Consider the following 57671-nt stretch of genomic DNA (forward strand, 5'->3'; position numbering starts at 1 on the left):
CAGAATATTAGCTTTTGTTGGAATAGCGTTATGTAGAGCCTTGAAAAAATATAGTGGTTTAAAAGGACCGTTTTTATTATAATCAATTTCCAGGAACTCACAAAGTTTTTTGTATAAAATCTTATTCAGATCTGCTAATGGTAAGTGAAACGATTTGTAATTTTCTTCATTTTTGTATATTAACGGTAATTCCAAAAATTCGTTAGTGCCTCTTTTAAATAAGCCCAATGTGTATACTTTATTTGCTGTATCATCATAACTTTTTTTATCATCTATATCCCTTCCAGCGGCGTATTAGTGTTGATGGGGCATTTTCTTTTACAGGTTCATTATGACATATTTTAGTTATTGATATCATTAGAATAAAGAGATTATTTTTTAATGAATTAACAAATAAAAACCCTCCATTATCAGGAGGGTTTTGCTTTCTAAATAATTTACTTTTAAATTGTAGTCCTAATATTTTATTGTAACGGTCCTAATAACCCCATAATTTCTTTGGCTTTTTGGTTTTCAATGCTATAGTAAATTTCTAATCCTTGACGATTACCTCTTATAACCTTCCCTTTCATTTTAGATAAATGTTGGGAAACTGTTGATTGTGGAATGTTTAAAATTTCGGTCATTTGGGTTACATTTAGTGTTTTATGTTTAGAAAGCTCACTGATCAGTTTTAAGCGCATTGGGTGTGCCATAACCTTTAAAAGCTCTACATCCTCTTCTAAAATCGTATTTTCTACGTGTTGATTCGCAAAACTTGTCATAGTATCTTCTCCCCTTATTTGTTCTCTTCTCTTCTAATGTCATATAACTTCTGTAATACCTAATATCATTATATTTGAATGTTCTTTGTGAATTATAATAACTAAATTATACAATATCAATTTGTGTTAGTAGTGTAGTTAATGTGTGGTTTGTATGAAGTTTTAATTTGTAATGGTCTGAATGTAGCCTATTTATTAGACGGGACAAAATAATAAAGTATTATTAGGTAATAATATTTAAGTCATTAAGTATACAGGTAAGATTAGATTAGACTTGAATTAATACTTTACATAAACCATAACTAATTAAGTTGCCAAGCTCCTTTGCTTATTGCAAACTTTATGTTGTTTTCCGTTTATTACTAATTTTAGAATTACGTAGATATTATAAATTTCCGAATCTATATTTAACTATTTTAATGTTTATATATTAAAAAGTTTAAGGATATGTGTTATTATTTATATTGCAGGAATCATAGCTACCCTGCTTTTTTTAGTTACTAAGGAGGAGTGCAATGATGAGAGTTTTAATCGAGTTTTTGTTATTTATGTGTTGCCTTGCTTCTATTTTTCAGCTTGCATTGGTAATTAGACGTTATATGGCCATAAAAAAAGATTGGTTATTATGTAAAACAAAAGTCTTTAGTCAATCATGTGTGACTGGTTGTTATATTCTAGCTTTTTTTGTATTGAGATTCTATTAAGAACCTTTTATATAAGAATGGATACTAATGAATTTTAATTACCTTAGAACAAAAAAAGAACTTAGAAACCATAATACATAAAGGTTATAAGTTCTTTTTTGCTATTGAAACATTAAGTTACTGGCAGGTTTATTATCCATTTTACGAGAGTTTACAATTTCCGTATTACTCCCTCATTAATTCCAGTCATATAATCTCCATACATATTCCTTGCGAAAAGCTCGTTTTGTACTCCTAATTCCCATTTTTCGTTTGTAGCAGCTGCAAGATAAATAAACATATCTTTAACATGTAATTCAGTCTTCTTTTTATCATAATTGTCATAATTACTAAAGGAACTTATATACCTACAATACATCTCAAACAAGTGAGTTTCATCAAAATAAGTATCTCCTATGACACTGTAAACATGATCATTTCCAAAAAGGAACTCTGTCATTTTCGATATTAGGTCAAATTGATGCTCCTTTAGTACAAACCATTCTGCACCAAGGTGCTTAGTTTTTTCTGGTTCTGATTTATCATAACGAACTGCAGATGCAAGTTTAGAAATGTAGCTTCCTGTTATCACCACTAGCATATCTGCTAATTGTAATCCAACAAATTCTTTAGAATCCTTCTCTTCCATTATATTGCCAAACCCAATATTCTCAAATGGCTTAGAAGGTATTCCCTGATCAAGAATTAGTGTAGATTGCTCAGGTTCCCATATACCGTGTAACTTATTCTCACTTAACCATAAATCAACATCAGAGCTTACCTTTTCCCAGTCAAATGATACTTTTTCAAATACCACATCATTAGCTAATTTCTTCCCATTCCCAATGTCCTTTATCATTTTTTTGTAATATGCTATTTGGTTCCTCATTCTAGCAATATTCTTATGTTTTGCCACAAATTCTTTCAAATCTTTTTGAATAGAGTATAGTATTTCATTGATTGTTTTTTCTGGATCAAAAAGATTTCTAATAACCTCTTCAGATGCTTCTAATTCACAATATTTTGTGAGACTGTATTTAAACAAAATAGCAGAGTCGATAAATCTTTTTGCTTCCAGTTGGAGAATCCACTGTGTAAGTCTAGCATCAATAACCATCGACATTTTATTTACTGAAAATAGTAAGTTAGAGACATTTGCATCTAGTAGCATGTTAAATAAATTTAAATAAAAACTACTATTTACTTCTTTCATACTTGCAACGCCGAAATTGAAATTGCCTTTTAGAATATCAATTCCTTTTAGCTCTTTCTCAACTTTATTTTTTTGTCCGCTTCTATAGTTTTCAACCAGTTCCAGGTATTTTTTGTTAACATTTTCTAGGGAATCTTCTGGAATATAAAGTACATCGGCTACATAAGAACGCATTAAATCATCACCTAGATTTATTCTTCTATCGTCACGGTATGTATTTGGAATTCTGATTGTTTCTTGTGGTCCTTTTTCATCAATAAACACTTGTCCCATTGTTAATCATCCTCTCTTCTACTTAAGTCATTTAATTTTTACTACAATGTAAATGGATAAATAGTACACGCTAAAATTACATTTAACGTTTTTTCTTAATGTTAGTATCTACAAATATATTATATATACGATATATGTGTTTTGTATGGATTTACTGTAAATTTTTTGGTAAGTTTTCACAAAAGTAATCTATATAAAGAAAGCCTTAACTCTAATTTTTATGAATATGCGTATAGTTCAAAAAAGATAAAAGCCCTCCTGTGAATGGGAGAGCTTTTATCTTTCATATAAGTGAATCCGATTTTATGATTTTAAAAATGAATGTCGTCTGTTATACCCCTATAACGCTGACTTCATTATTATACTAATGTATATAACGGAAATCAATATTATAGTAATAGGTAGATTCCCCTGCTGCTCATCTTTTTAATAATAATAGTAACATCATAAAAATTATATTTAAATATATATAGTTTTACGGTTTTAATTATTATATACTTATACAAGTGATTTAGCTCTTTATAAGAGTTGAAATTACGTTATATATAAGGAGTGGTTTGAATGAAAAACAAATTTGTGCGTATGATCATGTTAACGCTGGTAATGATAGTATCAATTTCAGCACTTGCAGCATGTGGAAATAATCGTAACCCTGAAGAAGTTGCTACAGCGTATTTCGAAGATGCAAAAGAAGGAAATGTCAAAGATTTTGGCGAGTTATTCACTCCTGAAGCGAAGAAAATCGTTGCTTTTGTGGGCGGAAATGCAGACCTAATGAAATCAGTTAGCAAGGATCTTAAAAGCTATAAAATCCGAAAAGTTGAAGAGAAAAATGAAATTGCTACAGTAACTGTTGATGCTGTATATAAAGATAATCCTAAAAAAGTAATCGTAATTGAACTAGAGAAAACGGATGATGGTTGGAAAATTAGTAAATCATAAAAAAACGGTCTATAAGAATTCTAGACCGTTTTTTTATTCCCTCAATCTTCTTCTTCAAAATCACGTAAACTAGCAAGTAATTCTGTAAATGTTGAGCAAATAGGATATATTGCTTCCTTTATGTCTTCTTCCTCATGATCCCAGAATACGATTGATGGTGAATCACTCGTATTTCGGTAATCGAAGCATAAAAGATTACCGAATGGATCTCTAGCAAAAGGATAAATTTTATGAGGTAATCTATCTTTCGTATTATTATATGTTTCTAGAATGGAGTATTTTTTATTAGAATCTAGGGTTAAAAGATTATTGAGTGAATTTTCATCTTGATTTGGAATATTAAAGGTATCTGGCGTAGGATATCCACCATCATACTTTTGTACACACTCTATAAAATCATTAGGAAATTTAATATTAAAGTATTGTTCTAATTGTTTAATTTGGTCATTTGTTATTTTGTTCTCATTTGTATTGATCCATGTAATGTGATTCATGACTAAGTACCTCCCTATTTATCGCTATCTTTCCCCCAAATTTTATATCCACCTGTATGACCGGTATCATGATGAGTCTGATAATCTACAAGTTGCATTCTCCCAGCATCTTGATGATGATGCCATGTATAATGCTCTGGCGTTTTCCCTATTTTAAATAATTGAATTTCTTCCTCTGTGAATTTTAAGGCTAATTCAGGATTTTCCATTATTTGTTCATATAATGCTTTACTACACTTTCTAGACTGTGTTGTTCTAGACTTTTTGAAATCTGCCTCTTTTAATAGTACCTCCCCTTTTGATTCAAAAATAGGAAATCCGTCAGCATCGTATGGAATTCCTGTAACTGGGTGCTTGTCTCCTGCTAAGTCTCCTTTTCGCAAACGAATTGTTTTTGGACCATTCGCGCCTTCATAAGTATACGTAGCTGCTTTCTGTAAATATTGTTGTGTACTACCGACACCTGCATATGAGAGATGATTACCACCCTTAAATTCATAATTATTTAATATATGTAATGCATTTCTGTATGCCGGGGAATTAGTTATAAGAGATTTCCCTTTAGTCAGCCCTGTAATAGCAGCTACCTTCCCAACTTGTCCTGCTTTACTAAGACCTTTATCACCCAGAAGCCCGAGTCCTAACGTTGCTATACCATAAGCCAGATAATGCTCTCTACTTTCCAGATCCCCATTCCAAAATTTATTCATAAATGTATCTGATACAGTGTTCCATGCAGCAGGAATAGTCTCCCTATAGTTTACAATTGCGTCTCGCATATTCAACCAGGTTTCTTTATCACCTAAGGATATCAGTCCTTCCCACGCATCCACTGCACCATCTACAAACCCAGTAGAAATACCAGTCCACGCAGCATTTAAATCTTTTTCATTGAAAAATGACTCTTCTGATTTTGGAGGGAGTTTTCCACACATGGCTCCTTCTTGAATATCAGAGTCAACTAAATTTCCTCCATACAATTCATCCGCTTTTCGGAATTTAACAGCTGCACGTTCTAATTCTACTGCGATTTTATCTAATTCTTGCAAGATGTTAAACATCATTGGCTTTGCTTCATTAAACATCTGATAAAAACGTTGACTGCTTGCTCCGCTCCACTGAGAAGCTATATATTCAGTTTGAGAGTATAAATCTTTATGTATATATTCTAATGATGATCTCGTATTTCTTACTGTTTTAGCAGCTTGTTCTAATTGTTCCGGTGTTACCTTTATTTGCGTGCTCATTCCATCCCTTCTTTTCTTATATATTAAGAAAATTATACCATATCATTATTTCATTAATGGTTATCATTTGAAAATATCCATTCCTAAAAGTGAAACGATATCCCATCATAAAAACAACCCTAATTCCTAATGAGAAATTTGGGCTGTTTCTGTTATAAATATGCTTTGTTTTATATTTTGTTTAGACTTATTTCTTTCATTACTGTCAAAGAATCTTAGTTATCTCAAAATTTCTAAATAAAAAAAACGGCATAAACCCCTAAAATAATCGATTTTTCTAAACTAGCACTATATTAAAATTGTTAGTAAAATATTCCATTTATCTAATAATTTGTTATAATCGTATTTAACAAGAATCATTGTTAGTATTTTACAAATTTATGATGTATTCTCCTATCCAGAAAATGAAACATAATGCTACAAAGCCAACAAGATTTATCATTACTTCCTTTTTTGTAGGTCTGTCTCTAAATATAAAAGCAGATAAAAATAACAAAAACACCATTCCATACAACCACCAAACTGTACGAGATATGCTAAACAACCCTATAGACAGTGCAACTACAAAAATCACATAAATACGTTCATTTTTTGAAGTAATCTTACTAAACATATTGACTCCTACCTCCTATTTTTAGAAAATAATTACTTTTCAGATAATGACTGTATAATATATTGTATAAAATTTTTTATGCAAATGAAAGGGGATTATTATGAAAAAAACATTATTGGCTGGAAGTTCATTGGTTTTATTACTAAGCTCAGGGTTTGCATTTAGTTCAACAACGCAAGCAGCAGAGAACAAGGAAGGAAATTCACCTACAGTTTCTTACAACCAGGATGTATCAAAAGAAAATAGAGCAATTGATATTAGTTCATTACCTCAACAAGATTTAGACTCTTTATTCCTAAATGGACAAGCTCCATTGAATCCAATAACACCTAAAGATTCAGATCAAATTCAATATGTTCACCCAACAGCTGGTACATTCAACTGGAAATATGTAACGACAACTTATGGAAACAATGTATTTTATAATGCCTCATATCGTTTTATGGTTAACGCAGCTATAGCAGGTTTAGGTGCTGGAGTTATAGCGAAAATTGGCAATGCTTTTGCTTCTGGTGTAGCAGGGTATGTAGTAGGCGGTCTTTCTCTTCCTAAGGGTAAAAACTATTGGTGGACTGTACAAAAATGGCAGGATCAAGATGCATACAATGTTTATGTTAAATACAATATTAAGGTTTATTCTGATTCTGGACGTACTAAATTAGTTGATTCCTATAGCGAGCAATTTGCACAAAGATATCGATAAATTGTTTGCTGTAAAATATATAAAAGACTATCTATCAAGAGGGTTTGCTTGTTTTGAAAACAAGCAAACCCTTCACTATAAAACTACTTTTATTCTTTATATCATTTACATTAGGAATCACTGTATAAACCTCTAAATTTAGCCCCTCATATTTCCAAACGTTGACCAAAAAATAAAAATATGGTATGTTTACTTTAGATTAGTTATATATTGAATGCATATTCAGTATATATAAAGTATAGTACTTAACTGAATTGCATAAACTAAAAAAGACGAGATGCTGTCAACATCCCGTCTCATAACTGCTACTGTCAAGGTGGCCGTTATTATGCATTATCTTTTTCTTTTAGACCCTCGCTTGTACTTTGGTCGGTGAAGCGCGGGTTTTTTGTTGTCTTTTTTTTCGAATTGCTTTTTCAGTGCGTATGCTGAAACTTCACGCACAACTGCTCTTGCAATTTCTTTTAAAAGTTCAAACAAAAATTCCATGTTATATCACCCCCTTTCCTTCCAAATGGAAAGAAGGGATAATAACAAGCCCACCTTCACACGATATACAGTTATACTTCTATTTTACCATACTTCAACACTCTAAAATAGAAAATCTGTCCAATTTTAGTCTGTATATAATCTTTGAGTTAATGAGTTTTACAAGAAATTAGTTTACTATAATTTAAATATGTATACTGTATTTCTTTGATTTTTCATAATTGTCCTTAGTTTTATATGCTATTTTTTGAGAATATAAATTTCAAATAAAAGTTGTATATTTTTTTGATGTGTTCCGCAATGTATCTCTGCCTAATCCTCTAACTTACTCATTTGCCTACTAAGTTTCAGATGAAATCTTTATATTTATAATCCTGGTATCATTATCTCTTATATCTCACATCTTTCTTTTCACACATTTCTCATTTTAAATAAAGCGCACTTGTAATTATTCATTGTCTCTTCCTCTATTTTCTAATTTATATATATTAACCCTTTTTTTTGTAATTGTAGTGATTTTTTCAGTGATGTCCCCGAAAAACGACCTCTCAAAATCATCTGTAATCATTTTTAAAACTTCAGATAATGCAATTACACTTGAAAGATAAAAAACTTCTTAGAAACAAAAATAGACCCCTTATAACGTTTTTTCGTTTTTTAGGGATCTATTCTCTCTGGGATTTCTATTCTTCTATGTCTTCTTTTACTTCTGCAGATAAAATGTCTTCAGCAAACTTCTTGTAGCCATTATACCCTTTCTTCGCAGCCTTTTTCTTTATTGCTTCTACTACCTTTTCATCAAGATAGAGACTTAAATGCTGCTTTTTTTCTTTCGATTCCTTTTTTGATCGGTTTTCAATTTTTCCTTTGAAAACTTCCAAATCCTTTTTTAAGTACAATCGTTCAGTAGATTTCCCTTTAGCAATCTCTTTAAAGGGCAATATCCCATCTTTAGCGGCATTATGAACGTAAGTCTTAGACTTATTTAGAAATTCAGCTGCTTCTTTTAATGTTAAAGAGTCTTTGTATAATTCCTCTAACTTTTTTACATCTTTTTTCTCAAAGCGATATCCGCCATCTGCTTTCCAGGTAGCCAGATTGATAGGTTCGATCTGTTTATATTTAATTAAATAGCCTAATTGATTTTTTGTTAAACCTACCCTATCGCATACCTCTTCTAAAGATAAATAGTCCATTTCTCACCTCGTCCGAAACTTTCATTCTAGCTGTTGTTTAAATTTTCTTAGTTGATACTTTGTTAAACCTGTTTCTTTTACTACATCTGTAATTGAGTACTCCTTATACTGCAGATACTTAAATGGATTCTCCATATAACGTTCTCGTACTTTATTAAATGTACTCTTTTTCGATAAAGAATTCAATTGCTCTCCTTTCTCTCGGATGGAATCGAAAATGGGACAACCTTTACAATGTTTGTAGTTTCTCTGTTTTGCCTGTTCTTGCTCATCTGTACAATTCACTGATAGGTTGTTCAGAGGGCAAATTGAACAATGGGTATCTTCTAAATTATGGATTTCTTGTAAAATTTTCAGACGAAGACTAGTCAAAAAAAATCTCCTCCTACCGCATTTGGATTGAAATGTACAAAAAAAATCAATTAAACATTTCTATTATACATTACCTAGACAGAAACGTTAAATTTTAATTCGAAAATATTTATTTAAACATTTCATTTTATACCACAATAAATAATGCATTTATTGTGGTATAATTAGAACTATAAAATTTTATATAAAAATATTTGTTTAATATTTCATTCTATAAAAGGTTGTGTTTAAATTTGAATATTATAAATTACGAACATAATAACCAAATTGTAAAATCAAAATCAGATTTTTTTGATAGCAGTCATTTTGAAAAAATTATGGGTTTGGGTATCCGTAATATTGACTACTCCCAATTAAGTGAAGAATCATTAGTTTATTTATTTTTACACGATGAGCCTTCTTTAACGAAAAATAGAAGTGAGCGAACAAAACAACAGTATCTGCACGATCTTTCTCATTTTCTTCGCTACATAAAAGAAGCAATCGGAACCATCCAGGAGTTATCCCATAATGACATGGAAATCTACTTCTATGAATTAAGTAAGAAATATGCTGCCACTACATTACGTAAAAAGAAAACAGTAGTTCAGCAGTTTTTAAAATATGTGTATGATAATAACGGACTCTCAGACAACTTTAGTAGTCGCCTTAAAAAAGTATCCGTAAAAAAAGAAGAGCTAGTCAATCGTGACCTTTATCCAGAAGAAGTTACCCAGATATTAGATGAACTGAAAAAATCCAACTATTTTGTTTACACTGCATTTTTCCTGTTAACTACAACAGGACTACGAATCGAAGAAATCGCAACTGCTAAATGGGCAAATTTGGTCTTTCATTCATCTTTAAATGCCTATCTACTTCGTGTAGTTGGTAAAGGGAATAAAAGTAGGGAAGTTCGTATCTTTGAAGATACATTGGATGCTTTATGCCATGTTCGAAGTTTACGTAAACAAACAACAAAACTAGATGCATCGAATACCTCCGCTTTTCTCCCTAAAGCTGATGGATCAAATTATAGAGCAGACTATCTATCTTCTCTTGTGGCAAAAAAAATTGAAGAAACAAATTTAACTTTTCTGCGCTATCGACAGGATAGAATTACTCCTCACACTTGTAGGCACTTCATGGCTAATTACTTAATGGAAAAGGGTATTGAATTAAAAAAAATTAGGGACTATTTAGGACATGAGTCTATTATGACGACGGAACGTTATTTAAGAGAACGTACAAGACGTCAAAACTTGGCCACAATAGATATCGGAAATTCATTATTTTAGTAAGTATATATAATAGGAAGATTCTCGATTCGATGTGTCGATTTTAGGAGTTAAAATTTCAATTCAATTCGGTTCTCGTTTTCAGTTTGTGAATTCTTCACATACATTTCACGAATTTCAAAATCGATATTTAGGAAATATCCCTAAAAACAACAAATGCGATTGCCTCTACTGAGACAATCGCATTCGAATTATTTAAGGCTCAACCCATTCCACTTCCAGGATCAGCCATTCTAGCTAATAATTGTTCTGAATCTTTTTTCACTAATTTGTTTGGTTGCTCTTTACTACCAGCAGCGGTGTAAACAATTCCTGCCGCTAAAACGATACTTGTTAATATAAATAATATTTTCTTCATATAGCACCACCTTCGTACATTATACCATTTCCATTAAATTCTACCACTATTTTTTTAGGGAATCTACAATAGAAGCGATTCCCAGCGCACTCTAGTAGCATAATTGACTTTTCAATTAAAGAAATATCATTCTTTGCTATCCCTAAATAGCAATATTGCATCGGTGTGAGCATACCATTTTTCTTTTCTAAATCACTCAGGATTTCAACTGCTTTCTTGTGATTCCCTCTAATAATTTCTAAAAAAGATTTTTCTGCAGAATGATATATATCAATATTCTCCAATTCTTGCTTATTCACTAACTTAATAAAAGCATAGGTGTTAAGAATTGATTGCTTTCTTTGTTTTTCCCTTTCAAAATTACATGGTCCTAACTGCTTTAGTGCCTTCTTCATATACCAAGATGCACTATCATAACAATCAAAGGTATATGATTCTGCTATATAAGCAAGTGCTGATGCTCTTAAAAGGTGGAAACAATTTTTAGGATCATCTATCGCTAAAATTTCCTTACATAATTTCCTAGACATTTCAAGGTTATCTTGTACTAAATAGGCATACGCTAATCCTTCTTTAATCCTACCTAAATAAGATGACTTAATAAAACTATCGGTAATTGCATTAATATCTGGAAGCAACATCTCGGCATACTCGAACAGAGAATTCTATTTTTCTAAATCATACATAGTGTAGTAAGTTAATATACCACATAAGACCTTCATCTCGATTGTCTTAATTATCTTACTCCCCTTATGGTCTTCAAGCCTGGATAACAATTCCTGCTTTTTAATCGTCCCGTTACTTCTAAGTAATACCATTTCATATACATAAGCCCACTCTCTATTCATTGCGAGTGAAGATTTTCTCTCTCGATCTACCAATAACTTGAGAAGTGATAAGTCACCTTTTGCATTCGCATATTCCATGGCAATCCTCAAGTTTTTCTTACTTGTTGTGACAGAACAGAAAGTGTGTAACATCTTTCTCTGTTTATGAAAATCACTCGGATATAATATATTAAGTAACTTGATTAAATTCCAAAATCCAAATTGGTTTTTTCCAGTTAAATTTTTAGAAAGAGTTCCAGGAGAAATACCAACTATTTTAGCAATATCTTCTTGATTTTTTCTTTGGAAATCAATTTCATCAATAATTCTATCCAAGAATTTCTTCAATGTTTGTTCCAAAGTTTTATCTTCTTTCTTAAGCATTTCGTTCATATTATTTCCCCTTCTAAATCTAAAAAAGAATGCTGCAATATCTCTTATTATATTATTCCAACCTAATGTTAGTATATGGTATTTTACCATAAGCATATCAAAAAATGTGTTATTTGTAGTCGTTATAACAGGATAACTGCATATGCAATTATGCATAAGTGTATCAAATGGCAAACTAAAAGGAGTCGAAGATGTTCGACTCCTTTTTTTACTTATTTTTTAATTTCAGCAAACTTATAGTTAAATTCTCCACCAAAGTCGTTTGTTACAATTCCGTTAATAGAGGAACGCTGTAAGTATGATCTGCCTGATTGATAAAATGGTGCGACCGCTCCATCTTCTAATAATATTTTTTCTGCTTGTTTCATTGCCTCCCAACGAGCAGTTTCATTACCAGCTAAATCTGTTTTCACTTGATGAATTAGTTCATCATATGCCTGATTTGAATACTTATCAAAGTTATAGCTACTATCTGTCGCGAATATATCTAAAAATGTGATTGGATCAGGAATATCGGGAGCCCATACATCAACACCTAAATCATAATTACTATTTAGTAGCAATTGAATTTGTTGTTTGCGTGGCTGCGGCTTCACATTGACCGTTAATCCCTCTAAATTCTTTTCTAATTCACCTTTTAAGTACTCCGCATTCTTTTTAGCAAACACATTATCACTTGTAAGCAATTCTAATGTTACCTGTTCTTTCCCAAGTTCTTGCTTTGCTTTCTTCCAGATTTCCTTCGCTGCTTTCACATCATCTTTTACTAATTTTCCATTTTCCTTTCGGAAGTCTTTTCCGTCCGAACTTTTAGCAAAATCGACTGGTATAAAACCGTCTGCAGGAAGAGAACCATTATTCAAAACTGTATCTACAAAGGCTTTCTTATTCATTGCTTGACTGATTGCCAAGCGAGCATTTTTATTTTTTAATACTTCATTCTTTTGATTCATACGTAGGAATTGCACTGTAACTTCAGAACGTTCTTTGAAGTCGGGATTCTTTCTATATTTATCTACAAACTCACCTGTTAGTCCTACACGGTCAAGCTGACCTGATTCATATAGATTTATTTCTGTTGATTTATCTTTCACAATATCAAAGTTAATCGCATCTAATTTCACTGTTTTAGAATCCCAATAGTTAGGATTCTTTTTCAACTGAAAACCTTGTTCATGCTTCCAATTATCCAATGTAAACGCTCCGTTATAAACCAATTTGCTTGCTTCTAAGCCATACTGCTTTCCTTGTGATTCAAAATACCTTTCGTTAATGGGTAAAAACGTTGCGAACGTTGTCAATTCGATAAAATAAGGGACAGGCTGCTCTAATTGCACCTCTAATGTTTTATCATCTATTGCTTTTACCCCTAACTGATCTACAGGTAGCTCTTTACTATTAATTCTCTTTGCATTCTTTATATCAAAGAATAGAAAAGCATATTCTGCTGCTGTATCGGGATTCACAGCACGTTTCTAAGAAAACGCGAAGTCAGCAGCTGTTACAGGTGTTCCGTTTGACCATTTCGATTCTCTCAAATGAAACGTGTACGTTTTTTTATCCTCACTTACGTCATAAGATTGTGCCACTCCAGGAATCAATTTATTATCTTCTCCTAGTGTGTACAGACCTTCAAAAACATTACGCATTACATTCATTGATTCACTATCAGTTGCCTTTGTTACATCCATTGTTGGAATCTCCGCTATATACGGTAAATTAATGGATTGTTTTGTTTCATTCTTGTTAGTTGCCTTTGCTGTATTTTTAGTCTCTTTCTCTCCACTACAAGCAGTTAATAGAAAACTAGTACATAAAACAGAAGCAACAACCGATGTAACCTTTTTAAACATCTTACTTTCTTCCTCTCTACATGTATGGTTTATATAATTAAATTATCTGTATATGGAATTTTATAGAATATCAGAAGAGAGTTTTTCATTCTCTAAACGTATTTCAGCATCTATTCTCATATATGTAGCATCTAAATAATAAACCCTTTATTACTTTAATATTAAAAACGTAGCATTCTAGAGATTATTGTGTCAATCACTAATGAATAATTTAAACGTGGTAGGTGAAATTATGTCGATAAAATAGACAAAATTATTCCCAACAAATACGAATATCCAAGTTATATAAAAACTAAAGGTTAACTAGCATATTTGAATGCCTGAATGTATTTTTTATTCATTGTTACTTGTTGGTATTTTCTTTAATTTAGGTGTTTCAGACCAAATTATCTTATGTGCCATGAATACGACGAAGGAAAAATAAACTACATATCCAATAGAAAAAATCATGAAATTAAAAACTGTTCCTCCAATATCATCTGGGAAAGTATTCAAAAGAAATCTAAAAGGAACATTATTAGGGTTAAGTATTACAGGAAAGAAATATAGCCAAAAACCTATTGTAACGATTACTTTTAATAACAAACCAACTTTATTCATCTCAATTCCCCATCCTTTCTCGCCGCTTTTTATTTAATAAGATATTTAGCTCCTTCTAATTTACCTACTAAATTCCGCCTTCTCTTTGAATAAGGGAAAGGATAGCAACTCGACCGCCTTCACAATATACAATTACTTATTTAAGTTTACCATTTTCATCCCCTTAGCATCTACTAACATAGAAGAATACAGTAGGAAAGAACTAGTAAAACTAAATGAAGATGTATTGTGTTATTTTCTCCACTTCACTCATCCCCAAAAGATCCAACAGGATTTCTTTTTGTCTGATGCATAGATTATATTCATATGTTACCTTTAAAATAAACATATATTTTCCTATGATTTTTTTGGTTGGAGATTACCTCCCCACCAAGATATCTTCTGGTAACAATTTTGTAGTCGTCATATAATATAAATATCAATCTCTAAAACTACGAAATGTGAAATTACAAATTCAAATGGAGGATTCTTATGGATATATCCTTGAAAATAAGCAAGTCTCAAGATCCGCATAATACAGCTATTAAAAACATTTCTTCCGTATTAAAAAAAGAATGGCTTACAAGTTATGATTACAAAAGACAAAAACCTACTCACTATCAAAGTCAAAGGGCACCGGGGGATCTCTTCACAGCACAGACTATAAAACCGATTCTATATCTAACAAAATTGACTCACGCTGCTTTATATGAAGATCACAACCTAGTATCATCTTTTCTTAAAAAAGATGATACCGCCTGGAAAGAAGTTTTAAAACATAACAAAAACGGCGGATTATGTATTTACGCAAGTGTTTTACTTCACTATTTGTTATTGGCGTCAAATGAAATATCCAAGAATAAATTATCCTTTATGCAAGGCTATTATCACCATGAATTCCACGATCAACATATACTTAAAAATATGTATCAAAACGGTGTATTCGGACTTCATTCTTATCTTCTCTATGAAGGGTACGTAGTTGACACTACAATCCATCAAATTGCCTTTAATTATTATCCTGGTGAACACAAAGAATTTAATTTCATCGGCGAAATCACCGGTGGTATTAACCTATATGGCTTTAAAGAGACAAATAAAACTGTACATAAATACGCGAAAAAGTTTGCTAGAGATTCCGATAAGACTATTGAAGCTTGGATTAACTATCACCAATCAATAATGAATGAATACATTTCAAATCAAATTTCGCTTCTAAATGATAAAAAGGACTTTTGATTAATTCAAAGGGTCCTTTTTTCTAAAATACATATTGTGTTAGATAAAATCTTTAATGTAATTAGCTATGTCACTAGAAAACAGTGCCATAATTGTAACAACTATATACATAGCAAATAACGATTTTGCTTTTTTCCTCTCATCTGCTTGTTCTTTTTGAAGAGTGATATAGTAAAGAGATGTTAATAGAGTTCCAATAAAGACAAATATCAGGATTATTCTTTGGAGTATGACAGCTTGTTCTTCAGCTATTTGCATAAGAGTTTCAACGTCAGCTTTTAATAATATGTTCAGTCCAACCATTACATATAGAACTAGTAAGGTTAATTTAAGGAAAGTTAATTTTTTCATTTTTATAGTATTCCTCTCTCTTAAATTGTATCGTGAAATACTTTTAATATGGTTTATAACTGTATAAAATAATCTTACTTTACTAAGTGTTGCTGAATTTCTTTAATTAAAAGTTCAGCCCCTTCAGGACTAAGAACAATTTGTCCATTAGCTAATGACATGTTTTTTTCTGAAATATCACCAGTTATTGTACAAGCATCATATGACTTGTATTTTTGTAGTATTATCTTTTCACCTTCTACAAATATTTCTATAGGATCTTTTTCTGCGATTCCTAATGTTCTTCTCAATTCTTTCGGTAGAACAATACGTCCTAATTCATCTATTTTACGTGTAACACCTGTTGATTTCATGCTTTACCACCCTTTTATTTGTTTTTTAAATCGTTCAGTTCTTTTAATAAATCTTCATGTTTCTCACATAATCTATATACATCTAATAACAATTGTCTACCATTTATTGCTCCCCATTGATTAGATATGTTAACACCATGCAAACATTTGATTAAATCTGGATTCAATATGGCATTTTTTATTTCATCTATACTCATTTTCATTTCTTCTTTAGGCATTTGCTCTTTCTCCTTCGGATCTATCTATCACATATGGACAGACGTACTAAATGATGTATTTTGGGTATCATTTGCATTTAATACTACAATTTTATCGATAAGATTAATTGCTTTATCCAACGAAATGTTTTTTTCATAACATTTATAGCCTAGTTCTAAAGTTAAAAGTGTAGCTTCACTTAAAAGTGATTGTTTTTGAATCTCCTCAATTTCTTTTCCTCTTTTACGAAGATTAATATACTGTTCAATTGACATAATTTTATGCTCCTCTCGCTACAATTACATATCTAAATTACTATTATCATCTTTTATTTCGTTTTCTCTCTCTTTAGCTTCTAACATAAAGTTAGCATAAATCATTATCTTTTCTAATCCATCTTTCGTTGCATTATAATCTGTGATATAGCGTTCTTTTCTTCCTGGACTCATATATTTGTTATTTTTCATTTCGTTTATTGTTTCTATATTTAAGATTTTTCCCTTTCCTTTTAATTCGTTCACGAGTTTTAAATTAATAGCTAGACCTATACTCCAAAGAATCAAGCCAATAACGAAGGAAAGTAATAGATGTACTGAAAGAGAATTATCAATGATCATGAAATAGAGAAAATAGATAACTGAGATTGTCCACAAAAATGGATTGTAGTACTTTTGAATTTTTTTATATTTTTTTATTTTTATTTCGTGTTGCTTTTTTCTCATTTCAAGAGTCTCTAACATGTAAAAGCTCCTTTTAATTAGTTAACTAAGCTTTTTTTTAGCGTTGAGTATAAACATTACATTTTCACGGTAGGTCTATAGTTATACGTTACCTTTCCAAGCAAGCGTGCCTCCAATTATTAAAAATATAAAACAATAGATAGCTATTTCTACATAGTTTTTTCCGAAAAATGGAATTAATTCACTGATATTCAAGTTAAATCCCCCTATATTTGTAATTAAATTCGGCTCAAATGTGATTTTTCTTTAGAAAAATCACATGCTGCTATTATTGATTAATCCTTTCCATGAGTAGATTTAGAATATAGTCATAAAATTCACCAGAAAAGGATATAAAACAGTATGAGAGCATTAATACTGTTGTTGAAAGAAGTATTATTAATGCTTGTCCTTTCCAATTGCATTCGCCTATATCTTTAAGCTTAAAAGATATAGCTAGTACAAGTGGACTTATACAAACTAATGGTATAGTGAACTTATTTAAGGGCATGCTACCTCCAATAACGCTCCCTAAAATTAATCCACAAATTAAAGTTGATAATATCACTGGTCGCTTTGTGGTCATTTTATTTTGTCCTTTCATTTCATTTATTTAATTAATAATAGACTATATTGTATAAGTTATTTACTTTTAAAAGTAAATAACTGAAGAAATCTACTATATTAATGCGTTAAAATTGGAGTAATTTTTTCGATTATCATATTATGTTCCATATCACGTGTAAAGATAACTTTAAATACCCCTTTTTCACTGGTTACTTTCGAATAATCCTCATAATCTTCGACTAATAAATTATCTCTAGTCGTTCCCAGTTCTGTTTCTAATAGCCTTGTTTTATCATCTATTTGCTTTTGTTCAAGGTCTCTCAAGTTTAATGCAAGTACTGCAAGATTATGATCCACTTCTTTACCAGAGTTATATATCGATATGGAAAGAATAGATATCATCACTATTATAAATACTGTAGGTAAAGGATTTTCGCGTATAGAACTCAAATCGTTATTTATACCGAATACTAACATTGCGCCAGCAATTATAACGATTGAAATTGCTAGTATTGCTAGTGTTTGCATAATACGTTCCCCTCCCATAATTATTGTATTCGCTCAAAACAACGACATAATTTGATTCAACAACTGGAAAACTGTAAGTAGAAAAAACAAGAATTTTAAATAGAATTAATTTCTTTAATCTTTTCCATCATCATTATTGCTTGTAATAGATGAAAACAAAGCAACACCCATCGCCTTCTTATTACTACTAGAATACCCTCTATATGTTGTTTTTCCAACAATCATCCGTTTCATTAATATCAAAGTAATTAGTAATATAGATACACAACCCACTATCCATAAACAAGACCAAAATAAATTAATCAAATCATTGAAATTATTCATTTAAATCCCCCATTATTAAATAATTTATATTCATAGTCTATTCGCTTTAAAAAGAGCAAGCAGCAAGAAGAATCCTAACAAGCATAAAATTGTTATATTCAATGAGATCCCTGTGTAATGACCAATTGTTACCGTCAAATTATTATAAGTAGGTTCAAATTTATCTTTAAACATAAGTAAAATTCCCGAACTAATTAAACAAATAATTGCTCCAGTTAATCTAATTATGTCTGGAGCATAAAGCTGCTTAGTTTTTAGCCAAAGAACAATAATCGTTGCTAGGGTAACTATAGAAAAGATAAAGATTGATATGATAAGAGTTAAAAGTCCCATCGTGGTACCCCCCTTTCGTTTAATTATAGTTCATAATCAATAAATAAAACTTTATATATTAATTATATAATGAATGTAGGGATTAAACAACAATAAACTTCATGAAGTTTATTGTTGTTTAATTAAATTGATAGAAACTCAATAGTAATGCTATTATATAAATATGAAAAAATTAAAGGGTGTTTAATATGACTAAAAAGAAACATTATAAAGTAGTGAATAGAAAACAATTATCTACAACATTAGCCAATGATTTGAATGAAAGATTGGAAAAACTTAAAGAAGATACAAATATACCTAAAACAAGACTATTAGACCAGGCAGTTTCACTGTTATTACTCTTTCAATCCAATTCTACTAATGCTTTCATTAGTGAAATGAACGAATTAAAAGAGCAAAAAGGGCTTAATAGTAGTGAACTCACAGATTATATTTTAAATAGTCTAAAGAAGGAATAACATTGTTTTATCTAGACTACTAGGAAACAATCTATGGGTATGGTACTAATTGCATCAAAAGTATAGGCACGTTATAATGGTCACCTAATTACATATAACGAGGTGTAGAAAATGAATAAGACTGAATTAACAAGAGTAGTAGCAGAAAAAGCAGAACTTACACAAAAAGATGCAGCTGCAGCAACACAAGCTGTATTAGATACAATTACAACGGCGCTAGCAAATGAGGAGAAAGTTCAGATTCTTGGATTTGGTACATTTGAAGTACGTGAAAGATCTGCACGTACAGGACGTAACCCACAAACAGGTGAAGAAATGCAAATCGCTGCTTCAAAAGCGCCTGCTTTTAAGGCTGGAAAAGAATTAAAAGATGCAGTGAAATAATTACATATAGTAAAAAGGGTTTGATATGAATATCAAACCCTTTTTAGACTAACTTAGTTTTAAATATAGAAAAATTTAATTTTCCTAATTATATTTGAAATGAATTTACTAATTTGATAAAAACATAATATATGTAAATTTGCATGTATAAATACTTATTTTAATGTTATACTAGATTTAACCAAGAAGCATCCAACAATTTATGATTAATCACTACATTTTCTTTCATAGTATGTCAACGTAAAAAAGACACTTTCTATAGTGTCTTTTTTTACGTTTCTAGATGAATACATTTACTACAACTTATATTTGGCAATTTTTATCGATGTCAGCTGCGAACCAGTCAATCTTTCCCGTTTCTTCTTTTGATTCTTCAATGGTATTAACGCAAAATATTATTATAGACATCTCTTTTTTGGAAATAATACACCTATGTTAGCTTTTTACACTCTAAAATAAAGTCAATATCTTCGCAAGTAGTATCCTCATTGTAAATACGTTCAATAACTTCTGCTGCATACTCTTTATCTTCATATGTTTCTGCTAATCTCTTTAGATAGTTTTTTAAAATTTGTATTGCTTCTTCCTGGTCTAGATTATTTTTCATTAATTCAGGGTTGAAATATCCCAATTCGTACACTCCTTTTCATTAATGTAATGATGATTTCTCTCTCTTTTCTCGCATATATAATGCAAATTGTATTACTTCTTCTTTCTCAAATTACTCCCTTCTGTTGCTCCTTGTCTAGCAGTTCAAATAACACTAATCTAGTTGTTTATTCTATAAGAAGTCTTCTCAAAACGGGGTGCTGCCAACACTTTGCCCCCCACGTTAAACAATGGAATACTAAACTGATTTTTTAATAGATTGAATAATATAATCGCACACAAACTCATCTACGCTTTGATCTATATTAAATTTCATATTTAAAGCTCTGCTAATTTCATCAATAAACATTGCTAAATAACCGATATCCGTAGAGTCATTCCTGTCTTTTGTATTAAAATATGGAGCAATATTAGTGAATAATTTTTCGTATTCTAGATAATTCTTTTTATTGTCAACAACGATTCAAATTTCCCCAATTTCAACGAAATGAAATTCCCCATTATGAACGGCTAAATCGTTGTTTGGGCAGGATAAATTCCTGCTTTTTTCTTTTCTCGCAAACGGTAGGAGTCACCCTTGATGTTAAATGTAATCGCATGATGTAAGAGGCGATCCAAGATAGCCGTTGCCAATACATCGTCACCAAAAACTTTTCCCCATTCAAGGTACGATTTATTAGATGTTAAAATCATTGCTCCTTGTTCGTATCGCTTTGAAACAACCTGGAAGAAAACATTGGCGGTTAGTTCATCAAAAGGAAAATAACCTACTTCATCTACAATTAACACGTCTGGACGACTCCAACGATTTACGAGTCGCTGGAGTGTCCCTTTATCATTGGCCTTGCGGCACTGAGCCACTAAGTCGTCGGCCGACAAAAATAGGGCTGTATATCCTTGGGTAATCGCTTCAATCGCAAAGGAGACGGCTAAATGAGTTTTTCCTACACCCGGAGGACCCAGTAATATGCGATTTTCCCCATTGGCAATAAAGCGACATGTTAAGGTTTCCTTGACCCTTTTCTCGCTCAGACTTGGTTGAAATGTAAAGTCAAAATCATGAATCGTTTTGGTGTAAGGCAGCTTTGCCCGTTTCATTCGCTTTTCTAGTTGATCAGAATCTTGTTGCTCCGTTTCATGCAAAACGATAGTGTGAAGAAACTCAGAATATGATACATTATCCTTAGAAGCGTCTTCTAGTAAACTATCAAGTTGGTTGGCTGTATGATGCCAGCCGAGCTTCTTTAAACGCTCCAATAAGAGTTCGTTCATCATACAGACTCACCTTCTTCCAGTGCTGCGTAAGCAGCGAGAGGGCGTTTTTCCACATTTGGAGATGGGGTATGAGAGTGAAGACCGTCGGTCGCCAAATCTTCAACGTTCTTCGCTTTCTGCCCTTTTTCTTTTGTATGTAGCCCATCATAGTGTTCCATTCGGATATGAGTAGTTGCTTTTCCTGTAAGAACCGGATGTTTTGCGATACATTCACGTTCATCGTAAATCTCTAAATGATGATCGAGTGTTTCTTTAATCTTAACCATTTGTCCAGCGTAACGGTAAGGAACTGAATACCTTTTTCCGCGGTACGACACCACACAGTCCCGACTGACTTCTCTGGTTTCCCAATGTGAAGTGGGAAACAGAGGCTTCACTCCCCATATCTGCAGGAACTTCTGTTCCTGCTCAAATCGTTGAAATGGTGACTCATTAGTAGTCTGATTGGTTTTCTTGTTAGCTATCTGATCCAACCATGTACGTACGGCTTCATTTAATGCATGTAAAGTTGGTTCGTGTTTTCGCTGAAAGAAGTTATCTTTCAAATAATTAATGGTTCTTTCTACTTTCCCCTTTGTTTGCGGACGTTTAGGACGACAGGCTTTTGGCACAATCCCATAGTAGGCTAAGAAATCCTCAAACTTGCGATTGAAACGAATCTCTACAGGACTATGCTTGATTACAACGGTTTTCATATTATCATAGAGAATTTGTTCTGGTACCCCATTAAAGTAAGAAAAAGCATTCATATGACACTTCATGAGGGTTTCGAGATTCATGTTGGTTGTAAACTCTACGTACTTCATTCGGGAATAACCTAATATCATCACAAATGCATAAATGTCTTGCAGATTGCCATTCACTAAGTATTTTCCCACGTACGCCCAATCCATTTGGGCTTGTTTCCCTGGTGGTGTTTCAAACCGTAAGGTTGCCTGTTTCTTTGGCTGTTGACGAAGAGGACGAACAAAGTCTCTTAAAATTGTCATCTTCCCCTCGTAACCCATCGTTTGAATTTCCTCTAACAGTACGACACAGTTGGTTGTTCCTTCTTTGACTCGTTGAAGGATGTAGGACTTATAGGGTTCGAGCTTACTCTCTTTCTGCTGCTCGCTTGCCTTACGTTCCGGCAACTGATTGCTTTTTAGATATTTGCTGATCGTTTTACGATCGAAGCCTGTTGCTTCTGCAATGGCTGTTTTCGTCCACCCTTTCTGAAATAACTCTCTAATCATAAAAAACTCCCCAATCTTCAGCACCGTTTCTTCACTCCATCTTTGATGTTTGTTTCGAAACGATTATCTGTTATTTTTGGGGAATTTAAAACCGTTGTTATTGGGTATTTTACAATCGTTGATTACATTATCAAAATTTGGAGTGTAATCTGAAAAGATTTGCATTATGTCCAGGTCAGGTAACTCATCATCAGGGATATTTACATCTAGATAGTTCTCCCAATAGTCTGTCATAACGTTAATTATGCGCTTATAAATAAGATCTTGTGCTTTTGAAGAGATATCTGAACTGTTTTCTGTATATTCCATTAATCTTTTTAAGCCAAACCCATTCCAATGCTCAATTCCACTCTCAATAATATACCCACCTCTTAAATCTTTAGATACTAACTCTGCTATCTTATCGAAGTTAACTTTGTTATTTTCTTTGTCTATTATTACTTCAATAGGAGGAAATTTACGAGTACTTTTAACTATTTTTACTTGGTCAGCGCTAGTTATAAAATACTCAATTTGTGCCATCACAATATTTCGGACTTGTTCTGCTTTTAAATATATTCTTTGGTCAAGAAAGCTTTCATTTTGTATGTGATAATCAACTGTCGATAAATTATCCTTTTTAGATTTGTCTTGTTTGTCACTCGCTATTTCCAAACAATAATCCATTTCAGCTAAGCTTTCATTGTTGAAATAACTAAGTTGAGTAAACGAATCATTTTCTTTGTTGCTAAAAATCATCCAAAGTTGGCTATCTTTATACCCCTCTAACTTTAGAGATTCAATTTTTGTAAGCTGCTCTCCTGAATGAACAATAAGTGTTCTGATATCTAAAAGAGTATTAAATTCATCAAGAGTTTTATATTCTTTTAAATCCCATAATCTTTTTAGATATTTCATTGCATTATTTAATCGATACAGATTGTTAGCAAAATGATCCGCTTGCATGCTTGGAATGCCTGATTTATTTCCTATACCTAAAAACTCATTGTCTAATTGGTCAAAGTAATCAATACATCCTCTAATAATCCAAACCAAGGGAGCTTCTGAATTATGAAAAGTGGTTTCAGTTTGATGTTTTTCTTGATACTCATTAAATTTATCTTTTAAATTTTTTGCCGTGGTATTAAATTCTGTTGAAAGTTTAACAATAATTGGCTCCATTAAATTACTCCATTCATCTAAAATAATGATTAGTTTTATTATATCATTTAGGCTTTTGAGACGTAGATTATTGCAGTATTTAATGTTTTATTGAGAGGTAAATTGTATCTAACAGTTGTAGGCAACACAAAGAATCAAATTGTGTAATCTTTATTAATTTTTAAATATATTTTGGTACGTGAAATTATATGTACTAAGGTGTTTCTTTCAAAAATTCTTATAGCATTCTATATAAATGTTGTGTTATTATATAGATAGAAAATTTGTTTCCATTGTTTATACTCTATTGTACGTAGCGTGAAGGACAAACCTTACGCCCAGTTAACTCGGGCGAGGTTTGTCCTTTTTTTTACTTTAAGGAGGAATTTACTATGAATAAAGTCTACAAAATTGGAGCAATTGTTACTACATTATGCGTTGCTTGTATCGCTATCTTTACTTTAACTAAAAATGAATCTGTTAACCCAGAGACTGTAACACCAAAGAAAACAATTGTGTCAGCTGCAGAAACAAAAGGATCACCCGAAAATATTAAAGATATTTCAAAAGAAGAATTAAAGCAAAAAATACAATCCCATGAAGAGTTTATTGCGTATTACTATCAACCAACTTGTCATTATTGTAAAAAGGCAGCACCAGATATCAATAGTATGTCAAAAAAGCATGATAGAACTATCTATCGTATTGATATCTCTACACCAGAAAATCAAAGTGCCTTTCAAGAGTTCGACATTCCTGGTACTCCAGTTGTTGTAGCTTATAACAGAGGCGAAGAAATTGAACGCCTAGAAGGTGCAGTGTCAGCTGCTACATATGACGGATTCTTTGCGAGACGTAATTCGAGCGCTAGTTAATATAGTGCTCGTTTTTCTTTGTAAGAAAGGGGAATTCATATGCAACAAAACGCCCGTATTTATTCTTTAGACATAATAAGAGGCATTGCCATACTATGTATCCTATTTGCTAATCTACCTACTATGACGGGACTAGACCCCTTTAATCAAGCGGGTTACTCCGGTACAGATAAAGTGATTCGTTTATTAATAGATTTATTTATACAGGCAAAATTTTATACTATTTTTGCGTTCTTATTTGGAGTAGGGTTTTATATCTTTATAAAGAATGCTGAAGCAAAAGGCTATTCTATGTATAAGCTGTTTAGTCGTAGATTGTGTATCTTACTACTCTTTGGTTTACTCCACTTTATATTTCTATGGTATGGAGATATTCTACACGCATATGCCTTAGCTGGTTTTATCCTATTGTTCTTTTATAAGCGATCTACAAAGCTTATTTTTATAGTTGGCAGCCTCTCTCTATTTGTTGGCTATACACTACATGCTATTTTATTTATACAAGCAAGTCCTTCTATTTCTGCCGTACCAAGTTACTATCAATATATGTTTACAGGCCACACTACCAATCACACTGTAAATCTATTTACACATTATTCACATCAAGTAAAAGCTCGTCTGTTCTTTTTAATGATTGAGGAATTTCAACAATTACTAGTAGGAATTCCGGAATATATAGGCTTATTTTTAATTGGTTTATGGGCTGGTAAGAAAGATATTTTTAAAAGGGTACCGGAATTTATAAAAGAAATTAGATTTATCCAGTGGAGTTCGTTATGCATTTCATGTCTTCTCTCTTGTCCTATTATCTACTATTTTATAAAAACGGATATCTATTACTCTCAGGATATTAAACTATGGATTCTATTTGGAGGGAAAACGCTAGCTATATTCTATATTTGTACTCTACTTAGGGTTTGTGAGAATAAAAAATATATAAATCAGCTGAAACCTTTTATGAACGTAGGCAAGTATGCTTTAACGAATTACATTAGCCAAAGTATACTAACTCTTGTCATTCTTTCGTTGTACTTTAAAGATGTCTCACAGGTATATTACTGGCAACTATGCATCTTCGGGATTTTAATTATCTTTGTACAAATTATATTTAGCAAAATTTGGAGTAAACATTTCCGCTATGGTCCTATTGAATGGATATGGAGAAAAGGAATTTACAAAAAATAACCTATCTTTCACCAGTTTTATGCAATTAACTGAAAAAAATGATAAAATATCATATGAAAGATAAAAGATATATTTGTGATTGTAAAATGATGTTATTAAAATTAAAGTGGTTCAAGTCAGAGGAAGGCACCTTAGGTGTCTTTTCTTTATTAAAATATGTATTTTAACAAACCTTTAATACTTATGTATTAGATAATAATATTATTTAGTAAAAGGCATTTTTAGAGATAAGAGCCAATAAAAAAAGCCCTAACAGGGCTAAATAATTTTCTTCATACCACATTGACGACATTCTCTTAGAAAGATAAAATCTTTAACGGAACTCTTGAACGCGGTATTACCACAGTTATCGCAACGACCGCTAACCTTATCTGGGAGCTCTGTGTATGTGTATATTTTACCTAGATCGTAGTGTTGTTCAGGTTGTTTATTTTCCATTCGTTTCACCCACATAGCAATTTGAATTAATATAGCTTAACCATAATAACACGAAGTATCCGCATAGTGGATGCTTTTTATTTTTTAAAGGATGCTTTTCCCAGCAGAAACCCTAATAGGCCTCACCATACATGCCCATCAACTTAAGAACGAAAACAAAATGAACTTTCGTTCAAACAAACTAAAAAACACGTAATGTACTTTTGGTATTGAAAAGTACACACACCAAATAAACTCTAACGAGTTTCATTTTAAAAATTATGCAGCTTTCTTTTGTTTTCCAAACCCATTATACTCATAGACAACACCCATAATATCAAAGATAGTTTTCTTCTCATATCGATGAGATTTCCGTCCATTCTTCTGTAGGAGGTCGAACAAACGGATTAAAATCTTTGTTAGATTTTGGGTGTTTCTCTGTATCGCTTGATATAACAGCGATACATGATCTTGAATCATCCCAATGGCTTTATATTCACTTAATTCTCTTTTGTTCTTTTGCAAAAGAAGTTTACGCATCTTAAACATCGTAGAAGAACAGATAAAGATGGCAATAAGTCTTCCATACACATGACATTCTAATCGCTCTTTTTTGATAGTTTGCCAATGATGAATTTGAAATAAGGATTTCCACGTTTTAAAAATAATTTCTATTTGCCAGCGAAGGGAGTAAAAGTCATGTATTTGTTCCATCGGAACAACTCCTTCAGGCGTATTTGAGACATATATGTTGATACCCGTTAATCGTTTACTCTTTTCTGAAAATGTAATACCCTTTTTACTTTCAGTGTAACTTTGTTTTTTTCTACGTTCCTGTATCTGTTTGTCTGTTAAACGATAGATAATTACACGTGTGAATAGTTTTTGATTCTTTCCAATGTAAGCTTCTTTTATTTCGTATGTTTGACCGGGTTTTAAATTGTTCATAATATGTTCTAAATCAACTTGGATATACTGTGATTGCTTTTTTACGGTTCCGTTTCGAAAGTATTCTGGAAACGGATTTTTTACATACACGGTATGGTTTAATTTTAATCTGGATATATAATAAGCACCTCGTTGATCCATTTGATCTAAGTCTTCTAATGAAAAATAACCTAAATCACGGATACATAAATCGCTTGGACGTAATGTGTCTAAGCATTCTGTTCCAAAGGTCTTATCATTATTTTTTCCTGGACCTATCTGAAAGTTTAGAAACTGTCCGCTATGTAAGTCATATTCTAATTGAATCTTGATACCCGCTGTTTGTGCACAACCACCTGATCCAGGATATACATGGGCTAAATGTTTTGGTACTTGGAAAATCGTCGCATCTAAAATACGAATTCGTTGAAAATACGTGAGCGCCGCGCTTGAAATGGCCGATGTTTCACAGATTTTACTTTTCCATAATGCCGAAAAAATATATTTCAAAAATTCAACCGCTTTTTTATCAAAGCGTTTATTGAGTCCTTCTGGACTCATAAGAGTGCCTGTGGCCGCATGTAATTGACTGCATAGTCGAACAAGCGAGTCACTCGCTGTACGTTGACTTACCCAAATACATATGGTAGCTAATTCATTTCCAGAAAACTTTCGTTTTCTTTTTACAAAACCTAATTCTTTTGCGAGTTCTTCCAAAAGAGAAGGGGTTAAATGACGATACAGTTCTTCAGAAAATAGTTGTAATTCATCTTGAATCGAAAGATTCATAAAAAATGTCACCCTTTCTAGCTAGCTTTTTAGAAAGAATAACGTTTTTTGTCACTTGGGGGTAGTGAAAATTCTTAAGTTGATGGGCATGTGGCGGTACCCCTTTTAACTTCGATAAGGTTTCTTCTTCATCTACTATTGCTATTCGCTCTGTTAATTCTAGATCAATAGAAAAAGCAGGTATCCCTACTTTTTCGACGGTAGACATGATTGTTTGAACAAAATCCTTCTGATTAAACTCAACAGCAGATAAATTTATCCCCATTTTTAAATTTGTATAGCCTGCAGAATGCCACTTTCTTAGTTGCCGACACGCTTGCAGTAGTGTCCATTTTCCAATTGGAATAATTTGTGACGTTTCTTCAGCAATAGATATGAACTCAAACGGTGAAATCAAACCCAGCTCTGGATGTTGCCAACGAATTAAAGCTTCTGCACCAATAACCTTACCAGTTTTACTGTCAACTTGTGGTTGATACAATAAAAATAACTCTTTATTTTCTAATGCATTCGGTAAATCTTGTTCTAATCGTATTCGTCTTGTTATTTTTTGAGATAATGTCTCGTCATACATACAAACAGCGTTGTTATCTTTTTCCTTTGCGTTATACATAGCGATATCAGCATGTTGTAAAAGTGTAGTAGCATTTGTTCCTCCAAATGGATATACTGCTACTCCTATGCTAAGAGATAAGTAAAAACTATGTTGATGAACTATAAGTGGATCATCTGTTATACGAAATAATGTTTCACACAAATCTAATAATTGTTGTTCTGTATGGTTTTGGGCTATGATCGCAAACTCATCACCACCTATTCTCGACAGAGAAATATCTGGTGGCAATATTGTCCTAAAACGATTGGCAATTTCTTTTAAAACCCTGTCTCCAATTGAATGCCCGAGTGTATCATTAATGTTCTTAAAACGATTTAAATCTATATACAATATTCCAAACTTACCCTGTGTTCTTTGTGCATGCTCAATAGATTTTTCTAATTCTTGTTGGAAGAATATACGATTTCCAATCTCCGTAACCATATCATGGAATGCAAGATAATTTATCTCATCCTGTTGTTGTTTCATCCTCGTTATGTCTTTTACCATTACATAACTCCCAAAGGTTTGTCCTTCTATCATAATAGGAACAATGGTGACATACCAAAAATGTATATCCTTCTCATTAGTATTTTCCACACGAAGCTGTAAAGAAGACGAACTACACATTTTTGCCTTCTTTAGGGCTGCTTCTAATTCAGGTTTATCTTCATCTAAAAAAATAGAGAAGCATTCTTTCCCCATTAATGCAGCACTGTCTTTTCCTAATAACCTACTTCCAGACTGATTTATATTTAATACAGTACCATTTGAATCAATTGTTAATATAGGATCTGGATGATACTCATATAATGACTTAAACCTTTCTTGATTTTTTACCAAATCATTAGATTTGCTTATTAAATCGACTGTTCTTTGAGATACTTTTTGTTCTAATTGGTTATTAACCCCTTTTAAGGTTTCGGTTAAATTTTTGTTTTGCATTCGTACGATTGAATGACGAATCAGTACAAATACAAAGGCAATACAATTTCCCGTAATCAGTGTAGGTGAAGAAGTCTGCTCTTTTAAAGTAAAACCAATTAAAATTGCAACTGCAAGATAGGGAAATATGACAAGAAGTTTCTTTCCAAATATCGGATTAACAATAAAATAATTTCTACTTGATGATGCATTCTTTGGGATAGTAGCAGCAATAGCGATCAATAATAGAAAAAATCTATACATACACCTTAATAGTATAATTGAGCGATCTGACAAATCATCTTGTAAGTAAAAATACAAGTAATACGTAATAGCTAGTCCAGTTAAAACTAAGATAAATATGAATAATTTACTTTTCGCATTAAAAATAGCTGGACGAAAGATTAGACTAACTCCTAATAAAAGGAGTAATAGATCTATAATCGGGAAAATAAATGAGAGAAGAAGATCTCCAATGGATAAGAATAAAATATTTGCAGAAGGTTTATTAAACAGGTACCATTCTAAGGTGAAAATAGCAGTAACAACAACACATAAATCACAAATTAAATATGCTTTTTCCCACTTGTTACACTCCAACATGATCTTATAAAAGAACGCAAAAAGAAAGAAGAATAAGAATAACAACAAAAATACATCAGAAATATTAAAATTTTGTATTGGTAATTCTACATCAAGTACTTGAAAAGTGGCTATTATATCTCCTATCCAGAAACAACCTATTGCAATAGTAACACAAACCCAAAATACTCCTAATTTTATTTTACTTGATGATATAGAGTAAAGTAATGAGATAAATACAGTAGTTTCAATCAATAAGAACGGTAGTCGTATATGAAAATCTGATATAAAATAATGATTCGGAAAAACAAATAAAAATATAAAGCAAAAGCTTATATATGATACTAAAGCCATTATTAATAGGCTGAATTGTAAATGTGAACGTTTGGACAATTTATTCACATTCTTAAATTTTTCATTTTTAATCCAGGTTATTTCTAATTGATATTCATATTATGACCATTTAAAAATATTCTTTTCAAAATAAAGTGGTCTTTTACTTACTATCTATAAATAGTAAGTAATTTCATAATATTAATTATAAAACGCTAACTTATTTAACTTCTTTTATAAGTTAACATTAGAATACAAACTAAAATTTTTAAAACCATTTTAGATAACAAATCTATACTCAAGCAATTTACTGCTCAAACTATTATCAATTCATCTAACTTAATTATGGATTCCTATTCAATTTATCCATAATTAACATATATAAGAAGTTTGCCATTTTTGGATTTCTTCTACAAATATACGGATTTCCTTAAAATGAGAATTTGTTTTTTCAGATTCAGAAGATTTATAGTGATTTGTTTCTGTTTCCGTTACATTGTCATTAGAGGCATTTGCGTGAATACTTAAAGATATCCCCACCGTTTTTTAGCAGATTTAAGACATTCCTGAAAAGAGACTTTTGGGTTATGTCTTAATCAAATATGAGATTCACGAGTTAATAAAACTGTAAATGGTCAATATTTTTTGGACAATAAAAAATGACCTGAATGATCTTCTGTTGCCCTCCTTTTGTAGTATTCACCTCTTGTACTGTTTTGCTTGCTGATATTCATTCTAATCTAAATGCACAGGATATAATAACTTTTTCATATTCTAAAACATCTCTAATCATATACCAATTCATGTAACAATTATAGTTACATCCGTTTAGGGGCGTCAAGTAAAGGATTCTTACACTTCTGTAAGGTAAGAAAATTGATTAGACAAGAAGTAGCTTACTTATTTTATATTAATAATAGATTTATAAATTAATGTATGCTATTTTTGTTTATCGAAAATATTGACTAAAAGAATAGCAATACTTTTTCTTGTAGGTTATTCATTTATTTTCACTGATATCTATAGTAATTGTGGAATCACTAATTCTTGATTAAGCAATACCCCTGGTCAAACAACAATATATTTTCCATCAACCATAATCACCCTAGATTGTTGGTGTAGAGGGATTCTAATATATCAGTTGGTGATGGTTTATAAATGAGAAAACAAAAAACTGGGACGATGTACTATTTATTATGTGTATATATTTTATGGATCATTGATTCTATAGTGTATATAACTGGTAATTTTATTTCAAAAGGTGTTCTTTATTTATTTAAGATTAAACCTCTTTCTCTTTTGAAAAATTAAGTATCCACTAACTTTAAAAAATTCACTTCATGGTATTATAATGGGGGGACTTCAGCTGTAAATTAATTATTTACTGTTGCTATTAAAATAAAAGAGCCTTGCTACATACTATTGTGCTAAGGCTCTTTAAAATTTGTTAAGTTCTATTCACTTAAGTTTACTAAAACTTTAAATGAATAAAATAGTTTAATTCAAATCCACCAATGCTCTGCTTTTAAAGTTATAACAGTACTAATCTTTAATTATATCTCCAAGCGTAGGTAACGATGGGATAGCTCCATAGTTCATACACGTAATTGCCCCTGCTTTGTTTGCAAATTCAACAAATATGCGAATTTTTTCGGGGCTTACATCGAATATATTTTCTTCTTGCGCATATCGATAGAGCATAGCACCTACAAAAGCATCACCTGCACCTGTTGAATCTACTTGCTCTACGTGAACAGAGGGAATAATTTCTTCCCCTTCATGTGTTGCAAGAAGTGTCCCTTGTTTGCCAAGAGTAATGGCAACAACCTTTGCGCCTGCTGCAAGTAAAAATTGTGCAGCTTTATTAATATTTGTTTTTTTTGAAAGCATTATTGCTTCTTCTTCACTTACTTTTACGAAATCAGCTTGTGCAATGAAATATAAACAATCCTTAGAAAATTGCTCTTTATCTGTAATAAGTGTATCACGATAGTTTGGATCAAATGAAATGAAATGGTTTTGTTCTTTAGCGTATTGAAATAACTTAAAATATGTTTCTTTTAAGTTACCAGGTAATAAAGCTGTTGCAGATCCAAAATGAATAATATCATTCGTTTTCATCTTAGAAAAATCAATTTGCTGGAACTGATATTTTACATCAGCACCACGCATGAATGTAAAATCACGTTCACCGTGTTGGTCGATGGAAACGAATGCTAAAGTTGTTTGATCTTCTTTTATAAGCATAGAGGTATCAACATTATTTTCTTGTAATGTTTTTTCAAGAAATCTGCCAAAAGGATCATCACCAACTTGTCCCATAAAAGAGGATTTACCACCTAATTTTGTAATCGATACCGCAACATTTGCTGGAGCACCGCCCGCTTTTTTTTCAAAATATTTACCTTCATTTAAAGGTGCGTTGTTGCAACAAATAAAATCAATTAGCACTTCCCCGATGCAAAATACTTTCTTCATTCTAAACCTCTCCCAAGTGTATAGTATGTGATCTGAAATTCCATCTTTTCATCTGTGAAAAGTAAAATACCATGTTCTAAATCTTTACTAGGAAACACACGTGATGTAAAGACAGTGTCTCCATCACATAAGAAAATTTCAACAATACTTTGATCGACAAAAATCCGCATATTCATCGTGTCTTGTATTTCAATTTGCTTACAACGCTTATAACCGTAGTCTTCACCAAAACGATGTTGAAGACTTTCCCGATCAATAGAAACAATGCCTTTTTCACGATGAAAAGTAATAGGAAATGATTCTTCATCATGATGGAATAATGAAATACCGAATACATTGGCCTTTTCCACCTGTAGTTGTACTTCTAGTTCGTAAGAGTTCTCTTTAGGAAAATCTAATAATATGCATTTTTCATTCTCTACAAAACCTGTTATTGATTTTGAAGATGTACGTAATTCCTTTAATTCAGAAACAGGTTGTTGTTTTAATACATTTCCTTCAAGAGTTAGCTCACGCGGAATGGTTAAGCAATGTGCCCACATGAAATCATCTGAAGGATATATTATTTCACTGGATCCTGCCCAAGCAAGCATAATGCGTCGTCCATGGGAATCTTGTAATGTTTGTGGTGCGTAAAAATCAAATCCTTTATCTAATTCAAAATAGGACTCAATATGAAAATATAAATTTTCTAAGTCTAGCGTACCAACTGCATAAATCACATTATAAATATTTTGATAGCTATCCTCTGTAGCTTTAATCCCTTGTGGGGAAAAAACTAAAATATCTTTTCCGTCTAACCGGAAATAATCGGGACACTCCCACATAAAACCGAATTCTTTCAAATTAGTTTGTAGTTCTCCATATAGTTCCCAACTAAGCAGATTTTTTGAGTGATAAATGAGAAGTGTTCCTGTTTTATTGCTCCGTTGTGCCCCAAGAAGCATATAATAGCGACCATTATCCTCCCAAATTTTAGGATCGCGAACATGCCTAGTATATCCAGTTGGAACGCTTTGAATAATTGGATTATGTGCTGTTTTTTCGGTTTCATATTTGTTATTCATAAGAGCCAGGCATTGATTCGAATCACTTGATCCATCACCATTTTTTACATTTCCAGTATAAAATAAGTGAAGTACATCATCTTTTACAAAAGCCCCACCAGAATAAGCACCATGTGATTCATAACTTTCCGTTGGCGTAATAGCCACAGGCATACGCTCCCAGTAAATGAGATTTTTTGATTTCACATGTCCCCAATGTTTCATTCCATGGATCGGAGCAAAAGGATACCATTGATAGAATACATGATACTCATTGTTATAGTAAGATATACCGTTTGGATCATTCATTAATCCGTAGGGTGGATGAATGTGATAAATTGGCTTCCAAGAGTCTTGGTTTGCAACTTTCTCTAGTGATTTCAATTCACCCTCTTTTGCATCCTGTATTGTTCTATATTTACTCATCAGGTATTCACCTCTAGATATTAATTCTTTTCTTTATATAAAATAGTTGTTGCTACAAAAGCTGTAATGACTGAAATTACAAAACCAATCATATAATGAACTGCATTCATCATCCCTAATGGAGCTACAATTGTAAGCATTGGAATTCCTGTTAAACCGTAAGCATTTGCTGCAACATTCATAAAGACAACATACGCTCCGCCAATAGCTCCACCAATTCCCGCCGCAATAAATGGTTTTCCTAATTTTAAATTCACACCAAAAATTGCCGGCTCTGTAACACCTAAAAATGCTGATAAAGCAGATGGAATTGCAATTTTCTTTGTTTTGTCATTCTTTGTTTTAAAGTAAACAGCTAGAGCTGCTCCACCTTGTGCAACATTGGCCATCGACCATATCGGGAGTAAAAAGTTCACACCAATTTCTTTATTTGCAAGTAATCCGGCTTCGATTGCGTGGAAACTATGATGTAATCCTGTTAATACAATAGTAGAATATAAACCACCGAATATAAAACCAGCAATTGGTCCTGCAACTTCATATACAGTATTTAAAATGTAAGTAATTCCATCACCTATCTTATAACCAGCAGGACCAATAATGATTAGAGATAGAAAACCTGTAATCATAACTGTAAGAAAAGGAGTAATTAATAAATCTAAAGAATTTGGTACATGTTTTCGTAATTGCTTCTCTATGACACTCATAACGTATACACATAATAAAACTGGAAGAACAGTTCCTTGGTAACCAATCATATCAATATTCATACCAAGAAAATGTAAAACTGTTGGCTTGGTATCTACAAGTGTCCAAGGATTCGTTAATGCAGGATGAGTTAGGATTCCACCAATTACAGCTCCTAAAAAAATATTACTCCCAAATTCTTTTGCTGCACTCACACCAAGCAGGATTGGCAAAATTATGAAGGTAGAACTTGAAAATATATCAAATAATTGAATTAGAGCATGGTTAGCCGGTACCAATTTAAACGCTTTCAAAATTCCTAGTAGACCCATTAATAAACCGCTTGCAACAATTGCTGGGATAATAGGTACAAATATATTAGATAAAACTTTTGCTATTCGAGCAATTGGATTCATTTTTTTCTTTACGGCTGTTGTATGTGCTTCCGAATCAATTTGGGATGTGCCAATAAGATTTGCAAATGGCTCATATACCTTGTTCACAAGTCCAGTTCCAAAAATAATTTGATATTGCTCACCCGTAGAGAATGCCCCTTTCACCCCTTCTATATTTTCAATTTCCGTTTGCATTACTTTTGAATCGTCCTTTAAAACGAGTCGGAGACGTGTTGCACAGTGAGTTGCACTTACAATATTTTCTTTTCCGCCAATATGCTGTAAAACACTATTAGCAATAACCTTCATATCCATCAAAAAAGCCTCCTTAAATATTTTGGAACCGGTTCCTTTAATGTTTAAAATAGAAGACAGGTATTTAATATAAATAAAGAAAGCCTGTCTTAGTTTTTACTTCGCATAACTGGAACCGGTTCTATAGAGAATTATAAAGCGCTTTTACACTTTGTCAATACTTTCTCGAATTTTTAATTCATATTTTGAAGTGATTACTTTAGGTATTTCCTTGTTCTCCACTAATTGTATTATAGAAGTTGCTGCAATAGTTCCAGTGTAATGATAATCAAAAGAAACAGTTGTTAAACTAGGATGAATCATCTCAGAAATATCATATCCACCAAAGCCAGTAACTGATATATCTACTGGTACAGATAGCTGTTTTTCATGAATTACCTTAATTGCCCCAATTGCAATATTATCTGTTGCACAAACAATAACAGTCGGACGATTACCGCTTAAAATTTCTGATACTTGTTTCATAGCATCTTTCACATGAAAAGTAGTTTTATAGTAAGTGACGTTACTTGATGGAGCAAACATTTGAACTGCTTTTTGAAAACCTTGTCTTCTCTTTAGTCCAACTGAAACATCTTCTTCCGTTACGCCTACATAAGCAATATGAAAATGTCCTTGTGATAAAATATAGGCTCCTAATTCAAATGATGCTTCAAAATCATTGTGAATCAAACAGTACTGTCCTTCATATTGCTGGCCAACAAATAGAACGGGAATTTGTAATTTATCCAAAACTTTATTATGCTGTTCTGTTAATTTTGTTGTTAATAAAATAATTCCAGCTACTTTTTGCTTTACAAAGTTTTCTATTGCTTCTATCTCTATTTCGTAACTTTGGTTTGCATTTGCAACTAACATTTGATAACCATGTTCGCGTAGTGAATTGTCGATTCCAATAAGAGTTTTTGTTGTAGCAAAAGAATCTAACCGAGGAACGATAACTCCAATCAAATTAGTTGTTTTTGCTTTTAAACTACGTGCAAATGTATTAGGAGAAAAATTTGTTTTTTCAATAATTACTTCTATTTTTTGTTTTGTTTTCTCACTGACAGATCCACCATTCAAATAACGAGAAACGGTACTTTTTGCGACACCAGCTAATTTTGCAATATCTGATATATTTTTTGCCATTAAGTTCCCCTCTTTAATAAAGTTGATAAATGTATGAAAAGTCTCATATCATTTATTAATATTAACTTATACTTAGTAAATTTTCATTTATTATTACTTACTTTTACAGATGTAAATATTTTTATTTTATTAGTTTTGAAGAAAAAGAAAAAAGCGCAAGAATTTGCATCTTGCGCTTTTTTGAGTAGTTGCTATAAAACATAATAAGTAAAGGTTGCTAAGAGTAAAGTTAATCCGACAATAGCCCCAATTATAATACTATGACGCTTGTGATACATGACAACAACAGCAATATATTCGCGAATCATCGCATTTGGCCAGTAATAGAAAGCTGTTTTTGAGCCAATGCCTTGGCTGTTAAGCCCTGATTGTTTTGCAAAGAGACCAGCACGGAAAAGATGGAAGTTATTTGTTGTGAAAATACTGTTATATGTTGCTCCTTTTAATGAATCCATAATCCTTTTTGAAAATAGCATATTTTGATATGTATTTACAGATTGGTCTTCTTTTCTTGTATGTTCGATGGGTATGCCTTTTTCTACCGCATAGGCTTGCATTGCATGTGCTTCAGATACTAACTCATCCGCCCCTTGTCCACCAGAAAAAATGAATATAGGTGGGGAGGTAACTTCAGCCTGCCTGTGATAAAATTCAATTCCTTTATTAATTCTACTAGCTAAAAGGGGAGGTACTCTATCACCAATCAATCCGCTGCCAAGCACAATAAGGGGTACCGCCACATGCCCATCAACTTAAGAACGAAAACAAAATGAACTTTCGTTCAAACAAACTAAAAAACACGTAATGTACTTTTGGTATTGAAAAGTACACACACCAAATAAACTCTAACGAGTTTCATTTTAAAAATTATGCAGCTTTCTTTTGTTTTCCAAACCCATTATACTCATAGACAACACCCATAATATCAAAGATAGTTTTCTTCTCATATCGATGAGATTTCCGTCCATTCTTCTGTAGGAGGTCGAACAAACGGATTAAAATCTTTGTTAGATTTTGGGTGTTTCTCTGTATCGCTTGATATAACAGCGATACATGATCTTGAATCATCCCAATGGCTTTATATTCACTTAATTCTCTTTTGTTCTTTTGCAAAAGAAGTTTACGCATCTTAAACATCGTAGAAGAACAGATAAAGATGGCAATAAGTCTTCCATACACATGACATTCTAATCGCTCTTTTTTGATAGTTTGCCAATGATGAATTTGAAATAAGGATTTCCACGTTTTAAAAATAATTTCTATTTGCCAGCGAAGGGAGTAAAAGTCATGTATTTGTTCCATCGGAACAACTCCTTCAGGCGTATTTGAGACATATATGTTGATACCCGTTAATCGTTTACTCTTTTCTGAAAATGTAATACCCTTTTTACTTTCAGTGTAACTTTGTTTTTTTCTACGTTCCTGTATCTGTTTGTCTGTTAAACGATAGATAATTACACGTGTGAATAGTTTTTGATTCTTTCCAATGTAAGCTTCTTTTATTTCGTATGTTTGACCGGGTTTTAAATTGTTCATAATATGTTCTAAATCAACTTGGATATACTGTGATTGCTTTTTTACGGTTCCGTTTCGAAAGTATTCTGGAAACGGATTTTTTACATACACGGTATGGTTTAATTTTAATCTGGATATATAATAAGCACCTCGTTGATCCATTTGATCTAAGTCTTCTAATGAAAAATAACCTAAATCACGGATACATAAATCGCTTGGACGTAATGTGTCTAAGCATTCTGTTCCAAAGGTCTTATCATTATTTTTTCCTGGACCTATCTGAAAGTTTAGAAACTGTCCGCTATGTAAGTCATATTCTAATTGAATCTTGATACCCGCTGTTTGTGCACAACCACCTGATCCAGGATATACATGGGCTAAATGTTTTGGTACTTGGAAAATCGTCGCATCTAAAATACGAATTCGTTGAAAATACGTGAGCGCCGCGCTTGAAATGGCCGATGTTTCACAGATTTTACTTTTCCATAATGCCGAAAAAATATATTTCAAAAATTCAACCGCTTTTTTATCAAAGCGTTTATTGAGTCCTTCTGGACTCATAAGAGTGCCTGTGGCCGCATGTAATTGACTGCATAGTCGAACAAGCGAGTCACTCGCTGTACGTTGACTTACCCAAATACATATGGTAGCTAATTCATTTCCAGAAAACTTTCGTTTTCTTTTTACAAAACCTAATTCTTTTGCGAGTTCTTCCAAAAGAGAAGGGGTTAAATGACGATACAGTTCTTCAGAAAATAGTTGTAATTCATCTTGAATCGAAAGATTCATAAAAAATGTCACCCTTTCTAGCTAGCTTTTTAGAAAGAATAACGTTTTTTGTCACTTGGGGGTAGTGAAAATTCTTAAGTTGATGGGCATGTATGGTGACCCCTAATAGAAAAAGCTCCCACAATTAAAATGAGAACTAACTCCATGCTACTTTCAATCTCGTCCCTAGAATTATACATATCGTTAACCTGTTGGCGCTTCTTATCGTTCTATATAAGGGTTATCCTACTCTTTTTCTATTTACATGTCATATGTGCAAGCACCACATTTGTATCCACTGGAATTTCAATTATTTTTTCATCTATGACAAAAGATACCATACCGCCATCTAATTTAATAACTTCCTGGGTTTGTCGATCGTCTTCCTGCAAAATAGTTGATAAATAAATACATTCCTCGTAAGCATATAATTCTGTTGTTAAATCTTTTGTACTTATGTATAAAGTTCCTATTTTTTCACAATCATTGTATTGTATAAACTTAGAAATATATTTTAAAATCCCTCTTAATCTAGTTGAGTTATTATGAATCTTAAAAAATATTTTTTCTTCAATCACTACCGAAATATCTATCATTAACTTCCTTTCATTTATGTTGAACGAAAGTTTTTTTTCTGGAGATTTCACACCCTTTAGGTTAGCTAATTTATTAAAGAACTTATCTACTATTTTGTAAAATTTCGGCTCCGTTACCTTATTATCGTCTAATTTCACATCTAATTTTAATCTATAAAAATTCATAATTGCCTCCACTAGTTTACAAATAAAAAAATTTAAAAATAATATAGTACTTTACAAGCTATGAAATAAAGCTTTCCTTAATCCTTGCTTTAGAACCGTATAGATTTTTTCTTCTCAATAAATCTAATGTTAAATTTTCCATTAAAACAAATTCTCCATTAATTAGTAATTCTGCTGATTCTATTAGATACTCATTTGAACCTTCATCTAAAACCAACCCTTTATTTCCTGAAAGAAATATATAACCATAAATATACCCTTCTCTTTTTCCTGATTGAAATTCACTCATTGCAAAACACTTCCTTATACCTATTTTTATATCTAAATTTCTTATTTTAATGCAGTAATTTATTTTTCGAACAGTGGAATTAAACCTCTTTATTGTTACTACTCACCACTTTTTAAAATTTTACCTTCAGACAAAATATTAAAAAATGTTTTCAAGCGCTACATTAAGCAAAGAAGGAAATTTTAAATTTGCTTTTGTTTCATCCAAAGAATCAGCAATTCGAATTGTTCTTGTTCCAGCCTTCTTCCCTGCACATATATCGGTTTCTTGGTCACCAATCATATAACTGCTCGCTAAATCAATATCGTACTTTTGAGCTAACTGCAGCAGCATACCAGCCTCTGGTTTTCTACAGGAACACCCATCATTTGGTCGATGTATACAGGCAACAAATTCATGTATATGGGCATCGACGTTTTCATTAATTAATTTTTCTTGCATATGTTTATGTATTTCTAAGAGCTCTTCTTGAGTCATATAACCAAATCCGACACCTGCTTGATTTGTTGTTACTAGGACCATATATCCCTTTCTATTAAATATAGCAATCGCGTCAGCTACACCAGGTAGCAGGTAAATATCTTCTGGTTTATTTACAAATTTAACACGATCTGTAAGCACTTCGTTAATTACATTATCACGATCTAAAAATATCGCCTTCTTTTTCGCCAAGTTACTCTCTCCTTACCTACATAATTTTCTATCAAAAAATCTGCAGTATAACAATTATTAAGTTCATAGTAGCATGAATGACAAATGAGACTAGTAACCTATTAGTACGTACATATATTGCCGCAAGTACAAGTCCGATTAGAAAATATCCAAATACAAAAGGAAAATCAAAATGCATGATAGAGAAAAACACTGAGCTAATTAATATACACCCAATTTTATTAAATTTACGGTTTAATATATTTATGGCCGCGTAACGAAATACAAGTTCCTCAACTAACGGAGCAAGAATTACAATTGATATAAGAGCAAGAGGAGATAAGGCTGCAGCTTCAATATTACTTGATGTATTTACTGATTGTGTAGTTAAGTGAAATATACTCTTATCTAAAATACTACCAATTGTCTGCGCTAAAAATACTGCAACAATTCCTATTAAAATCCATACGAATGAGTTTCTTGATAATTTAATCGATAACTTCGAATCACTCATCGCTTCTTTCTTATATATAAGAAAAACGAATATTAATATGAGTGAAAACCCTACTAGTTCCCAATGAATAAGTAGTTGCTGAATTGCTTGCTGTTGATTTCCCTTAATATCATACCAACCTGTCTTTGCTAACAATTGTACTCCTATAATCCCAACAAATTGAGTCATTACAAAGTATATGAGTATAACATAACCTGATTTATTTAAATTACTATGATTCATTTTACTATATTCACCTTTCATTTACCTCCAAATATTATATTATTTGAATTTTAAATCCAAATAGTATTATCTACTCTTCTTTAAGAATTTTATATATACCTGTAGGTTTATACATAACAAAATCCCCTTCACTATTTCTGACTCTTTTTGTTTCAAAGTAGATTCGGTATTCTTCCCCATCTTTTTTTATTTCTGATACTAACTCTTTAGTTATCCAGTAGCTTCGATTCAGCAGATCTCCTGGTACAGCAGTCATTCGAAAATTTTTATTATCTGTATTTAATTCTTTCGCGACCATATCCTCTGCAACTTTCACGTTACTCCTAGTTAGTTCCATCCTTATCTCATGATTCTTTTCTTGTTCCGCACTAAATTCCTGAGCAAACCTAGCACCGATACAGAGTAATAAAATTATGCCCATAAATATAAAGAATGCTTTTGCATTGAACTTTTCCATTTCCATAACATCAAATCCTTTCACTTCTTAATAATGCGAAACTATTTTATTATTGTTTACGGTGAGATAACCGAGAGAAACAATATATAACTACTGCTATATATAGAAAAATCGTAAAATTATCAATAGCTATTAATGTTTCTTCTGATACGGATCAATCATAATCACCCTCCCATTACCAATATTTTTGCCACTATAATATCCATAACTTTAAGCTTAATCTCCAGCTTTATTTAGTTTTTTTATAAATTCACACGTTGCAAATATTCAACTAAGAAGTATCCACTAAATTCTTCTAAAAACACCACTTGCGAGCCACTACTCGCTTTGAATTGATCCGTCCGGCATGTCCAAACTTTACCGTCATAGTGTTCCGCTTCTCCACATGTATGCATTACTACTTTGTCGCCTTCTTTTAATTCATCTATTACACCGAATATCGTTCGATAGCCTTCTTTATATTTCCGCTTTATAAAATCAACTTGTTTCCCAGTTCTAACGTTTCCAAACCGCCCTTTCATGTAATCCAAGCAAACATGATCTATATCTTCCGGCGGACCAGGGAAGTAAGTGGAAGATCTCTTTCCTCCACTCGTTGTATAAATCATTGCTACTCCGCCATTTTCATCCTTTATCATTTCAAATGAAGGTTTCATTTTTGTTCCCCTTTTCTTTTAAAATATCGCTTTAAAAAGATTTTAAATATCCAATCTCCCTTGCGTACTCACGCATGTTTTTCATCGCTTCTTCTGTCCATCCCCAATGCGTACAGTACAATCCTCCATAACCGTTTAATCCGTTCGAATTGTCATTTCCATAAATGAAGTGTGTAAAATCTTTTACTAATGCCCACATTGTGCCACCGCTTGAAAAGTACTTTTTTTGTATTTTCGTTTTATAATCAACTCTTGTCATATTCATAGAAACATTTGTATAGTGATCAACAAACCGTAACGATTTACCATTGAGTACAAAATGGGCTGTTCTATCTTTATAGTGAAGTAACCCTTTACCATTGAATGTATTTTTATCATTATTTGCAATGTATTTAATTAGTTCATTCACAATTTCAATCCGTTTTTTCTTGTCCATCTTCAATCCCCTTTTAGTTCAAAATTCAAATCCAACTATTTTTTCACTCTTTTATCGAAATCTTTTGAAATGAATTCCAAAACTACCAATAACAATACAGAAACTGGAATAGCCACAATAGCAAAGAGTCCCCAAAATTTGATTATATCCATCAGAATCGACCACCTTTATATACTCATATACAAAATTCAAATTGTATTAAAACTCACTCTAATACTCATTACGACCAATTACTAAAGCCATGTGTTTTATTGTACCGCTAACTCTCACAATTGGTTGATATTTCAACTCTACATATAACCCTTTCTCCTGCATTTCAGTTATCGCTATGTTTAAAGACATCTGAAAACTTTTTTCGCTATCCTCGTTTACAATCTTTGTATCTACAATTTTACCTGTATTCATCTTCATTACTCCCCTTTCATTTTGTACCAAATTCAAATTGTATTGCATTGACAGTTTTGTCCTTTTAATTTGTCGATAAATTCAAAGTAGTAACGTTCTGATACTGAGACACTTCGTGGAGAACGATTAGTCTTAAAGTTAGATGAAGTTAATTCATCAAAACGCCCATTTAACAGATAAACTTCAAATTCTATATTATATCCATCATTGATTCGGTCGAATTCAATTTGAATTGCTTCTACACCTTCAGAGATTCTTAAAAGTTCTTGAATAAGGAAATCAATTGTAGAAGTTGGAATTTGACCAAAATAAATTCGCTTACTATGGGTATTAAAAGCACCATTAAATAGATCAGGTGTTACCTCTCGCACATCTTTATTTACAATAACAAATTTCTTCATTTCCTTTTCCAACAATCACACCATCCATTCTAGTTTCGTCAGTAAATCAATATAACTATTTTGTTGCGTTTTCTTTTTTCTCAATATAACGATAAAAATCTTTTTCTTTTGCATGTTCATCACAAGCAACTACAGGAATAAAACCATCTTTAATCTCAGTTTTTGAATGCCCGTATATGTGCCCTTCTGTCGTTGCATTCTTCCAGCACCCTCTGAAATTACAAAATCCTAATTCCACATCCAGCACCTCTTTTCACATCCGTTGCGATAGGTAAGACTTTGAGGTTGTCTCCATCTTTTCCCCCGCTTAGCACTGGACGTGCGACTTTCATTGCATACAGCGCCCCATCTTATTCTTTCTAAAATACTTCTATAAATTTATTACTCTAACTTACCTTTATTCAGTGGTAATCCCAATAAACATTGATAAATTTCCTGTTATCTTCTCACCCACTCTTAAAAATAAACCTGCAGGTTCTCCACCAATTAAATGTGAACCTATTAATAATTTACCTGTATAATCTCCATCCCAGGTATCTATAGTACAGTCTGGCATTTCTATATACTTTTGATAGATTTTATGTTGTTGCTCATAATAAGGCGTTTTATCTGCGGCTACTTCTTTCCCCTCATTAATGATGGAAACACCACCGCCTTCCCGTCCAAATGTGGCCTTTTTCACATAATCTATATCATTTTCTTCAAATTTGTCCTTTGAGAAATAAGTTGGTAAGAAGTACTTTTCAATAATTTTATGTTCTTGTTCTGTAAACCATTTATTTTGCTCGTGAAGTTGCCAAATAAGAGCTAGTACACCTTTATTTTGAATTAAGAATGCTGAAGGGGGATTAATAATTTTCACTCTCCCCTGTGCAATATGGTCTAAAAACATAAGGCCAATTGATTTTCCGCTATAGTCCTTATCTTCTAATAAGTACTCTAATGGATATAATCGATACAAATATTCTATTTTTACACCATCTGGTGTATATAACCCATCGTCTGCAACGATAATACTCTGTATCCCCACATAATCACTTGGCTGCGGACAATATTGTTGAATAAATTTTACTGTTTGATAATCTTCTTCATGCCAATCATAACTAGTGAAATGTATAACATCATGAGGATTCAATTCATAATCAGAAATGATTTTATACCACGTTGTTTCTAGCTTCTCTTCTATGCAGTTTGGATTTATAACTTGATGATGATCACATAAAACTTGATTAGCTACAGATGGCTCCAAATAGCCGGTGGGTGTGTCTGCATTAATTTCAATTAGTTTGATTTCATTGTTTGCAACAATGAAATCAAACCTAGTGAAATATGAAAATAAAACATCATAATTTGTTCTAGTCACTTCCCATAATTCGGTAGGTAATTTTAATTGTAAAAAACCCTCGTGACTTTCTAGTAAATATGTATAAACCTTTTGAAAAATGGTTTTTATTAATTCAGTTGCTTCTATAATATTATTATATTCCTCTTTTTTGATTTTTTTGATACCAGTAGACATATACTGACACCATTCATCGTTCTCTAATAAGCTTGGCCAAGTGAAACCACGTGTACAAGCTTGCTCAGATAAAGCAAACCATTTTTTCATATATTCTTGTTGCTCTTTATTGTCTAACATTTTTTCTCCTCCTATAAATTAAGATCCAGCTGGAGCTTTTGCATTTCCGATACCACTAGAACCACTAGTAACCTTACCTGTTGAAGATGGTTTCGATGGTTTCGATGCTTGAGTTGGATTAGTTGTTTTCGGTGTTTTCGGTGTTGATGTATTACTTTTATTCGTGTCATTTTTGTTTAAATTAACTTTATCTTTTGATTCAATTTTATTTGTAGAAGCAGAATTATTTGCTTGCTTATTTGCACCTCCACCACTTGTAGTAGTACTTGTCCCTCTCCCTTTTTCCTTCTCTTTTTCTTTTGGAACTTCTGGTAAAGGTCTTTGTGTCATCGGTGGTCTATATGTATGGTTGGTATTATTATTAATTTGTCCTGGATTTTTCTTATTTAATGAATTAATTAACATCATGCCAGCTGCCCCTGCAGCAAACGGAACTAAGGCGGAACTCCAACCATTATCATGCTCTACACTTGGATTATTCTGTTTGTCTTCGTGCTTAACAGGTCCTATAGTCGGCATCTCTTCAAAACACTCATTTTCATTTATTTGATTAGAAGTACATTGTTTTTGCGTTTCTTCTTTATCAGTTGTGTCTCGGTCAATTGCTAGTGAATTATTCTCTTCGAGATCTCCTACGCATCCCGTTAATAAAGCCGTTGAAATTCCAAGGTTTGCAGCGATTTTCATAAATTTTTTATTACTCATTTTCATAACAAAAGATCCTCCTATATTTTCCATTCGCATGGTGATTTCAAACTCAATTACAGTAGCTCCTTAATTTAAGTTTTTCAAGGTTCTCTGCTACCATCATTCTTACTAACCATATATAGTTATAAATGCATTAAATCTTGTTCTATACTTGTTTAACTTATAAAGGGTTAATTAAATCCCATGCATGTTGAACTTCCCAAAATTTTTCATCAGGATTTTTCCAATTACAATCACTATAAAACCCCTTTTTTATTACCAGGTATTCGTTAAAAAACTCATCATAAAAGTAGGCTAGTATATTATCTTTATTAACTGGATAGTAAATTCCTTTGACAGAAAACATGTATAGATCAGCTTGTATTTCTTTGGTATCTAATTGTAACTCTCCATTTAAATCAGCATTTAAATAGCATTTAACACTTTGTTCTGGTAAAGATAGCATTATAATTCCTCCGTTTTCAATCCTTAATTTTTATATAAAGATTATATGATTATATTTCCAAATAAATTACCAACCTACTACTAAACTTATGCTCATCTCTTCATAATTATCTAGTCCTGTTACAATATCTAAACTGTGCACATGATTCCCTATACTAGTTTAACTTATATTGGATTAATTGAATCCCATGCATGTTGGACTTTGTAAAATTCTTCATCAAGCTGTTTCCACATACAATCACTATAAAACCCTTTTTTTATTACTAAGTACTCTTGAAAATCCTTATCATAAAAGTAAGCTAGTATATTATCTTTATTTACAGGGTAGTAAATTCCCTCGACAGAAAACATGTATAAATGGTCAAAGTCTAAATCGGCAACTTGTGGTTCTTTTGTATCTAATTCTAATTGTCCATTTAAATCAGCATTCAAAAAGCATTTAACACTTTGTTTTGGTAAAGATAGCATTCTAGTTCCTCCAATATCAACTTCGTAATTTTTATATAAGGATTATATGATTCTAAAATCAGAATAAATTTCCTACTACCTAATTTATGCTGCTTGCAAATGCTTTAAACCAATCTCTAACGCGCCTGTTCCTCCAAAACCCTGATTAAATAAAAGCGGGACATCATACTTCTTTGCGTATTCTTTTGCTACATCAATAGAGACATGACCACATGCACCTTTCTGCACTACAATGACATCACATTTTCTTATGACACTACGAAACGTTTTCTTTACACCACCATGATTTTTCCCATCATGAAAAATCACCTGACAATCTCTTTTTTTCGCTAATTTCTCTAATGTTCTACCATTTGAACCACCTAAAACTAAAATCGTACTCATTTCCATTCACTCTCCACATCTTTATTTTTTTTATATGTACTTGGTGATACTAATAATACAATTGTGCAGATGACAATATTCAAGAATACCACACCCACTATTAATATAATTGCGAAGACCGGTAACAATAGCATGAAAATAAAACCACTTACAAGCAAGCAGATGAATATAAATCCATTGCTCATATCTTCATAACCATCTAACCCTGTTACAATATCTAAACTGTGCATCCAAACTGTGATACTATCCCAATTTGTGATCAACAGGTATCCACTACCTATCAATAAAGCCCATCCAAATAATGTCCCTAAAAATCCCGAACCTCTTCCAGATGAATATCCTGCAAAATAGTTTGCTGCGGTTCCTAATAATAATCTCATTATTTTTACCTCCACATCTATATCATTTAACTAATATATATAAATTTCATTTAACCATAACTTTATTATATCAGAAAATTAAGAATATTCAATATATATTTTTAGGTACTCTTTATATTTTTTAATAAGGGTTGTGATTTTTATTCACAACCCTTATCTTTTAGTTAATCCACAGGTACTTCTTCTTGTCCATGTGGTATTTGTTCAATTGGTGTTACAATTTGCGCATACTGATTTACCTGAATTTTAAATTGTCGTGGTTCCAAGAAGTTTACTTGTTGTATTAAAACCTCTATATGAAATGTATCTACTTTTTTCCCGCGGTCAATTTTGGTAATACGTGCGTTGTAAAACTTATCTCCATTTAGGAAATATCTTTGAACAGCTTCTGTAGCAAGCATACGTTCATTACTTGTCATTTTCATTGGTTCAATACCAAATCCAGCCTTTGTAAACAAATATGGAACATCATAACTACTATTAGAAATTTTTCGTAGTAAATCCTCTACTGTTTTTGTTTTTGCAATATATTCTTCTTCTTTTGTATCAAATCTCTTTGGTTTATCTCCAAGCATCTCGATTTCATCTTGATTTACTTGCTCTTCCTCTTGCACTTGTGATTTCAGCATATAATCATGAATGGTATTATAGGTGGCAACACCTGCCACTAGTACGATAATCCCCAATATGACCAAGTATTTACGAGGCATATTAGATAAAATGTTGATTATTTTCTGCATCTACTCTCATCCCTTATCAGTCTATAACATTACGGATTTGTGTCATATGTTGTCCTCTTGCCGTATAGTTTAGACCTGTAATTTGTACACCCTTATTATCACCAATATGAATCATTTTTTGATTCCCCATATAAATCGCAACATGCCCTGGATTTTCATAGAAAATTAGATCCCCTGGTTGCGCATGATTGATGTCTGGCACTTGTTTTCCTTGTCCGACTTGAGCACCAGTCCAATCTCCAAGTTGTACACCTATACTTGTTCTAAATACATACTGAGTAAATCCTGAGCAATCTGAAGTACCTCCTGGCGGATTACGATCCCCTAAGACATATCTCACTTTTCCTTGACCAAGCCATTTTTTCGCTTCTGCTAATACTTTTTGTCGTTTGTCATTCGTCATAATAGGAGAACCACCAGATGATAGTCCTGGATCATCATTTTTCTTAAAGAATTTCATTGGATCCGTTGGTTGGTCGTTAATACGAATTTGGAAATCTAAATGAACAGCGTAGCCATTCATATTAAGGAAACCAGTGTTTTTATCATAGTTAGAACCACCCATCTCTCCAATAATTTGTCCTTTCGTCACCATGGTTCCTTGTGCAATTGATATTTTACTCAAATGTAAGTAACGAGATACAATACCATTTCCATGGTCTACATAAACCCCTAGACCTCCACCATTTACATTACCTGCTTGGACTACAATACCTGCTTCCATTGACCACACGGGGTCTCCAGCTTTTCCAGCGGTCATAGCTCCAATATCTACAGCATTATGTTGCTTTCCACCACGAACTGCATCAAATGTATCTGTAATACGCCCTGATTTCGTTGGCCATTTCCAACCTTTATCGGAAATCCATTCTCCATCTCCAGATTCTACACAACCTAAATCTTTATAATATTTCAAAACTTTGGAAACGTAAGTGTAATCTCCATAACACGCTCCAACTTTGGTTCGGAAGTTATTAGGATCAGAACAACCTGCTGGATTTTCACCAGCATGCTCCCTAGAAAACGCAATAGCTGTTTCTTCTGAATATCCACCTTTTGCTAATGCATAACTAATGAATCCAGGACCGTAATTATAACTTTGTAAGGCAAGTGCTATATCTCCATTTGCCTTTGCTAAAACATCTTTAAATTCTTGTACGCCTGCTTCAATAGAAATATTGGGGTCTTTAATACACCCTATACGAGCACTTCCTTTTAGACCTATACAATATGAACTTAAGTCTCCATAATGCCCTTCTGCAGCTTGCATCGGGTCACTTCCCTCTCCTTGTGATTCCTGCATCATTTGGGCAGCCAAAACACCAACATATTGAGCTACACCATGTTTTTCTGCCATTTCTTTAATTTTAGGAAGGTATCCTGTAACTTTGGCATTAAGGTTAACAGGTTCTCCGCCAGGGCTCACATTACCTACACACATACCACCAACAAAATTACTAGAAGGTGCCAGATGTCCATACATTCCTTCTAACATTCCTGCTGCTAATATCTCACGCGCACGATCTTTTTGACTCTCACTAAACTTTGCAAGCTCCATCGCTTTTTCTAATCCATGAGAAGAAACTGTTACTTTTTTACTACCACTTGCATTAATTTCATCTATTTTTTTCTTAAAATCTGTATCTCCCAATATCTTTTTTACATCTGGTCCGGAATAACTTTCAGATTTGGTTTTTTGCATCTCCTTTTTCTTTTTTTCACAAGGACCATTCGACCCTGCCTCACATACCTCTTTTTCCGTATATTCCTCATATTGGATATCCAAGAAATATGATATAGCATCATGCGGATCTTTTCCAGTCAAATCATTATCATACCGAGCCATGTCAAAAGCGACGACCTCTTTCCAGTCTACGTTTAGTGCCATTGAAATTTCCATATACTTTTTGACTTGCTCTTCTGTTTTACTCTCATCATCGGTAAATGGTACAAAAGATGCTAGAATCACACATACAGTAATAATAAGAGCCATAATGAGAGCAACAGGCAATCCTACTGCTCCCACGATAGCTCCGACAATTTTCACTATACCAGCTCTTAGCAGTTTGGCAGCAGCTTTCGCTGCCGCTCTTCCTGCTTTTCCTGCCATTTTTGCCATTTTCCCGCTTGCCTGCATCCCTTTTTTCTTAATAAAGTGAGATGTCGCATCTTTTAAAGGGTTACTTTTCTTCTGGTTATTTGGATCGTTAGGATTTTGACTCATAGACTTGTCACTCCATACTTTCCATTTTCATTATTTCTACTTCTTCGCTGTGCTAAGCGAGGGTTTGGCGCAAATGGAATCAGGTTTTGTGGGTCATGTTCTGATAAATTCAAATGTGTCTCTGTACGTACAACTTCGTCCTGTGTATGAGTTACTAGGATTTCTTCTCTCGGTTTAATACTGCTATCTTTCACTTCACAAACCCTTTCAATTCTTTGGTTTGCTTGTAATCGTGTATCTCCTTTTCCGAACGGAGAAATACGTGACACTGTACCGTCTGTAGTTGTCGCAACCATATAACTACGATCTCTTTCTACCACCATTTGCACATTCTGGTATCCCCCCTGGTCTAAATCAGACATATAGAAGTGACCATTGTCTACCTTATGACTTACTGTAAGTGGCGGTTCACTAAATACTGGTTTCTGTTGTAAAGGTCTTTGATTTTGATTTCCTACTAATTGGTTTGGATTAATATTGATAGAACGATTGATACTAATTTTCCCACCACTAGAATCTTGAATATATGCTGGTGTTGCTTTCATACCATTACGGTACTGCGTTAATTGTCCATCCGAAATATTTAAGTCTTGATATACAACTTGTCCCGAACGAATGCTACTATCACCACTACCATAACGAGATACAACTTGTGTCATTCCACTGGAATCTTTCGCTTCAATCCATGACTTATTATTTGTCGTAACAAGACGTACTGCACCTTGAGCAACTGATTGTCTTCCAGTCGCATCTGTTATTGTTGGTACCATTCCCTTAATCTCTTGAATTTCTTTTGCTTCTGTTTGAACTGCTTTATTATAAGGATTATGTTTACTTACCATACGTGCAGTAGCTTGGTAAGCACCTGCACCACCAATTACACCTGCTGCATAGCTTAATCCTTTTGTCACATTGTAATGGCGTTCTGCTGCATTACCTCCTAATGAAGTATGAACGGCAGCTGCAGTTCCACTCATCACTCTTTGTACTGCATTTCCACCAGCCTGCTGAACAGCACTAGATGCATTAAAGTATGCTTGTGATACATTTTCCATACCTTTTGTATGCACGAGATGTTTGGCACCTTCCATCATACTTACACCAACCATCTTACTTTGCTGTGTCATACGTCCCACTGCTGAAGTTGGAATCGTCATTTTCCCAGCACTTTGCGAAATATTTGCTACACTAGCTGATGCATCCGCATACGAGCGCTCAATTTCAGAAACAGACAGATTTCCAGCACGTGCCATACTCGCTTGCGTTTGCGTAGCTGCAAACACAGCTTTATTGATTGCACCACCTGTCGCAACACCGTGTGAACGAACACCTTGAATCGCACTAGTAATTCCAGAACCTACTTGTTGACTCACTGTTCCAAGACTTGCATGACTTTGCAAACCTTTTGTCAATTGCGAAGCAAAGGCATCTTTATTAACATACGATTGATTATGAAGACTCTTTCCACTCGTATCTTTTGCCTGTACAGGCATCGCACCCGCTTGTACCGCCGCTTGCTGAGCGACTGCTTTAAATTCATTCCCTTTATCATTCAAGTGAGACTGCCAAGCTTCTACTTTTTGCGCTTGAGACATAGTTGGAGACAAGTTTTTCATAAAGTTTGCTTTGTTTTCTGCTGCATATCCTTGTTTAAAGGATTCTGTAGATGCTTGTACTAAATTCCCAACATTACTTACACCTTTTTGTTTCTGGTTTCCATATCCATTTGCTAAACTATGTGTTTTCACACCATTTACCGCTTTTTGAATGCCAGATACACTAGATACACCCATTGCATTTATATTTGGATTGTTTTGTAATTGTTGTGATAGCTGAGAAGCAAAAGCTTCCTTATTAGCATAGCTAGTCCCATCTTTTTGTTGCACAATCCCTGCTTGTTCGGCAGCTTTCTGTGCATGATTTTTAAACCCTTGCACTTTTTGACTCAAGTGCTTGTTCCATGCAGCCTCTTTTTCTTGTTGTGGTACATCTGCAGGGAATTGCTTCATGAATCCAGCCTTATGATCTGCTGTATATGCCTTTTTAAATGCAGCAGTGGATGCACCCACAAGTGAGTCTACTTGTCCCATATTTTGATGGCCACTCTCTAGTGTTTCTCCTTTTACTCCTTCAACTGCTTTCCCAACTTTTCCAAGTGCAAGTTGAGAAGCAAAGGCATCTTTATTTACATAGGACTTATCAAACAGGTTGTTGCCTTGCTTATCTTTCGCATCAACTGGCATTGCTCCAGCTTTTATTGCCGCTTGTTCTGCATGATTTCTAAATCCTTGAACTTTTGAGTTTAGATGGTCATTCCATTTTTTCTCTTTCTCTTCCGCTGACATGTTTTCTGGTAATTGACTCATAAACGCATCTTTATGGTCTGCCTCATATCCTTTTTGGAATGCGTTAGTTGCAGCGTTAACTAAATCTCTAGCGTTTCCATATGGTGTAGCATTTTTCTTCATATTTTGTAAATCTTGTTTTCGCTGATTTTTGAAATGAGACATTTGATCACTATTTGTTTTTGCTACTTTTTTTGCAATCTCTGCATCGGATGCACCAGGGAATGCTTGTTTTAAACGGCTCGCAACTGCAGAATCAGGATTATCAGCTTTCCAATTTTCAAAATCTTTCGTAGCTAAGTCTTGTGCAATATCTTCATCTGTTAACTCTGGATATTGTTCTCCATTTAACCCTTTATACGTATCTAAACCTTTCTTCACACTCGAACCAATATGCTTCCCAGCACTAGTAACTCCTTCAAGTCCAGCTGCCAATGTTCTTCCTGTTACTGCACCAGGAACTCCACCTGCTTTACTTCCAGCAAATGTCCCTACTGCCATTCCTTCTGGTCCAAGTCCCGCGCCCATTGCTAACCCCGCGAGTCCGCCCGTTGCTTTTCCAACCATGCTTCCTATTTGACCTGCTTTTAACATACGAGCTGCACGAGATGTTGTACCTACATCTGTCCCTAAATTGGCTCCCAACGCGTTTTTAGGGTTATCAGCATCTTCTTTTTTATCTTCCTCGCCTTCTTTTCTAGCTTTTGTCTTCTCTTTATTACTACGATGGTCATCACGTATCCCTTTAACGATACCTGCCATACTTGCTAAGGCGCCCATTCCAAGCATCGTACCTGCTCTATTTACTGCTCCTGCCGTATTTGTACTTAAACCAATGAACCCTTTTACAATTTCACCTATAGGAATAAACATAGCAAATAAGATTAATTTAATAATGGTATTATCTGATTTGCCTACTAGTACAAAAATCAACCATATAGTAATCGCATGGATACCTTGGATGAGTACTGTACCAACAAATTCACGCATCCAATATAGAGTTTGTTGTTTCTTTTGAGGAAATAACCACATACCAACCATAACCGGTCCCATTAACATCAAAATATAAAGAGATACCGCTCGCATTAAATAGAAGAAGTTTGCCCAAAGTGACAATCCAACTTCAATCAACATCGCAAAAATTTGAAATAAATAATCATCCTTATTTTTATCCATAGACAATTCAGCAATTGTCTGACCTGGTTTAAAAACATCTAGTGATTGTTCTCCTATTGCTCTTTTAAACTCCGATGCTACCCAAGTATTCATATCAAATATAATGTTATAGAAGAAATCTAGATGCCATATACAAATAGAAACGATCATTAAATCCTTCGCATATTCAATGATATATGTTCGATTTGTTGGATTAATAGCAGCAGCTGAATACTTTGCACCAGCAATTACAGCACTGACTAAGACTAAAAAGGCTGCAAATTTAAACATGACTGGTAATCCCGTATTTAATACACTCCCAGCTGTGTCGTCTTTAAATAAAAAATTTAATTTTGCACTATCCCCACCAAAAATTAAATCGGGGATAGTATCAATTAATTTATAGATTGGAGAAAGAAAGGTCTTGACCATAGAAACAATTAAGCCGCCGACCCATCCTATTATCTTATCAAGCATAATTTCACCTTCCTTTTCAAAGGTACGCTATTATCCTGCGTACCCTTGTACTTTCTTCATATTATTTAAAAGCTCTTGCAGTACGGCTTCATTGGATTCAATGAACATCATTTCTTTATCTGATGGATCTGTTTGAATCCAAACTGAACTATCTCCTATGCGGAAAATCCCTTCACCTTTCCCTGGATTGTTGAGAATAATGTCAAGCTCCCCAGCAGTTAAGTTAAAGTTCTCTTGGATTTTTTTCTTATCAATCTTATTTTGCTCTAAGAAGAAATAAGAGAAAGTAGATTGCAAGATACCACGCGCTTTCACATTTTCTAAAATACGAACAAAGTCCTGACTTGCCCAACACATACCGGCATTTCTTTTACGTGAACGACGTGCTACTTTTTCTAAGAAGTTAACAGTTTGTTCATAGTCGATAAACTGCCACATCTCATCCACATATAACACTTTTCGTTTGATAGCGTGTTCTGGACTCTTAATCCAATGCTCCCAAATATAGTTCAGGATAACGTGGAAGGCGATCGGCTTTAAGAAGCCCTCTTCTAAATGACTAATATTAAAGTTAACAACACGTGATTCGTTTAACTGTGTTTCTACACCGCGTCCAAAATTACTTTGTCCATCAAATAATGGTTTTGAGCCATCACGTAAAAACGGACGAATCGCAGCAATTAACTCTTCTGCTTTCACATCGTCTCCATGGTTTTCCACTATCACATCATAAATTTCTTTTAACTCTGGCTCCGGCTTTCTCACTTGAGACTGAATTAATTGTCCATCCACCTTCTTCACTTCATCCGTATATAAAGATGAAGGGTGAGAAGTAATACCATGTTTACTGAATACTTCACGAATCGCATCTTCTAACATTGTGCGCTGGAATACATTTAATCCTGGTTGATCAAAATCTTGTCCGCGAATAATAATGTCAAAGAATCCTAGTATTTCATTAATTTTCTCTAAAATAGGCACAAATCTTACATACTTCACGCCATCACGCTCTACGAGTTCTTTCTTGTCATATTGTTCAAGCGCTTCTAGCTCTTCATCTTTATCCGTAATCTGAAGTTCTGTTACTGCAATTGCACAAGGATTAATAATGATATTACTTTCAGGTGAAATATTTAAGTTAATACCACCTAATCGTTTGGTGATTTTTACGAATTCCCCCTCTGGATCTATGATCATCGCATGTGTATCTGCAAGTGATGTTTCACGAGCTAGCTTCATTTTTAAAAGTAAACTTTTACCGGAACCTGAAATCCCTGTCACACCAATGTTATAGTTTGGTGGACGATAATCTGCGTTACCAAATGAATTTAAAAATTCTACTTGGCCAGTAATTTTGTTCTTTCCTATTGGTATACCACCGTTAAATCTTCCGGATCCTGATACAAAGGGAGCAAATGTACATAGAGCACGTCTATCGATATTTCGATATGTATCTTGCAGAGTATTTGGTGCACCTAGTGGCATAACCGCTTTCAAACCACTCTTCACACGATTCCAGGTACTCGCTATTTTAAAGTGAGATGCTTGCATTTCATCTTCAATATACTCACATAAAACATCTAATTCTTTCTTTGAGTCAGCATATGCAACGGCCATGGTACTTACCATATAGGAGTCATTCTCATTAAATTGAATTTCATCCATTAGATTGTTTGTATCCTGAATTTTTGCATCTAAGTCTTTTTCTTGGTCAATATTTCCGCGTGTACGTTGGAAAGAAAGGTTCGAACGTAACATCGTCAGCTGCATATCTAACGATCGCATCGCTTTTGCTTTTGGCTCTTTATGAATATCAATCATGACATCAACCTCTCCAGCTGAAGTTAACATGTTCAGCCAATTGGTTTGCATCATACGAGGGTATCCATCACGTGGAATATAAAATGGACGGAAGAAAGTATTACTTCCTAATGACTGCTTAATTACCCCATAGTCTTCTGCATCAATTTTCATTCCTTCTGGGGCAATGACATCAAATACAGTTGTTTGATTGTCTAATTGAGGCGGAACTTCTTCTTGTTCGTACTCTTCCTCATCTAGTTCCAATTCATCATTCTTTTCAGCTTCTAATTTCTTTTTTTCTTTTTTCTTCTTTCCAAACAATTTCATACTTATGCCACCCCATTATTTGATTTTTCAGCTTTTTCTTCTGCTAGAACTTTCTTCATTAACTCTAGTTTTCTCTCATTTGTTTCACCTGTTGAATATAGAGAGAAGTTTTCATTTTCAATTAAATCTTGGAAACGTGCTTTCACCGCTTTACGACGGTTAAACGCTACGTATAAGAGTTCTATTAATTTATCTTTCGTTAACATTTCTACACTAATTTTTGCTTTCGATAGTAGATTTCGGGAAGCATTGTAGCGACGATATAATTCGTTAAACGCTTTATCTACAATCTTTTCTTCCAATTCATCTTCTGTATCAGCTGTAATCGTACTAATATCCACTTTGTATGGATAAATTAAATATCGCTTTTGTTCATATCGAGGTTGCGAACGTTGCCAGTACTCTAGG

58 protein-coding genes and 6 pseudogenes (1 of these 64 running past the window's edge) are annotated in these 57671 nt (G+C 33.0%); 8 read left to right on the plus strand and 56 right to left on the minus strand.

The genetic code is table 11. The features are described 5' to 3' along the window. The 3 genes and pseudogenes from J0835_RS27025 to J0835_RS27035 form a co-directional block, all read right to left on the minus strand. A pseudogene (locus J0835_RS27025) lies at positions 1–282 on the minus strand (DUF6037 family protein); the annotation flags it as partial. 182 nt (positions 283–464) lie between these two features. Next, entirely contained in the window at positions 465–764 is a 300-nt protein-coding gene (locus J0835_RS27030; protein WP_000200275.1) for an ArsR/SmtB family transcription factor, read from the minus strand. Between the two features lie 855 nt (positions 765–1619). Beyond that, positions 1620–2933, minus strand: a complete 1314-nt coding sequence (locus J0835_RS27035) for a hypothetical protein (protein ID WP_000531859.1) — start codon at positions 2931–2933, stop codon at positions 1620–1622. Positions 2934–3494: 561 nt separating this feature from the next. Between J0835_RS27035 and J0835_RS27040 the strand changes: the two genes are divergently transcribed. Then, complete coding sequence (locus J0835_RS27040) at positions 3495–3875, plus strand: DUF4878 domain-containing protein (RefSeq protein WP_000790845.1); 381 nt, start codon at positions 3495–3497, stop codon at positions 3873–3875. Positions 3876–3916: 41 nt separating this feature from the next. Here J0835_RS27040 and J0835_RS27045 read toward each other — a convergent pair whose 3' ends face one another. The 3 genes from J0835_RS27045 to J0835_RS27055 form a co-directional block, all read right to left on the minus strand. Then, entirely contained in the window at positions 3917–4369 is a 453-nt protein-coding gene (locus J0835_RS27045) for an SMI1/KNR4 family protein (protein WP_001015690.1), read from the minus strand. A gap of 14 nt (positions 4370–4383) precedes the next feature. Further along, the gene (locus tag J0835_RS27050; RefSeq protein WP_000107160.1) at positions 4384–5616 is read right to left on the minus strand and encodes a WXG100 family type VII secretion target; all 1233 of its coding nucleotides are present in this window, start codon (positions 5614–5616) and stop codon (positions 4384–4386) included. A 370-nt stretch (positions 5617–5986) separates the two neighbouring features. Then, entirely contained in the window at positions 5987–6229 is a 243-nt protein-coding gene (locus tag J0835_RS27055) for a hypothetical protein (RefSeq protein ID WP_000491739.1), read from the minus strand. Between the two features lie 100 nt (positions 6230–6329). Here J0835_RS27055 and J0835_RS27060 point away from each other — a divergent pair, with 100 nt between their 5' ends. Then, a complete protein-coding gene (locus J0835_RS27060) occupies positions 6330–6932 on the plus strand; it encodes a hypothetical protein (RefSeq protein WP_000751950.1) in 603 nt (200 codons plus the stop codon). Between the two features lie 333 nt (positions 6933–7265). Here the strand turns inward: J0835_RS27060 and J0835_RS27065 are convergent, their stop codons facing one another. From J0835_RS27065 to J0835_RS27075, 3 genes are all read right to left on the minus strand, one after another. Next, entirely contained in the window at positions 7266–7421 is a 156-nt protein-coding gene (locus J0835_RS27065) for a hypothetical protein (protein ID WP_000394773.1), read from the minus strand. A 683-nt stretch (positions 7422–8104) separates the two neighbouring features. Further along, positions 8105–8617 (minus strand): helix-turn-helix domain-containing protein, encoded by a 513-nt coding sequence (locus J0835_RS27070; RefSeq protein ID WP_000386112.1) that lies wholly within the window; start codon positions 8615–8617, stop codon positions 8105–8107. A 21-nt stretch (positions 8618–8638) separates the two neighbouring features. Next, positions 8639–8989, minus strand: a complete 351-nt coding sequence (locus tag J0835_RS27075) for a zinc-finger domain-containing protein (protein ID WP_000202840.1) — start codon at positions 8987–8989, stop codon at positions 8639–8641. A gap of 233 nt (positions 8990–9222) precedes the next feature. Between J0835_RS27075 and J0835_RS27080 the strand changes: the two genes are divergently transcribed. After that, the gene (locus J0835_RS27080; RefSeq protein WP_001021536.1) at positions 9223–10266 is read left to right on the plus strand and encodes a tyrosine-type recombinase/integrase; all 1044 of its coding nucleotides are present in this window, start codon (positions 9223–9225) and stop codon (positions 10264–10266) included. Between the two features lie 202 nt (positions 10267–10468). Here the strand turns inward: J0835_RS27080 and J0835_RS27085 are convergent, their stop codons facing one another. The 4 genes and pseudogenes from J0835_RS27085 to J0835_RS27100 all read right to left on the minus strand — a co-directional run bounded on the left by J0835_RS27085 (position 10469) and on the right by J0835_RS27100 (position 14297). Continuing rightward, a complete protein-coding gene (locus J0835_RS27085) occupies positions 10469–10624 on the minus strand; it encodes a hypothetical protein (RefSeq protein ID WP_000721800.1) in 156 nt (51 codons plus the stop codon). Further along, positions 10621–11844: pseudogene (locus J0835_RS27090) on the minus strand (AimR family lysis-lysogeny pheromone receptor). Before J0835_RS27090 ends, J0835_RS27085 begins: the two are co-directional and overlap by 4 nt. Before the next feature lie 212 nt (positions 11845–12056). Continuing rightward, positions 12057–13697, minus strand: a pseudogene (locus tag J0835_RS27095) (peptide ABC transporter substrate-binding protein). Between the two features lie 333 nt (positions 13698–14030). After that, on the minus strand, positions 14031–14297 hold the full coding sequence (locus J0835_RS27100; RefSeq protein WP_001045035.1) for a hypothetical protein: 267 nt from the start codon (positions 14295–14297) through the stop codon (positions 14031–14033). Between the two features lie 471 nt (positions 14298–14768). Between J0835_RS27100 and J0835_RS27105 the strand changes: the two genes are divergently transcribed. After that, on the plus strand, positions 14769–15515 hold the full coding sequence (locus J0835_RS27105) for a hypothetical protein (RefSeq protein ID WP_000355315.1): 747 nt from the start codon (positions 14769–14771) through the stop codon (positions 15513–15515). A gap of 39 nt (positions 15516–15554) precedes the next feature. Here J0835_RS27105 and J0835_RS27110 read toward each other — a convergent pair whose 3' ends face one another. From J0835_RS27110 to J0835_RS27145, 8 genes are all read right to left on the minus strand, one after another. Then, the gene (locus tag J0835_RS27110) at positions 15555–15866 is read right to left on the minus strand and encodes a hypothetical protein (RefSeq protein WP_000736945.1); all 312 of its coding nucleotides are present in this window, start codon (positions 15864–15866) and stop codon (positions 15555–15557) included. A gap of 74 nt (positions 15867–15940) precedes the next feature. Further along, positions 15941–16219 carry an AbrB/MazE/SpoVT family DNA-binding domain-containing protein gene (locus J0835_RS27115; protein ID WP_000843050.1) on the minus strand — a complete coding sequence of 93 codons (279 nt, stop codon included), beginning with the start codon at positions 16217–16219 and terminating at the stop codon, positions 15941–15943. Between the two features lie 14 nt (positions 16220–16233). Next, positions 16234–16437, minus strand: a complete 204-nt coding sequence (locus tag J0835_RS27120; protein ID WP_001123650.1) for a hypothetical protein — start codon at positions 16435–16437, stop codon at positions 16234–16236. Positions 16438–16464: 27 nt separating this feature from the next. Then, complete coding sequence (locus tag J0835_RS27125) at positions 16465–16692, minus strand: hypothetical protein (RefSeq protein WP_000021286.1); 228 nt, start codon at positions 16690–16692, stop codon at positions 16465–16467. A gap of 24 nt (positions 16693–16716) precedes the next feature. Further along, entirely contained in the window at positions 16717–17157 is a 441-nt protein-coding gene (locus J0835_RS27130) for a hypothetical protein (RefSeq protein WP_000894492.1), read from the minus strand. Positions 17158–17820: 663 nt separating this feature from the next. Next, positions 17821–18231: a hypothetical protein gene (locus J0835_RS27135; protein WP_001193818.1), complete on the minus strand. Its 411-nt coding sequence runs from the start codon at positions 18229–18231 to the stop codon at positions 17821–17823. A 114-nt stretch (positions 18232–18345) separates the two neighbouring features. Continuing rightward, positions 18346–18555 (minus strand): hypothetical protein, encoded by a 210-nt coding sequence (locus J0835_RS27140; RefSeq protein ID WP_001058761.1) that lies wholly within the window; start codon positions 18553–18555, stop codon positions 18346–18348. A gap of 30 nt (positions 18556–18585) precedes the next feature. Next, on the minus strand, positions 18586–18888 hold the full coding sequence (locus tag J0835_RS27145; protein ID WP_000523775.1) for a hypothetical protein: 303 nt from the start codon (positions 18886–18888) through the stop codon (positions 18586–18588). Between the two features lie 188 nt (positions 18889–19076). On the opposite strand from J0835_RS27145, the gene J0835_RS27150 reads away from it, so the two are divergent. Both J0835_RS27150 and J0835_RS27155 read left to right on the plus strand, forming a co-directional pair. Continuing rightward, positions 19077–19346, plus strand: a complete 270-nt coding sequence (locus tag J0835_RS27150) for a ribbon-helix-helix domain-containing protein (RefSeq protein ID WP_000162599.1) — start codon at positions 19077–19079, stop codon at positions 19344–19346. A gap of 111 nt (positions 19347–19457) precedes the next feature. Further along, positions 19458–19730 carry an HU family DNA-binding protein gene (locus J0835_RS27155; RefSeq protein WP_001043958.1) on the plus strand — a complete coding sequence of 91 codons (273 nt, stop codon included), beginning with the start codon at positions 19458–19460 and terminating at the stop codon, positions 19728–19730. Between the two features lie 430 nt (positions 19731–20160). Here J0835_RS27155 and J0835_RS27160 read toward each other — a convergent pair whose 3' ends face one another. From J0835_RS27160 to J0835_RS27175, 4 genes are all read right to left on the minus strand, one after another. After that, positions 20161–20361, minus strand: coding sequence for a hypothetical protein (locus J0835_RS27160; RefSeq protein WP_000540345.1), 201 nt, complete (start codon positions 20359–20361; stop codon positions 20161–20163). 488 nt (positions 20362–20849) lie between these two features. Then, on the minus strand, positions 20850–21614 hold the full coding sequence (gene istB, locus J0835_RS27165) for an IS21-like element helper ATPase IstB (protein ID WP_000980839.1): 765 nt from the start codon (positions 21612–21614) through the stop codon (positions 20850–20852). Continuing rightward, on the minus strand, positions 21611–22873 hold the full coding sequence (gene istA, locus J0835_RS27170; RefSeq protein ID WP_333728189.1) for an IS21 family transposase: 1263 nt from the start codon (positions 22871–22873) through the stop codon (positions 21611–21613). The genes istB and istA overlap by 4 nt, the downstream gene beginning before the upstream one ends. Positions 22874–22912: 39 nt before the next feature. Then, on the minus strand, positions 22913–24010 hold the full coding sequence (locus J0835_RS27175) for a hypothetical protein (RefSeq protein WP_000433310.1): 1098 nt from the start codon (positions 24008–24010) through the stop codon (positions 22913–22915). A gap of 371 nt (positions 24011–24381) precedes the next feature. On the opposite strand from J0835_RS27175, the gene J0835_RS27180 reads away from it, so the two are divergent. Beyond that, positions 24382–24864 (plus strand): thioredoxin family protein, encoded by a 483-nt coding sequence (locus tag J0835_RS27180; RefSeq protein ID WP_001045583.1) that lies wholly within the window; start codon positions 24382–24384, stop codon positions 24862–24864. 39 nt (positions 24865–24903) lie between these two features. Beyond that, positions 24904–26049: a DUF418 domain-containing protein gene (locus J0835_RS27185; RefSeq protein ID WP_001186867.1), complete on the plus strand. Its 1146-nt coding sequence runs from the start codon at positions 24904–24906 to the stop codon at positions 26047–26049. A gap of 258 nt (positions 26050–26307) precedes the next feature. On the opposite strand, the gene J0835_RS27190 is transcribed toward J0835_RS27185, so the two are convergent. The 31 genes and pseudogenes from J0835_RS27190 to J0835_RS27335 all read right to left on the minus strand — a co-directional run. Next, a complete protein-coding gene (locus tag J0835_RS27190) occupies positions 26308–26487 on the minus strand; it encodes a hypothetical protein (protein WP_000428649.1) in 180 nt (59 codons plus the stop codon). 258 nt (positions 26488–26745) lie between these two features. After that, the gene (locus tag J0835_RS27195) at positions 26746–28182 is read right to left on the minus strand and encodes an IS4 family transposase (RefSeq protein ID WP_001053964.1); all 1437 of its coding nucleotides are present in this window, start codon (positions 28180–28182) and stop codon (positions 26746–26748) included. A gap of 76 nt (positions 28183–28258) precedes the next feature. Further along, positions 28259–30676 (minus strand): annotated as a pseudogene (locus J0835_RS27200) (diguanylate cyclase domain-containing protein); the annotation flags it as partial. Positions 30677–31015: 339 nt separating this feature from the next. Further along, positions 31016–31251: pseudogene (locus tag J0835_RS29265) on the minus strand (N-acetylmuramoyl-L-alanine amidase); the annotation flags it as partial. A gap of 907 nt (positions 31252–32158) precedes the next feature. Next, positions 32159–33094: a carbohydrate kinase family protein gene (locus tag J0835_RS27205; RefSeq protein ID WP_000755110.1), complete on the minus strand. Its 936-nt coding sequence runs from the start codon at positions 33092–33094 to the stop codon at positions 32159–32161. Next, positions 33091–34566: a glycoside hydrolase family 32 protein gene (locus J0835_RS27210; RefSeq protein ID WP_000049871.1), complete on the minus strand. Its 1476-nt coding sequence runs from the start codon at positions 34564–34566 to the stop codon at positions 33091–33093. Before J0835_RS27210 ends, J0835_RS27205 begins: the two co-directional genes overlap by 4 nt. A 20-nt stretch (positions 34567–34586) precedes the next feature. Then, positions 34587–35963, minus strand: a complete 1377-nt coding sequence (locus J0835_RS27215; RefSeq protein WP_000367356.1) for a sucrose-specific PTS transporter subunit IIBC — start codon at positions 35961–35963, stop codon at positions 34587–34589. Between the two features lie 144 nt (positions 35964–36107). Further along, complete coding sequence (locus J0835_RS27220; RefSeq protein ID WP_001107203.1) at positions 36108–37094, minus strand: LacI family DNA-binding transcriptional regulator; 987 nt, start codon at positions 37092–37094, stop codon at positions 36108–36110. Positions 37095–37285: 191 nt separating this feature from the next. Continuing rightward, positions 37286–37822, minus strand: a pseudogene (locus tag J0835_RS27225) (YdcF family protein); the annotation flags it as partial. Between the two features lie 139 nt (positions 37823–37961). Further along, on the minus strand, positions 37962–39398 hold the full coding sequence (locus J0835_RS27230; protein WP_001053964.1) for an IS4 family transposase: 1437 nt from the start codon (positions 39396–39398) through the stop codon (positions 37962–37964). A gap of 236 nt (positions 39399–39634) precedes the next feature. After that, entirely contained in the window at positions 39635–40138 is a 504-nt protein-coding gene (locus tag J0835_RS27235) for a hypothetical protein (RefSeq protein WP_212982212.1), read from the minus strand. Between the two features lie 58 nt (positions 40139–40196). After that, positions 40197–40427, minus strand: coding sequence for a hypothetical protein (locus J0835_RS27240; RefSeq protein ID WP_001288774.1), 231 nt, complete (start codon positions 40425–40427; stop codon positions 40197–40199). A 138-nt stretch (positions 40428–40565) separates the two neighbouring features. Next, positions 40566–41099: a D-glycero-alpha-D-manno-heptose-1,7-bisphosphate 7-phosphatase gene (locus J0835_RS27245; protein ID WP_001074764.1), complete on the minus strand. Its 534-nt coding sequence runs from the start codon at positions 41097–41099 to the stop codon at positions 40566–40568. 31 nt (positions 41100–41130) lie between these two features. After that, positions 41131–41835, minus strand: a complete 705-nt coding sequence (locus J0835_RS27250) for a CPBP family intramembrane glutamic endopeptidase (RefSeq protein ID WP_000675656.1) — start codon at positions 41833–41835, stop codon at positions 41131–41133. Between the two features lie 49 nt (positions 41836–41884). Then, positions 41885–42277 (minus strand): hypothetical protein, encoded by a 393-nt coding sequence (locus J0835_RS27255; RefSeq protein ID WP_000425109.1) that lies wholly within the window; start codon positions 42275–42277, stop codon positions 41885–41887. A 236-nt stretch (positions 42278–42513) separates the two neighbouring features. Beyond that, positions 42514–42927 carry a hypothetical protein gene (locus J0835_RS27260; protein ID WP_000804598.1) on the minus strand — a complete coding sequence of 138 codons (414 nt, stop codon included), beginning with the start codon at positions 42925–42927 and terminating at the stop codon, positions 42514–42516. Between the two features lie 31 nt (positions 42928–42958). Next, positions 42959–43363: a hypothetical protein gene (locus tag J0835_RS27265; protein ID WP_000358491.1), complete on the minus strand. Its 405-nt coding sequence runs from the start codon at positions 43361–43363 to the stop codon at positions 42959–42961. A gap of 210 nt (positions 43364–43573) precedes the next feature. Continuing rightward, positions 43574–43768 (minus strand): hypothetical protein, encoded by a 195-nt coding sequence (locus J0835_RS27270; RefSeq protein WP_001091677.1) that lies wholly within the window; start codon positions 43766–43768, stop codon positions 43574–43576. 32 nt (positions 43769–43800) lie between these two features. Next, positions 43801–44181, minus strand: coding sequence for a hypothetical protein (locus tag J0835_RS27275; protein WP_000410093.1), 381 nt, complete (start codon positions 44179–44181; stop codon positions 43801–43803). Between the two features lie 43 nt (positions 44182–44224). Next, positions 44225–44407, minus strand: a complete 183-nt coding sequence (locus J0835_RS27280; RefSeq protein ID WP_000418777.1) for a hypothetical protein — start codon at positions 44405–44407, stop codon at positions 44225–44227. Positions 44408–44566: 159 nt separating this feature from the next. After that, the gene (locus J0835_RS27285) at positions 44567–45808 is read right to left on the minus strand and encodes a glutathionylspermidine synthase family protein (protein WP_000886508.1); all 1242 of its coding nucleotides are present in this window, start codon (positions 45806–45808) and stop codon (positions 44567–44569) included. 18 nt (positions 45809–45826) lie between these two features. Next, positions 45827–46519: a hypothetical protein gene (locus J0835_RS27290; RefSeq protein ID WP_000784092.1), complete on the minus strand. Its 693-nt coding sequence runs from the start codon at positions 46517–46519 to the stop codon at positions 45827–45829. A 157-nt stretch (positions 46520–46676) separates the two neighbouring features. After that, on the minus strand, positions 46677–46961 hold the full coding sequence (locus J0835_RS27295; RefSeq protein ID WP_000950099.1) for a hypothetical protein: 285 nt from the start codon (positions 46959–46961) through the stop codon (positions 46677–46679). 164 nt (positions 46962–47125) lie between these two features. Continuing rightward, positions 47126–47428 carry a hypothetical protein gene (locus J0835_RS27300; protein ID WP_000950103.1) on the minus strand — a complete coding sequence of 101 codons (303 nt, stop codon included), beginning with the start codon at positions 47426–47428 and terminating at the stop codon, positions 47126–47128. 84 nt (positions 47429–47512) lie between these two features. Then, entirely contained in the window at positions 47513–47818 is a 306-nt protein-coding gene (locus J0835_RS27305) for a DUF2325 domain-containing protein (RefSeq protein WP_000426066.1), read from the minus strand. After that, complete coding sequence (locus tag J0835_RS27310; protein WP_001237977.1) at positions 47809–48192, minus strand: hypothetical protein; 384 nt, start codon at positions 48190–48192, stop codon at positions 47809–47811. The genes J0835_RS27305 and J0835_RS27310 overlap by 10 nt, the downstream gene beginning before the upstream one ends. 164 nt (positions 48193–48356) lie before the next feature. Beyond that, the gene (locus J0835_RS27315) at positions 48357–48932 is read right to left on the minus strand and encodes a hypothetical protein (protein ID WP_002163382.1); all 576 of its coding nucleotides are present in this window, start codon (positions 48930–48932) and stop codon (positions 48357–48359) included. A gap of 16 nt (positions 48933–48948) precedes the next feature. Beyond that, positions 48949–51156, minus strand: coding sequence for a lysozyme family protein (locus tag J0835_RS27320; protein ID WP_000081401.1), 2208 nt, complete (start codon positions 51154–51156; stop codon positions 48949–48951). Further along, complete coding sequence (locus tag J0835_RS27325) at positions 51153–55133, minus strand: hypothetical protein (RefSeq protein ID WP_000884608.1); 3981 nt, start codon at positions 55131–55133, stop codon at positions 51153–51155. The genes J0835_RS27320 and J0835_RS27325 overlap by 4 nt, the downstream gene beginning before the upstream one ends. A 30-nt stretch (positions 55134–55163) precedes the next feature. Next, entirely contained in the window at positions 55164–57263 is a 2100-nt protein-coding gene (locus tag J0835_RS27330) for a VirB4 family type IV secretion system protein (protein ID WP_000765113.1), read from the minus strand. A 2-nt stretch (positions 57264–57265) separates the two neighbouring features. Continuing rightward, on the minus strand, positions 57266–57671 hold the final stretch of the coding sequence (locus J0835_RS27335) for a hypothetical protein (protein ID WP_000892014.1). Its footprint extends 509 nt past the window's final position; the window shows 406 of its 915 coding nt (coding positions 510–915); the start codon falls outside the window, past its right edge — the gene reads right to left on this strand; it ends in the stop codon at positions 57266–57268.

This window comes from Bacillus cereus group sp. Sample62 (assembly GCF_036851315.1).
Lineage (GTDB): Bacteria > Bacillota > Bacilli > Bacillales > Bacillaceae_G > Bacillus_A > Bacillus_A wiedmannii.

Bases quoted from the DNA above. Each gene is read 5' to 3' on its own strand.
- J0835_RS27030 (WP_000200275.1), bottom strand. From the start codon at position 764: ATGACAAGTTTTGCGAATCAACACGTAGAAAATACGATTTTAGAAGAG.
- J0835_RS27035 (WP_000531859.1), bottom strand. From the start codon at position 2,933: ATGGGACAAGTGTTTATTGATGAAAAAGGACCACAAGAAACAATCAGA.
- J0835_RS27040 (WP_000790845.1), top strand. From the start codon at position 3,495: ATGAAAAACAAATTTGTGCGTATGATCATGTTAACGCTGGTAATGATA.
- J0835_RS27045 (WP_001015690.1), bottom strand. From the start codon at position 4,369: ATGAATCACATTACATGGATCAATACAAATGAGAACAAAATAACAAAT.
- J0835_RS27050 (WP_000107160.1), bottom strand. From the start codon at position 5,616: ATGAGCACGCAAATAAAGGTAACACCGGAACAATTAGAACAAGCTGCT.
- J0835_RS27055 (WP_000491739.1), bottom strand. From the start codon at position 6,229: ATGTTTAGTAAGATTACTTCAAAAAATGAACGTATTTATGTGATTTTT.
- J0835_RS27060 (WP_000751950.1), top strand. From the start codon at position 6,330: ATGAAAAAAACATTATTGGCTGGAAGTTCATTGGTTTTATTACTAAGC.
- J0835_RS27065 (WP_000394773.1), bottom strand. From the start codon at position 7,421: ATGGAATTTTTGTTTGAACTTTTAAAAGAAATTGCAAGAGCAGTTGTG.
- J0835_RS27070 (WP_000386112.1), bottom strand. From the start codon at position 8,617: ATGGACTATTTATCTTTAGAAGAGGTATGCGATAGGGTAGGTTTAACA.
- J0835_RS27085 (WP_000721800.1), bottom strand. From the start codon at position 10,624: ATGAAGAAAATATTATTTATATTAACAAGTATCGTTTTAGCGGCAGGA.
- J0835_RS27100 (WP_001045035.1), bottom strand. From the start codon at position 14,297: ATGAATAAAGTTGGTTTGTTATTAAAAGTAATCGTTACAATAGGTTTT.
- J0835_RS27105 (WP_000355315.1), top strand. From the start codon at position 14,769: ATGGATATATCCTTGAAAATAAGCAAGTCTCAAGATCCGCATAATACA.
- J0835_RS27110 (WP_000736945.1), bottom strand. From the start codon at position 15,866: ATGAAAAAATTAACTTTCCTTAAATTAACCTTACTAGTTCTATATGTA.
- J0835_RS27115 (WP_000843050.1), bottom strand. From the start codon at position 16,219: ATGAAATCAACAGGTGTTACACGTAAAATAGATGAATTAGGACGTATT.
- J0835_RS27120 (WP_001123650.1), bottom strand. From the start codon at position 16,437: ATGCCTAAAGAAGAAATGAAAATGAGTATAGATGAAATAAAAAATGCC.
- J0835_RS27125 (WP_000021286.1), bottom strand. From the start codon at position 16,692: ATGTCAATTGAACAGTATATTAATCTTCGTAAAAGAGGAAAAGAAATT.
- J0835_RS27130 (WP_000894492.1), bottom strand. From the start codon at position 17,157: ATGTTAGAGACTCTTGAAATGAGAAAAAAGCAACACGAAATAAAAATA.
- J0835_RS27135 (WP_001193818.1), bottom strand. From the start codon at position 18,231: ATGCAAACACTAGCAATACTAGCAATTTCAATCGTTATAATTGCTGGC.
- J0835_RS27140 (WP_001058761.1), bottom strand. From the start codon at position 18,555: ATGAATAATTTCAATGATTTGATTAATTTATTTTGGTCTTGTTTATGG.
- J0835_RS27145 (WP_000523775.1), bottom strand. From the start codon at position 18,888: ATGGGACTTTTAACTCTTATCATATCAATCTTTATCTTTTCTATAGTT.
- J0835_RS27150 (WP_000162599.1), top strand. From the start codon at position 19,077: ATGACTAAAAAGAAACATTATAAAGTAGTGAATAGAAAACAATTATCT.
- J0835_RS27155 (WP_001043958.1), top strand. From the start codon at position 19,458: ATGAATAAGACTGAATTAACAAGAGTAGTAGCAGAAAAAGCAGAACTT.
- istB (WP_000980839.1), bottom strand. From the start codon at position 21,614: ATGATGAACGAACTCTTATTGGAGCGTTTAAAGAAGCTCGGCTGGCAT.
- J0835_RS27175 (WP_000433310.1), bottom strand. From the start codon at position 24,010: ATGGAGCCAATTATTGTTAAACTTTCAACAGAATTTAATACCACGGCA.
- J0835_RS27180 (WP_001045583.1), top strand. From the start codon at position 24,382: ATGAATAAAGTCTACAAAATTGGAGCAATTGTTACTACATTATGCGTT.
- J0835_RS27185 (WP_001186867.1), top strand. From the start codon at position 24,904: ATGCAACAAAACGCCCGTATTTATTCTTTAGACATAATAAGAGGCATT.
- J0835_RS27190 (WP_000428649.1), bottom strand. From the start codon at position 26,487: ATGGAAAATAAACAACCTGAACAACACTACGATCTAGGTAAAATATAC.
- J0835_RS27195 (WP_001053964.1), bottom strand. From the start codon at position 28,182: ATGAATCTTTCGATTCAAGATGAATTACAACTATTTTCTGAAGAACTG.
- J0835_RS27205 (WP_000755110.1), bottom strand. From the start codon at position 33,094: ATGAAGAAAGTATTTTGCATCGGGGAAGTGCTAATTGATTTTATTTGT.
- J0835_RS27210 (WP_000049871.1), bottom strand. From the start codon at position 34,566: ATGAGTAAATATAGAACAATACAGGATGCAAAAGAGGGTGAATTGAAA.
- J0835_RS27215 (WP_000367356.1), bottom strand. From the start codon at position 35,963: ATGGATATGAAGGTTATTGCTAATAGTGTTTTACAGCATATTGGCGGA.
- J0835_RS27220 (WP_001107203.1), bottom strand. From the start codon at position 37,094: ATGGCAAAAAATATATCAGATATTGCAAAATTAGCTGGTGTCGCAAAA.
- J0835_RS27230 (WP_001053964.1), bottom strand. From the start codon at position 39,398: ATGAATCTTTCGATTCAAGATGAATTACAACTATTTTCTGAAGAACTG.
- J0835_RS27235 (WP_212982212.1), bottom strand. From the start codon at position 40,138: ATGAATTTTTATAGATTAAAATTAGATGTGAAATTAGACGATAATAAG.
- J0835_RS27240 (WP_001288774.1), bottom strand. From the start codon at position 40,427: ATGAGTGAATTTCAATCAGGAAAAAGAGAAGGGTATATTTATGGTTAT.
- J0835_RS27250 (WP_000675656.1), bottom strand. From the start codon at position 41,835: ATGAAAGGTGAATATAGTAAAATGAATCATAGTAATTTAAATAAATCA.
- J0835_RS27255 (WP_000425109.1), bottom strand. From the start codon at position 42,277: ATGGAAATGGAAAAGTTCAATGCAAAAGCATTCTTTATATTTATGGGC.
- J0835_RS27260 (WP_000804598.1), bottom strand. From the start codon at position 42,927: ATGAAACCTTCATTTGAAATGATAAAGGATGAAAATGGCGGAGTAGCA.
- J0835_RS27265 (WP_000358491.1), bottom strand. From the start codon at position 43,363: ATGGACAAGAAAAAACGGATTGAAATTGTGAATGAACTAATTAAATAC.
- J0835_RS27270 (WP_001091677.1), bottom strand. From the start codon at position 43,768: ATGAATACAGGTAAAATTGTAGATACAAAGATTGTAAACGAGGATAGC.
- J0835_RS27285 (WP_000886508.1), bottom strand. From the start codon at position 45,808: ATGTTAGACAATAAAGAGCAACAAGAATATATGAAAAAATGGTTTGCT.
- J0835_RS27290 (WP_000784092.1), bottom strand. From the start codon at position 46,519: ATGAAAATGAGTAATAAAAAATTTATGAAAATCGCTGCAAACCTTGGA.
- J0835_RS27295 (WP_000950099.1), bottom strand. From the start codon at position 46,961: ATGCTATCTTTACCAGAACAAAGTGTTAAATGCTATTTAAATGCTGAT.
- J0835_RS27300 (WP_000950103.1), bottom strand. From the start codon at position 47,428: ATGCTATCTTTACCAAAACAAAGTGTTAAATGCTTTTTGAATGCTGAT.
- J0835_RS27305 (WP_000426066.1), bottom strand. From the start codon at position 47,818: ATGGAAATGAGTACGATTTTAGTTTTAGGTGGTTCAAATGGTAGAACA.
- J0835_RS27310 (WP_001237977.1), bottom strand. From the start codon at position 48,192: ATGAGATTATTATTAGGAACCGCAGCAAACTATTTTGCAGGATATTCA.
- J0835_RS27315 (WP_002163382.1), bottom strand. From the start codon at position 48,932: ATGCAGAAAATAATCAACATTTTATCTAATATGCCTCGTAAATACTTG.
- J0835_RS27320 (WP_000081401.1), bottom strand. From the start codon at position 51,156: ATGAGTCAAAATCCTAACGATCCAAATAACCAGAAGAAAAGTAACCCT.
- J0835_RS27325 (WP_000884608.1), bottom strand. From the start codon at position 55,133: ATGCTTGATAAGATAATAGGATGGGTCGGCGGCTTAATTGTTTCTATG.
- J0835_RS27330 (WP_000765113.1), bottom strand. From the start codon at position 57,263: ATGAAATTGTTTGGAAAGAAGAAAAAAGAAAAAAAGAAATTAGAAGCT.